The sequence below is a fragment of the Pedobacter cryoconitis genome (assembly GCF_003259615.1).
In the GTDB taxonomy this organism is placed as follows: domain Bacteria; phylum Bacteroidota; class Bacteroidia; order Sphingobacteriales; family Sphingobacteriaceae; genus Pedobacter; species Pedobacter cryoconitis.
The window spans coordinates 1-57671 of the sequence record NZ_QLLR01000031.1; the positions used below are offsets into that span (position 1 = coordinate 1).

The following is a 57671-nucleotide window of genomic DNA, read 5'->3' on the forward strand; positions in this document are numbered from 1 at the left end:
AGATCTGTTATTTGAGCGTTATCCGGATCTGAAGCAGGCCTATGATTTAAGTATGAACCTTAGCAATATCTTTGAAAAAACTACCGATAAAGTGTATGGTTTGGCCAGGCTGGCCAGATGGCACGAAAAGGTAAGGCAAGCGCGATTTAAAGCTTTTAATACCATTTCAAGAACCATTGAAAATCACTATCAAACGATCTTGAATTATTTCGACAACAGATCTACCAATGCTTCTGCCGAAGCTTTCAATGCCAAACTCAAAGCTTTTAGATCCCAATTCAGGGGGGTGAGAAATATCGAATTTTTCTTGTACAGACTATCTCAGATTTACGCCTAACTTAATTCAGCCCCACAAGTTTTGGTATTGATCCAGAATCAGCAACATTTGATTAATGTAAATCATATCAAATGAGAAAATTAACTTTTGGGCTGGTCATGCTTGCGCTAACCACCATTTTCAATACTGGTCTTGTGAGGGCACAACAACCTGCCGGTATCAAAAACATAGTCCTGGTGCATGGTGCGTTTGTGGACGGGTCGGGCTGGAAATCAGTTTATGACATCCTGGTTAAAGATGGGTATCATGTAAGTGTTGTCCAGCATCCTTTAACTTCTTTTGATGGAGATGTCTCAGCAGTTAAACGCGTGCTTGCTTTGCAGAATGGCCCTTGTATTTTAGTTGGACATAGTTATGGCGGTGCAATAATTACTGTGGCAGGTAACGACGAGCATGTTCAGGGACTGGTATATATTGCTGCACATGCTCCGGCCGACGGAGAAAATGAAGCGGCAAATGGAAAGTTATATCCTTCAGCTTATAAGTCTCTTAAAAAGGGAGCAGATGGTTTCGATTATATCGATCCTGCAAGTTTTCCCGCCGATTTTGCAGCAGACGTTCCGCTGAAAGAAGCAAAGTTCATTGCAAATTCACAAATGCCTGTAGCAGATTCGGCTTTCATGCAGTGATCAGAAATCCTGCCTGGAAAACCAAGCCAAGCTGGTATATGATTGCTAAAGCTGACCGGATCATCAATCCTGATCTGGAACGGATGTATGCGAAAAGAGCAAATAGCGAAACGGTAGAAATAGAAGGTGCCAGTCATTCAGTTTTTATGTCACATCCGCAGGAGGTGGCTAAATTGATTATCATGGCAGCTGAAAAAGCTGGTAAGCCCTGATTAATTAGTGAAGCTCCATGAAATTCATGGAGCTTCACTAATTAATGTACAGATCAGTTGATCCAAACGGTTGAATATTTTGATTTCTGAGCTCTTATAGCTTTTCGTAACGTAAACAGGCCACCCCGGAAGAAAAAGTAATGTTATTGATAAGTTTAAGTTGAGTGGCCTCTTTTACGGCACTGAATAATGGAATTCCCTGGCCTAAGATAACAGGATTTACAAATAGCAAAAATTCATCTATCAAATTTTCCTGTAAAAGTGAATGTACAGCTCCCGGACTTCCGATCATTAGAATATTCGTTCCTCTCTGCTCCTTTAATGTTTTAATTTTTTCAGCTGGCTGACTACTGATAATCATGGTGTCAGGAAGCTCCTGCCCTGCCAAAGTCTTTGATAAAATAACTTTGGAAACTTTATTATACTATGTGGAATGTTCAATATCATGTTTGGAAGCTCCGGGCTTGCCGGCTGCTGCTGGCCAGTAGTTTTCCATCATCTGATAGGTAACCCGTCCATACAAAGCAGTATCTGCCAGGTTCGTTTGCTCACCTATGTAATCAAACATCTCTTCATTTATATGAATCCAGTCCATTTCGCCATTTGGCCCTGCTGCAAAGCCATCTAGTGTGATATGTATCAATAATACTATTTTTCTCATTGTCATTTTTTTTAATGGAATAAATTTACAAAGGAAAGCTTATTCCATTCGGGTGTATACGCGCCATTTAAAGGGGGCGATATACACCCGGATTGTGACAGGTCAACTGGCTGATTTCTGTTATTATAATCTTGAAGGTGCCATTCCGTATTTCTTCTTAAAAGCGAAAGAGAAATGGGAAAGATCCTCAAACCCGACTTCCAGGTAAACATCTGAAACTGCTTTTCCTTTTTCTTTAATCAAATGATAAGCTTCCTGTAGTCTTCTTTGCTGTAGCCACCTGCTTGGGGGGATTTGATAAAGTTTCTCAAAGTCTCTTTTAAAGGTAGCCAGGCTTCTTCCGGTTAAATAAGCAAACCGTTTCATTTCCACATTGAAGTGAAAATTCTTATTCATAAAGACCTCCAGATCTATTTTTCCTGGTTCTGTAAAGTCAAATAAGGTATCAGCCAGTTCCGGATTAGTTTGCAGCAGGATCAGTATGGCCTCTCTTAATTTTAAGGACAAGAGTTTTTGATTCTCTGGTTGTTTGAATTGATAAGGAACAAGAGAATCCATATAACTTTTATAGATCGGATCTGGTTTTAATTCATGGATCACTTCACTATCATGTTTATGAACCTTATCATAACCATACTCTATACTAAAGTCACGGAGCATCTGCTGATCAAGACGAATAGATATTGACCTGAATTCCCCGTTCTCTGGTGGTATTTTAGTGAATTTAACCAGGTTGTTCCTTTTACAGAACCGAAAGTCGCCTTCGTTAAAAACATGCGATTGATAACCATCATCGATATGAAGAGTGCCCGATATTTGATAAGTAAAGATATGTTCAGGTACAAACTGCTCCCCTTCCCTGCTTTTGGCAAAGTAGCAGGAATAGAGTATCTGGGTCAATTTATTATCTTCTTCTTTCTGGAACATATCAAGCTCAAATATATAGGATTAAACAGGCTATTCGCTTATGCTTTTTTCAACAGTGTTTTTCCTTCTTCAGTTTCCAGAAAATTTACAGCGTCTGCATGGTCTGTTGAAACAGATACTGGTATCCACTCTTCAAATTCTGCCATTTTCAAAGCTTCAGCATGTTTTACGAGTCCCACGGCTTCGCTGCCCAAAATCAAATGTACAGGTGGCTTCGGATGTTCAACCAATTCAATCATTACCTTTGCAGCTTTGTCAGGATCTCCCATGGGCACAAAATTACCTGCTTTAAAAAGTCCGGCAATTTGATCGACAGTAGATTCATAACCCTCTACTCCCTGCGCATAACTCATGGAATCACCAGCCCAGTCTGTACGGAATCCTCCTGGCTCAACGCTGGTTACATAAATTCCCAAGTGAGCAACTTCCTGAGCCAGCGCTTCACTAAACCCACCTAAACCAAATTTAGCAGCCTGATAAATCGTCAGTCCAAAATGACCAACTCTTCCTCCTACAGAACTGATCTGAAGAATCCTTCCTGAGCGTTGTTTGCGCATATAGGGCAAAATAGCACGGGTAATAGCAATAGGTGCATTTAAATTAGTTTCCAGCTGACTGCGTACTTCCTGGTCGGTAAATGCTTCAGCAGCTCCGGTAATTCCGAAACCAGCATTGTTTACCAATACGTCAATATGGCCAAAATGCCCGATAGCCGCTTTAACTGCCCGGTTAATTTGCTCCTGATCTGTGACATCCAGCTTTACGGTATAAAGCTGATCGGGATATTTTGCCAGAAGATCATTTAATTGTTCTGGGTTACGGGCTGTTGCGACTACATTAGCTCCATTTGCGAGCACACTTTCTGTCAGGTTTCTTCCTAATCCTCTAGAACTTCCGGTAATAAACCAAACTTTTGGGGTTGTTGCTGAATTTGTCATTGTCTATGATTTTTTGTTGAGCTAAAGTTCGGAAGTATTCACGTAACGGGTTTTGTTGTAAAGCTCAATTTTCATTTGTTATAAAGCTCAGCCTAAAAAATGAGCAGGCAACCTGAATTTGTGACTTTAATTTGATTTGTAGTAAGGCAGTGACTGTTATTCACTTACCAGTAAACCGCGCGATTTTTATAAACGGGCTCTGCTTCTTTTTGTTTAACTTATATCTTAATGATTACAATTAATATATATTCGCATTTCTGATAATTAATTAACAATAACATGCAATTTGAAAAGATAACCATTATAGATAGCTGCGGTCTGACTAAAGAAATCATAGAACAGCTTACTGCTTTATCAAAAAATAAAATCAGCATATATAATGATTATCCTCAGGATGATGCTGAAACGCTTGCCCGTATCGGGGATTCAGACTGTGTACTGGTAAGCTGGCAAACAAAAATTACAGCAGAAATCATTGCGCAGACTTCCCATTTAAAATACATCGGTATGTGCTGCAGTTTGTATGACGAGGCTTCTGCAAATGTCAATATTATAGCCGCCCGCGAAAAGGGTATCCAGGTTAAAGGAGTTAAGGATTATGGGGATGAGGGTGCGGTGGAATTTATATTTGCACAACTGATTTTCCTGCTGAAAGGTTTACTTAAGGCCAGATGGAAGGATGAGCCCGTGGAATTGAAAAATAAAAGTATAGGGATTATTGGTCTTGGAACATTAGGGCTGATGGTCGCACAAACTGCACAACATTTCGGAATGCAGGTATTTTATTTTAGCCGCAGCAGAAAATATGAGCAGGAAAAGAATGGGATTACTTTTTTACCGCTGCAAGAGTTAATGGAATCTTGTGATATTATTTCAACACACTTACCAAAAAACACCATTGTACTTACAGAACGGGAATTTAAGTTAAAGAAACCAAATTCAATTCTTGTCAATACATCTTTAGGTGTACCTTTTGAGAAGCAGGCTTTTCTAAACTGGATCGCAGATGCTCAGAATTTTGCCATCTTCGATGCGGATGGTGTGGGAGATTTTGCAGCAGAGTTTGCGGAACGTGATAATATCATTTTATCAGATCAGTTTGGAGGGTTTACTTTTGAAGCAAAACAAAGGCTCTCAGAGAAGGTTCTTGTGAATATAACCAATTACCTGAATAGCTAATAACTCTGTGATGCACGTACTTAAAAGACTTGTATTCTGGACTTCGATAACAGCCATTGTTTGCTGGGTAATTATAGCATTGTTCGGAAAGATTATTCCACTGGAACTGAAGATCGGAAAAAGCGGAAACTTTCATCAGCTGTTTGTATTCTACGGATTACAAACAGCTGTAATGTTTACTTTAACAGGCACGCTAAAAAAAACAGACAATAAAAAGTTATTGTCCGGAAAAATAGCTTTAACTGTCGTGACTGCATTCGCTGCTACCTTTCTGGCCTTTATAACGGTTTTTTCAGGCATGTGCAGCTGGAGTACCGAGCATACTTTATTTGAACAAAAAGATAGTCCGGGTACTCAAATAGTTTTAAGAAGAAAAGGCTGTGGTTCTGATCAAAAGAGCTACCCTGTTTATAAGACTTCTAAAGTTGTTTATATCACTTCAGATTTGTTCTGGATAAAAGATATAGATACCAGCCAAATAGATAAAAGTTTGTGGAAACGGGTTTTGATCCCGGTTAGCGAAAGAGCACCCCGGTAGATCAGTTAAAATTCACAGCTATATGACCAGGTTCACTAGTTTTAAAGCACAACCACAACAGTTTCAGAAGCAATCACAACAGTTTCCGGAACGATATAAACTTCCCTGTTAATATTTTTATTCGTTTGATAGGTTTCTTTTCCCAGTCTCCGCAGCGTTCGGTAATGAGATTGCAAAGCACCAGTAAAAGTGATACTTTCTATATAAGGAAGGTTAAATTCTTTAGCAGTTTCTTTAACGATCAGTCCTATTGCAGGGTAATGAATGTGACAGATCTTCGGAAAAAGGTGGTGTTCTATCTGACGGTTTAACCCTCCGCATAAGAATGCTGCCGTTTTACTCCCTCCGGCAAAATTCGCTGTCGTCCTCATTTGATGTGCGGCCCAGGCTTCTTCCATATTCCCTTCTTCATTCGGTAAAGGAAAATCTGTTCCCTCTACGACATGTGCCAGTTGAAATACAAGGCCAAGTACTAAACCCTGAGCAAGTTGCATAGCCAGAAAACCAATTACAAATTGTCCAAAGGTAATTGGCATAACCAGTAAAGGCAATGCGATAAAAAGGAAGTAATAGATCGCTTTATAGCCGAAAAGTTTGTAATATTCAACCCGTGGATGAACTACAGTATGCTCACCGATTTTATGCTGAAAAAACTTCTTATAATCTTTTCTGAAAACCCATGATAACATAGAAAAGCTATACAGTATAAAAGCATAGTAATGCTGATAACGTTGTAATTTATTAACAGTTTCTGTATCAGAAAACCGGATCAGCCCCGGCGCAACATCAATATCCTCATCATGACCTGCAATATTTGTATAGGTATGGTGCACAATATTATGGCAAATATTCCATACGTAGGGACTGGCACCAATGAGATTAAATACGAAACTGAAGATCTTGTTAACAGTGGCATTGCCTGAAAAGGAATTATGGATGGCATCATGACAGATATTAAATCCAACAAATGCTCCGGATACGCCCAATAACATTGCTGATAACAATAAGATTGGCAGACTGAGATTAGCGAATAAAATCAACAGGTATAAGACTGTTAAGACTGTTAAAAAGAATGCGGCTTTAAACCACATGGCTCCATTTGCATGAATAGAAATGTTATTTGCTGTAAAATAAGTATCTACTCTTTTCCGTACCGTACTATAAAATGCAGACTGATTGGTATTGATAAACTTGACTTTTTTAGTCATCCTGTGTGTTTTCCCCGCTTCGACTTTAAGAGTCTGTTTATGTATTGTTGTAAATTATTATGCTACTAGTTATCTTTCCTTATGGTACTAGCTATATTCATGGCGCTAATGGCTATATTCATAGTATCACTGGCTATATTTTGCTGTAAATATAGCGCATGCCTAAACCTTGCCTTGTTAAGGCATCTTTATCTTTCAGTACAAAAATCTTGTTGTTTTATAGCCGGCCCTGCAGATTCTCTTGCACAAGACTATAACGATAAAGTTACTATACAAGTATATCTTCCTTAATTTTCTCGCGATGATCCAATCCCCATTGGACTAATATATCAGTAACGGGAATGAGACTTTTACCATATTCAGTCACTGCATAATCAATTGTAACCGGCCTGGTATCCTGAATGGTCCTGGTAACCATTAAATTAAGTTCAAGGTCTTTTAATTCTTTTGATAACATTTTTGCAGAAATCCCATTGATCTCCCGCTGAATCTTCTTGAAATGATTATTTTCTGAAGTCCTGTTTGTCAGGTACCGCATAATTAATAACTTCCATTTCCCTCCTAATATCTCTATACTATCACGCATGGCTGTGAGTTCTTCCTGACAACTTGCTTCACGTACATTTCCTTTATTTTTTACGGTGCCCATTTCCTACTGGTTTAATTGAGGTAACCAGTTACCTGTAGTTAACTAATAGCAAATATAAACTATTGACCAATTAAATTAGCCTTCGTGTTTGAACAAGTTCATCACTGATCATTTAAATTCAAATTATATGAAAGCGATTCTATTAAAAGATTTTGGAAGTACTGATAATTTCATCCTTGAAAATAACTATGAAGTCCCTGAGCCCGGGGAACATGAGGTGCTGGTTAAAATTAAAGCGGCAGCTTTTAATCCCTTTGATTATCAGATGAGACAAGGCAAAACAGAAAGAAAGCGGATGCACTCCCCTATACTGGGGCGCGAGTTTTCTGGTGTTATCGTTAAAACGGGTAAACTAACGGAACGCTTTAAAGTAGGTGACGCGGTATTTGCTGCTTCTGGTAGTATGGGGTCAAATGGTACTTATGCTGAATATATCACTGTGCCGGAATTGTTATTAGTGCATAAGCCTGAGCAATTGACTTTTGAAGAGGCGGCAGCGATTCCAAGTGCTTCTTTAACTGCTTTTCAATGCTATAACCGGCTGGGTATCCAATTCAATGATTCAATTTTCATTACCGGAGCTGCTGGTGGTGTAGGTATGGTCCTCGTTAAAATACTGATTGCCAAAGGTTATCAAAAAATCATAGTAACTGCAGGTAATGAAGAGAGTAAAAGCCAATTGCTTAGGGCGGGATTAAAAGAAGCTCAGCTTATTGATTATAAAGTGGAACATCTTTCGCAGGTTGTTATTGAGCGTAATGAAGGTCATTTGTTTCAGCATTGCATAGACTTGGTAGGTGATCAAATGTCTGTGATTTGCGCGCAGGTAATTGCAACAAATGGCACTTATACTGACGTTACTGCATTAACTACCGCACATGCAAGGGAAGAATTGTTTCACAAAGGAGCAGTTCTGGTGAATATTTCCAACTATGCGTATTCCCTGGATAAGAATTATAGTTATTATGGCGACAGCCTGAGCAAATTTATACAGCTGATGTCTGCGCTGTCTCTTAGCCCACCCGCGATAAAGATTGCAGGTTCATTAAGTGTTGAAACAGTTAAAAAAGCACATCAGCTTTTGGAAGACAACCAAACCAGGGGCAGAAAGTTAGTGATGCAGATCGATTAATCTTATCAGTAGCAGAACATATCAAAATATATAATAAGTAAAAAAATCCCCTCACTATACTAAAAATATCCTGTCACAAATACCAAAGGTTTTATTAGCTGCCAATTAAATCTATATTTAAGGCTAATCAATCAGCTACTGGCTCGAATTGTGTTAAGTTAACGATGATTAGCCTTATGATATGACTATACAACCTGTTACTTCAATTGTGTCCATCCTTGATAACGACTTTTATAAGTTCACCATGCAACAGGGTGTTATACGTTTGTTCCCTTATGCCAAAGTGCGTTATAAATTTATAAACCGCGGAAAACATTCCTTTCCAGCAGGGTTTGGCGATGCACTGCGTAAAGCGGTTAATGAAATGCCAGCGCTGCGGTTAACCCGTGAAGAGAAGAAATTCTTACAGGTAAACTGTCCTTATCTTGATCCGTTATACCTGGATTTTCTCGAGGGCTATCGTTATCAACCGGATGAAGTACATATTGAACAAGTCGGTGATCAGTTAGAAATACATATTGAGGGCTTATGGTATCGCGCTATTTTATGGGAAGTTCCAATTATGTCCCTGATCTGCGAGCTGTTCTATGAACTGACTCATGCAGTTAGGATCAGCAATGAGGAAGTAATTGAAAGGACGAAGGAGAAGATTGAGAATTACCGCGATCTTGGCGTTACAGTTGCTGAATTCGGTACACGCCGCAGGTATTCTTATGCCATTCACCGCTTAGTATTGCAAACTTTGCAGCAATATGGGGAGGGATCTTTTATTGGAACCAGTAATGTGCATATGGCAATGGTCCATCAGACCAAGCCAATTGGTACACATGCGCATGAATGGTTTATGTTCCATGCGGCACGTTATGGTTTTAAAATGGCCAATTCGTTAGGTTTAGAGCATTGGGTACAGGTTTTCCGCGGAGATCTGGGGATTGCTTTATCTGATACCTATACGACTGATGTATTTTTCAGACAGTTTGACAAGATGTTCTCCAAGTTATTTGACGGGGTAAGGCATGATAGTGGTGATCCGCTGTTGTTTGCTGATAAAGTGATTGCGCATTATGAGCTGATGGGTATAGATCCACAGACTAAAACTATCATTTTTTCTGATGCACTTAATTATGAGAAGGTAGCCAGAATTGCTGGTCATTGCCGTAACCGGATTGGTATATCCTTCGGTATTGGGACCAACCTGACTAATGACGCTGGCCCTGAACCCATGAATATCGTGATTAAAATGACACAGGCTCAGCCTCAGAATGAGCAGTGGACAGATGTAATCAAATTATCTGATGAACATGGGAAGTATACGGGCACAGAGAAAATGATCACGCTCGCGAAAGAGATCCTTGAAATTGATTAGCAAACTTATTTAATTTTCAAACTGTATATCAATCCCTTACCACCGGCAAGTAAAATTAGTTTGCCGTCTTTTGCTTTCTGAATCACATTAAAGCTTTCTTCAGAGATATGGTACCAGTTCATGCCTGCGTCTCTGGAAACATCTGTTCCGGAAGTACCAGTCGCAAAACAGGTTTTATCATCATACCAGATCACACCCGAACGGAAACCGAAAACAGGTCTGGATGGTTTTGACCATGATTTCCCCCCGTCACTGGTGAGTAAGACGTTATTTGTATTTTCTTTATCCTTTTCATAGTCACCGCCAACAACTATCCCCTGATTTTCATCGTAGAAGTCTATGGAGAATGCTCCGGTAGTACTTTTTCCGCGTAAGATCGGGCAATCATACTTTTTCCAGCTCAGCCCATAGTTATCAGAAGCATATATATTTGATTTTGTGCCCCCTGTAACTATCCAGACTTTTCCTCCGGCCATGGTCTTAATTCCAGTGCCGCTTGCAGCAAAACCAGCTTCTCCTGGTGCTGTAGTCTGTTTTAACCTGGCAGACACATCTTTCCAGTTACATCCTCCATCATCAGTAATAAGCAGTTGTAAGTGGTTTTGAATGGGATCACCGAAGATGATCCCATGTTTTTTATCCCAGAATGACATCCCATCAAGGAATATCGCAGAATCCGGGTTTTTATAAGTTTCAGTCCAGCTTTTCCCTCCATCTTCAGTCCGAAGAATATAGGCCGGGGAACCTGCATTAACAATTACTGCATGGTTTTTATCAAAGGCTTCAATATCCCTGAAATCGAGTTTCTCATAACCTTTAGGTTTTGTCCATGTCCACTCCTTACCTCCGTTTGTGCTTCTGCCGATAAATCCGTTACTTCCACTTACCCAGGCAATGCTGTCAGAAACGACAGACATTCCTCTGATACTGGTATTGGTTCCAGTACTAACGGTACTTAGTTCATAGGTTTGTGAAAAGACAGAAAAGGGCGTTAGCAATAAAAGGTACAGGAATATTCGCATTATTTAACTTTTTTCCAGACTTCAGATCTTCCAATAATTGAGATACCGATATACCCGCGCATATTCAAATCACCGTTGTCTTTAAGATTCATATTACAGCTATAGGTTTTACCCGATTTAGGGTCATAGATTTTTCCGTCAGTCCATTTACCATCCTCAAAAACAAAGTCTTTAAGCATTTCCATTCCTAGTATAGGTCTTGACTTCAGGTTGGCATCAGGATTTTTAATATCCGTCTTTGCATTGCCTTTTTCATCTTTTGGGGCCTTTAGCCATACAATCTTACCGAAATATTTAGACTCTTTTTTAAAAATCTCTACATGTGCCTCTCCAGTGGAGTTAACCCACTGACCAAGAATAGCATCTTTGTTTTGTGCAAAACCAGTAAAGGAAATTGCCGTAATCAGTAAAAGCAGCGAAATGTATCTCATAAGTTTATATTTAGTTTAGGCTAATTTACAAATTACACCTAGTAAACAACTATGGTTTTCATTGGTTTTTTGTTTTTCTTCATTTTATTGAGCCAACCAATTACCAACCATAGTTGTGTTAACCGGAATATTATCCTTTATAAAATTCTGGCAAAGGGTTTAATTGCAAACTCTGTCTTTGATGCCAGTAAGGATAAATAGGTTCCAATTTACTTGCTTCGTCCAGTTTTTTAACCTGTTCTGTAGTCAGGTTCCAGCCAACTGCTTCAAGATTTTGTTTCAGTTGTTCTTCATTTCTTGCGCCGATCACAATATTTGAGACGGTAGGACGCTGCAATAACCAGTTCAGTGAAACTTGTGCAATAGTTTTACCAGTTCTTCAGCTACTGCGTCAAGGGCATCCATAATCGTGTACAAACGTTCTTCATCTAAAGCCGGGCCATGACCGCCTCCTTGTTGTAACACGGTTATTTTCAGGAAGTGGCTGATTGCGTCTGTATTTGCCCGATAAACGGCCTGAAGCTAATGGGCTCCATACAATCCTTTCATCAATTCTGCAAAAAGCTTGTACGAACGCACTCTTGCCTCATGTTCAAAAATGTGAGAAGTAACCATGATCTCATCGACTCCGGTCTGTTTAATGAAAGATTCCATATCTTCTTTGATAGTTTCAGGACTACCAAAAAACGAACAGGCTATCATTTGATTCACTGCTTCTTCCTCATAATCAGTCCAGACATTATTCATGTTGTCTACCGGTGGTTGTAATAACTCCAGCTTACCAGTCACCACGCCCATAAAGAACCGTTTTAAAGAAGTTGCCAGTCTGTCTGCTTCAGCATCTGTATCTGCGGCAATTACATTGACACAGGAAATTACATAAGGTGCTTTAAGATGTTCAGAAGGCTTAAAATTCTGACGGTAGAGGTTGATTGCGGTCAGGAACTGCGCTGGGGCAAAGTGGCTTGCGAAAGCATAGGGAAGCCCCATAGCCGCAGCTAAGCGGGCACTGTCAGTACTTGAACCCAGTACCCAGATTGGAATATCCAGTCCTTCACCCGGAATTGCTCTGACACGGCTGTTTGCATTATCTGCAGAGAAAAAGGTTTGTAGTTTGATAATATCTTGCGGGAAGTCATGTACTGCGTTAAACCGTTCGCCTCTGATGGCCATGGCAGTAGTTTGATCAGTACCCGGTGCACGGCCAAGCCCTAAATCTATTCTTCCTGGATATAAGGAGGCTAAAGTTCCAAACTGTTCAGCAACGATTAACGGAGAGTGATTAGGCAGCATAATTCCGCCTGATCCTACCCGGATAGTCTTGGTATTCCCTGCAATATGCCCGATCAGCAGAGAAGTTGCTGAGCTGGCCACACTAATCATATTGTGGTGTTCTGCCAGCCAATACCTGGTATAACCAAATTTCTCTGCATTTTGCGCCAGATCAACGCTATTACGAAAAGTATCAGCAGGTGTTTTTCCTGCAACTACTGTTGCCAAATCTAATACTGAATATGGGATACTTGATAGTTTCTTTTGATGTGTTTCATTTACCATTATGGAGCTCTCTATAAGACAGGATATTTTACCTGTTTTATAAAATTAGAGATTAGTAATGGTAAACATAACCGCTACAGAAAGATTTGACTTTACATACAGAAGTGTTGTAAAGCTTAAATGGATAAGCGGTCTAATTCTGCAAGTATCCATTTGCCATTAATCCAGTAACCAGAGAACTGAATAGTATCTTCCCCATTTTCAATTTTAAATTTAACGGTTACCTCTAAACTAATCTTACCTGCAGCATACAGGTCGTTATCATAATTCCCAATCTTATAGCTTACTGATTTATTTTTACTGATCGCGTATTTAGTATCTTCAAGATAGCTGGATACCGAACTAATATCATTTAATATTTCACTATAGTATTGTTCGGGATGATTTTTCATCAGTCCCTGGATATTTTTTAATATTTCTTTCTCCTGAGCACCCGGCGAGCCTTTTAATTTATTAGCTGCCATTTGCAGAATATCTGATCGGAAATACTGGATAAAATCTGCTTCTGAAAGCAGGTAAGGAAGCTCTTTTACAGCAGTATGTGCAGCCATATCGTTTAACACTGCATCGACAAAAACCTTAGGGTCTGAAAGACAGGTTCCTGCTGTTAGCCAATGGTTATCTTTGATGGAATGAGCTGTTGAATAGACGGGTAATGCGTTTGTTGCAACTGGCTCTTCGTTCCCGATCACAGGTTCAAAACCAATCTTATTACTCTCTGCAGTCTTAAGCTCAAAGAAATTGTCTTTCACGGATGTTAGCAGCCAGTGGTCATCCTGTTTCAATAAATCCAGTCTGATAGCCAGTGTATCAGCAGCATGTTTAAAGGCAACATATAAGGTGAGCCTGTCTGGTGTCTGGGAATTATCCAGAACCTCGTTAGTGGAGAAGTAACTGTTATAAAAGGTTGTATTTTCCGGAGTAATGTTCTTGGTTTTCGCTTTATTCAGAAGTTTATTCCAGGCATTGATCAAAAGAGGTGCTGCTGATGGCTCGTCTGGAAAAATCGGTGTTTGACTAAGATCTTCTTTATTTAAGAAGGCAGCTGCCAGTTCTCTGCCGAGAGAGTCAGGCATTACTTTACAAGTTACTTGTCCGGTTACCTTGATAGTGCAAATCAGACAGATGATAACCAATACTATTGTCTTTCTCTTAAGCATATGATGATAGTTCTTATGATATTTTATGACAGCAAAGATGCTGTTAAAAAACAAAAAAGCCTGTAAACTTTCGGTTTACAGGCTATAATGAGCTTGATATTGGTGTGCCCGAAGAGAGACTCGAACTCTCAAGGATCTTACTCCAACGGCTTCTGAGACCGCAACGTTTACCAATTTCGCCATCCGGGCATTAAAATTCTGGATATCCGCTCTGTGGCGACAAATGTAGCATTATTTCTGAAATGATATAAAATATTCAACAAATTTGTTCAAGTTTTACAGGAAGAAGTCCTAACAGTAAATCCTTTTAAATAACCAGATTTAAAAGGATCAAAGACAAAGATCAGGCTACAAATCAGATAATCTGATAATTACAAATAGGCCTCTTGCCTTAAAGGCAAGAGGCCTATTCCTTTTTTCAGTTAAAAATATAGCTGATAATTATAATTTAATCTTTACAAAATATAACCTGTTACGGTCAACTGTCTTTGTAGCTGGTAAGATCTTAGGTGCAAATGAACCTTTATCTCCCGGAATTACCCCAAAATCATCGTCATTGGAAATTACTAAAGTGTTTCCATTCACTAAGGCCATTCCTTCTGCTTTATCATGCGGATAAATGGACGGTAAATCCTTTAATAAGTCAAGCACAACTGTTTTGCTGACAGGAACTATGCCTGCTGTCTGAAGACCTGCCAGATCTTTTAATTGTTCAGGAGTTTTACCCCCAAATAATTTGCCTGCTGCACTATTAGCCGCATCAGAAATATCGGTTGCCTGAGAAAGATCAATCTTAAACACTTTTTTGAAAGTCGCCGGATTAAGTGATGCCCCACCATAATCCCCATCCCTTTCAAGGGTTAAAAATGTAGTACTGCTCACTGCCAGAATATCACTGACTCCTGTTAATGAGGCATTATCCTGTAAGTAAACATATTGTTTTGTAGCACCAGTAGCGATGTCAAAAGTTAAAATACGCAGCACAACCGATCCCTTTACTTCTGCTTTAGATGGATTGAACATTGGCGACTGCATGATACCCACTAAAGTTTTCCCATCGGGGGTTATGGTTAAACCCTCCATACCACGGTTTGGTTTACGCCTTGCCAGTACCGCAGGAAGTTTACGCCCACCTGTACCATCCCCAAATGGATTTATCCGCTCAATGGTCTTTCCAGACGGATCAAAGTGAACCAGGTGAGGCCCATATTCATCGCTCACCCAAAAACTGCCGTCAGCCGCACGAACTAATCCTTCGGAATCAAGCCCATCTATACTTGGCGCTAAAACTACACCATTAAGATCAATAGCCGTTTCTTCAGTAGAGCCGGCACCTGGCAGATTTGGCAAACCGTTTAAGTTGATTCCGGCAGCATTTTTCAATAGTATAGTTTGCTCTAAAACCAGCTTTCCTTCTTTCAAACGGAATTTACCTATCTGAGGCGTAAAGTCAGGTTTACCGAATATTTTCACATTATCTGTCGGCCCATCTGCATTAGGACCACGATCGGTGAGCATATAAAAAACTGCAGGATCATTCGGATCGGCTGCTACAGCAGATCCAAAGCCTCCGTTATAAACTTTTACGCCATTTGCGGCAGTCATCAATACTGCAGGGTCTGAGGCTTCGGCCATATCGGGATAGGTCATATTTCCGGTACTTGTTTCTCCATTATTCTTTTTACAAGAATATAAGGACACTGTAAGGATGAGGCAGGATGACAGTATAGCTTTTTTCATAAATTGTTTAGGTATATTTTACAAAAAAATGAATATACTGTCAACTCAGTGTTAACTCAATATTGTTTCCTTGTGCTATTACTATTTCAAAATTGTATAAGTATTTGATTAATAATACAGGAATACTATATTTTCAGTAGAAATTACCTATACTCGTAATATCAAATATTAAAACTGAATCCTATGGCAAAATTTAAAACGGGCGCAATTGTAGCGCTAAAATCGGGCGGACCGAATATGACTGCGGGTCCTTTAACAGAAATAGATTATGTGACCTGTTTCTGGTTTGATCAGAACCAAGCCCTTCAGAGCGTCACTTTACACGAAGACCTGTTAATTGAAGCTACTGCCTAAAGATAAAGCCCCTCACTAACCTACCTGGCCAATGAGGGGCTTTATCTTTAGGTAAAAGCGCTGATCCATACAACAATCTTAACTGCTTCAGCTTCACTGTTCCATAGCCTGACTGATATTGCTTGTTTCTGATTTTATTTATATTAACTAAATTCAGCCACGAATTCAAGGCACTTTAACGTCCTACCTATGACAAAACTTCTGAAAACAATCTTTGCAATCGTATCTATTGCAATTATTTCCTCTTGCAGCACGACCAAAAAGACAACGATGAATACCAGGTTGCAGAGTTTTAAATACAATTATTGTGCGCCAAATATCCCCTACCTTCAACATGAAATCCTTTGGAAGGACTCCGTAAAAGTTGACTTGTCAAGAACTGGTATTTCTTCCCATGATCAGTTCCTTTGCCAGATCTTAGGGATCAGCAGTACAATCAATGACCTGTGGGCAATGAAACAGCATACCAAGGAATCTGTTTCCGCACAAGTACTGCTCAGGCAAAAAGTAACCAGTAGAATATTACTTGCACAGACTCAATTACAAGCAGTAGCTGCTGAACTGGATTGCGAGGGGAGCGTGCTGATATGGCTGCGGCTTATCTGGATGGTATTAACAGTAAAAGAAATACCAGGCTAACTGTAGGCTCTGTGATTATAGGGGCATTAACCACTGTTGCTACAGCAGTTATCACTAAAAACAGCGTGCAAACTGCCGTTGGTATAGGTGGCGGTTTAACAAGTGCGGGTTTGGGTGCGCTGACTATAAATCCTAAAGGAAAACAGCTGGAGTTTGAACATGATCACAATCTGTTACGTACAATCTGGTCTGAGCCCAAAACGAATACAGATTATCCTGAGTTTGTATGGTCGATGCTCCATGAAAAAAGCTTCAGTAATAAAGGGGATGTAACCCTTTCTCAAAGTATCAAAAACAGGTGGATACAGTTTGAGTTTGATGGTCACATTGATCAGGATCAGGAAACTTTATTATTTGGTAAAGGCGGTTATTATCGTTCCGATGATTTACATACACGTGCAACAATGATTAACCAGTTGCAATCCACAATTCGTTCGCTTAATCAGGATTTAACAAGTCTGATTGCCTTTATTGCACAAATGGATTAAATCTTCTGAATTGATACTTTATGCCCGCTTTCAAGAATATCAATTCAGAAGATTTTCAGCTTAATTCTGTGCAATTCCAGCTCAGTTATGCGTAATTATTGTAGCAGTAAGTTCCGGCTGGCCACTAATCAGGCCGTTAACAAACAAGGTATAAATCTTACCATTCTCCAGTACAATACCTGTTAATGTATTACCGGTCACAGGTACTACCCCCTGATCCGCTGATTTTTTAAGCTGGAAACTAAGATTTGTACCTGCATCTACTTCTTTAAAAGGTCCTAAAGTTTTCCAGGTAAGACCACTAATTACCGCTGGTGATTTCCCATTCGTGTATGGAATAATTACCTGATCTCCAAAATTTCCATAACTAACGCCTTTAAAAACAACTGCTCCATCGGTATATAAAAAATCAAGGGAAGGAGCATCGGGAGAGAAATTAGCAAACCTGATCTTTGCCTTACCCGGCGAAGGAAGGGTCAGATCATCATAAACCAAAATCAAGCTGTCTATGTTATTTGGATTTAAAGTGCTTGTCAGACGTTTTTTAACGGTAAACAAACTGTGTGCGAAATCTGCAATAGGCCCGTTAGGACCTGAAAAAGAGGCCGTATTACTTTCCTGTACAAAATTTGCGCTCCCACCAAAAACGTAAGAAGCTTTATAAGAAGTATTCGTGCCTTCAGTCACGTTATACTGAACCTTTCCAAACTGAGTGTCCAGGTAAGCAGAAGCTGTATTTCTGGACAATAAAGCCGGGGTAACTTTTCTGGTGAAGTCCCAGAAATTCACAGCAACAGGTGAAAGCCGTGCATTGACAAATTTAACTTTGGCACTCAGCGGAGGCCGGTCACCCGCATCAACATCCAGATAGTCTGCTTTATGGCAACCAGAGAATAAAATTATAGTGAGTATAACAATTAGGTTTAAGGTTGATTTCTTCATGATCTTATTATTTAAAAGTAGCTGATAACCTGATAAATGGCTGATTACCTGTAGTTGTACCTGCCTGGCTGGCACTTGGAGCCTGTGTTCTGGTAATATTACTTCCTGGCGCTGGAATAGAATAATCGCCTAGTACATTGAATAAATTGTTTACCCCAATAGTTGCCTGCAATTCAGGAGTAATCCGGTACCCGGCTGAAAAGTCTGTAATCCAGACCGGGCTGAAGTCCTGATAGTAATAGTCTGGCTGAGGGAAATTAGCATTGAGCTGACTGACAGAGGTCACCTTACCAAAGTATACTGTTCTGAGCAGCAAATTGATCTTTTTATAATTATAAGTACCTTGTAAAGTGACTTTTGTAGCAGGAATACTGGAAGTTACCCGGGCTTTTTCACTTTCATCAAAAATAATATAACGATAAGCCTCCAGTCCTTTAGGGGTATTTACTTTAGTCAGCCTGGTTTGCTGAAAATTACCTCCGGCTAAAAAAGCGGCGCTTGATCCATCAGGCAATAAAAATTTATAACTCCCTGTAAATTCAATTCCTTTGGTTCTTGTACTGAACGAGTTATAAAAAAACTTGGCCTGTACAGTTCCGGTTTGTATAAATAAGGCTCTTACATCGGCGGGCAAATTCGTATCTGTCGCAGAAAAACGACCCGTGTTCCCTACCCTGTCTTTAATATCAATTTGATAAGCGTCAAGTGTCAGCTCTATATTTTGTAAAGGTTGTGAAGTCAGACCTGCTGAATATCCTTTAGATCTTTCCGGCTGAAGGGCCGGTATGCCAAGCGCTTTAGTAGCAGGGTTTACATTATTTGCAGTCACCTGATCAATTGCTACCCCATTCTGGAAAGTCGTAGAGGTTTCTGTATAATAAAACTGAGCCAAGTCAGGAGCTCTGAAACCTGTGTTATACCCTCCTCTTACAGCCAGCCATTTGGCAAAGCTATAACGTGTTGCTGCTTTAAAAGTGCTTACACTTCCGAAATCAGAGTAATTTTCGACACGGAAGGCACCAGAAACCAGCCATTTATTGGTGACATTCAATTCCAGATCAGCATAAGCAGCAGAAATCGAACGTTTTACATCAACAGCATTACCGGGCCGGAAACCCGCATGGATTTGTGAACCCGGAGATAAGCCGTTCAGAGGGGTACTGCCGATATTATTAAAATATGGAATACCTCCAGTGGTATACTGCACGTCATATATCGGGCTCAAATCTGCTTTGGAATAAGAACTCTCCTCCCCTGCTTTAATCTGATAAGTTTCTACTCTATATTGCCCGCCGAAAGCCACGTTTAAACCACTCAATACCTGGGAGAATCTTCTTGTAAAATCAATACTGCCACTATTTTGTGAGGCGTTATAACTGCCTGCATTAAATGTCCTTGGTGTTTTTTGCCCCAGACTGGCATTTAAAGAATTGGTAATGATATTATCAAAAGCATTTCTTCCGTAAACATTGGATACATCCACATTCCACTCTTTTATTTTCCCTTTCACACCAACAGCAAATGACTGGTCTGTGATAATGTTATCCATAGCGGGCAGAAATCCATCGGGATAAACAAAAGTATTATTCCGCTCTGTCCAGCCTGGCAATCTGTAGACTGCAGTAAACTGGGAATTGCGGTGACTGATCCCTCCGAAAGAATAGATCTCAAATCCATCTTTCAAAGGGATAGCCGCATTAAAAGAGAGCAGGCCGTCAATAGCTTTATTGGTAGATCCGCGCTGATCAAAAAAGTGACGATCAATTCCTCTTGCAGCCAATATAGCATCATCAATTTCTTTGGTATAAATCTGATCAAAACCCCTGGTATTAGCTCCGCCACCATAAGCAGGGCCTATATAAATTCCATCCGCGTTTTTTCCTGCAGGCAATGAAACTGCTTGTGTTGCATATTCTCCGGTTACATTAAAATAGCCTTTAGCTCCCAGTTTAACACCAAAATTAGCATTGGTCCGGGTCGTTAAGCCGTCTCCTCTGCCACGTATACTTCCAATGGTACTCACAGTAAGCTGGTCAACATTGCTTTTCAATACGATATTAATTACACCAGCAATGGCATCAGAACCGTACTGTGCTGCTGCACCATCCCTCAATATTTCGATTCTTTCGATTGCTCCCACAGGAATTGAATTCAGATCATAACCCGTTGCTCCGTTACCTAATCCTCCCCAGCTGATGTTCGAGCTTTTATGTCTCCTTTTTCCATTAACCAATACCAATACCTGGTCTACTCCCAATCCTTTCAACTGAACAGTAGAGGTTGCTGAAGCGGCATCACCACCACCAGAAACCGAAGAATGAAAAGATGGGGAAACGTATTGGAGTAATTGCGTAACGCTGGATTGAGGAGCGTATTCCTGTAAGGATTTCAGATCAATAATATCGACCGGGACCGGGGAGTTTAATTTGGTTCTGTTTGCACTGCGTGAACCTACAATCTGTAATTCATTAAGATTATTATCAGCTTGTTCCAGGTTGATATTAAATGTGGCAGATTTTCCAATTTCCACTTCCTGGGTTTTATAACCGATATAGGAAATGACCAGAAATCTTCCATTTTTAACTGGTATTTTAAAAGATCCGTCTTTCGCAGAGATCGTAACCCCATCAAGCCCTTTGATCTGAATAGAAACACCAGGCAGAGGCAGCTGATCTTCTGCGGAATAGATAATGCCACTGATTGTTCTTTGCTGTGCAAATGTATTTGGGGAGATCAGCACGCCCAGAAGAAAAAATAAGAGTAAAGTTTGGTTCATGTATTTATTTAATTTGGACATAACAATGGCCGTTCACAGTCAAAAAAGACTGTAAATCAGCACATCAAAAGAATAATTTGGTTTATTTCAAGAGCGTTTGCCTCATGGTTTCTTCTTTATAAATCTGTCATCAGTTAATGAAATCAGGAATGACTCGAGGTCAGTAATTTCATCTTCAGCTAATCCCAGGGGTTTACTTAAGGACAGATCTCTATTTTTACCATCTTTGATGATCATATCAGGATTATTATAATATCTGATTACATCTTTCAAAGTTTTAAACATCCCATTGTGCATATAAGGGGCTGTTAGGGCTACATTTCTTAATCCTGGTATTTTGAAATGCCCTTTATGCTCCGGATTTTTGGTCACTTCATACCGGCCGGCATCTTTAAGCTCATTCTCATTGAATAACCCGATGCCTTTAAATCGATCAGCAGTAAAATCTTCCCCGGAATGGCAGTTGTTACAATTTGCTTTTCCGATAAAGAGCAGTCTTCCACGTTTAGCAGAAGCAGAAATGGCCTGATCATCACCATTGATATAGCGATCATAAGGACTGTTGGCAGTTTCCAGCGTTCTTTCATAGGCAGCAATAGCCAATAATAGATTTTTTTCAGTTGGCGGGCTATTGAAGATTTTTTGAAACAACGCTGTATAAGTCTGATCTGCTTTCAGCCGATCAACCGCTTCAGCGATAGGGAGATTCATTTCAACCGGATTAATTATAGGCTGAAGCGCTTGCTCCTCCAAAGAAGATACCCTTCCGTCCCAGAACAGCGTCGGGCGACCAGAAAGATTAGTTATAGATGGAGAGTTCCTTGTTCCTTTTGTACCGCCAACACCCAGGCTCACTGCTGAAGTATCTGCAAATGCGAATTCGGGTTTATGACAGGATGAACAGCTGATGGACTTATCTTTGGAGAGTACCGGGTCAAAAAAAAGTTTCTCTCCAAGCTTTTCTTTACTATTAATGACCGCAGGATCATCTGCTCCAAAGCCAGCAAGAATAAATACCAGGAAACTCATGAGCAGAAAAACGTTTATTTTAACGGGGATCATCAGCATATCATTCTTATTTCTATTTACAAAAGATAAAGGAGGATAAAATCTATCCATCCTTTATCAGTCAAAACATGGGTTATTTGTTAGCCGCCAGCTGAATATTCAATTCAAATTCATCAGAAATTGTCTTGTCTCCAAGGTTCTCAAAGAAGCTCTTAGACCTGAACTTAATACCATATTTAGTTCTGTCAACCAGGATTTTTGCAGTCGCTATCAGTTTAGCCTGGTCAATTTTAACACTGGCCGGAAAGCTCACTTCATTCGTGATCCCTTTAATAGTCAGGTTCCCTTTAACATCATAAAGACCGGCACCTTTAGACACCGCAGAAGTGATCACAAACCTGGCTTTATCAAATTTCTCCACAGCAAAAAAATCATCACTTTTTAAGTGACCAAGCAATTTTGCATTACTCTCTTTGTCAGTGATGTCAGTTACCACAATAGATTTAGTATCCAGCTCAAAGCTTCCGCTTCTTAAAACATTATTCTCTACATTGAGTAAGCCTGAACTCACAGCTATAGTCCCGGAATGTTCTCCGGTAACTTTTTTAGCAAGCCACGTGAGTTTACTCTGTGCAGCATCTACTTTATAAGGTACTGCTTTTATATATTTCCCAATCGGGTCTTTCAGCGGGACCGGAGCCATATTATCTATAAAAGAGAAGGAAGAAAGAGCCAGGACTGTTCCAATGGCAACTAAAGCATTTATTTGTTTCATATTTTTCTAAGGATTTTTGGTTTCTGTTTGTGCACTGAAATAAGAAGCTGGCGGAACTGGTTCTGCCAGTAATTCATCCAGTACTTTGTTAAATTTCTTCTCGTACTCTGCATAGTATTTGCCAGTCACTGTTCCGGTATAACCCGTATAGATTTCCCGAACTTCCCCTTTACGGTCAATAATGATCGTAGTTGGATAAGCCACAAATTTGTTTAACGCAGGTAATTTATCGGCAACTAATCTTTTATCAGCCAGGCCGCCAAAAAGAATATCGTATTTGATATTGTATTTATCACGTAGCTTGCCAAGGGTGTATTTACCGTATTCCAGATCGTCCTTTTGCTCAAACCCTATCGCAATGGCTTCTACGCCACGCGTTTTATTTTTGTTAAACCAGGGAGACAAAAAGATAGTCTGATCCGTACAGTTTGGACACCAGGTACCTACCAGCTCTACAATAACAACTTTACCTTTATACTTTTCATCGGTCAGAGAAACAGGCTTACCTGTCAGGTCAGGAAAAGTAAAAGCGAGTTTTTTCACTCCGGCTTTCAATGCAGTCAAAGTATAAGGATCAGGTAACTCTGCCTTGCTATCTTTGGTGCCTGTAAACTTCAGGTTATCATAAATCCCCTGGCTGATCTCTCCCGACAAGGTGCCATCTTCATTAATTGTCCCTTTATAGATTTTAGGGCTTGGGCCACTAAATCCAGACAATACAAACTGGTTTCCTTGTACAGTTCCTTCCAGTTCACGGCTATCGCCTGTTACCTGTAAAATCACCCCTGTTAATTTATTTCCCGTTTGTTTGAGAATGGCTATTTTATTAGGAACAGCCTCTTTAGAAAAACCTTTAAACTCCCATTTACCTGATAAATCGGCAGCAGGTGCAACATCTTTTCCTGGTTCAACAAAACGATAGGCTTTACCTTGTTCAGCAGTAAAGGGCAAAGCATTTCCCCGCAGTCCAGGGACAAGACTTCTGTATTCACCACTAATTTGTCCATCGTTATCTATTTTAGCTACCAGCGCAGCGTCATAGGTATTCATTTTAATGAATAAGGAATCTTTACCAAGATATTCAACATGAAAGTCATCCCTTCTCGTGCCATTCAACAGCGTGAAAGTTGCATGTTCTGCATCCTTACCTTTCAATTCGAAATTAAAAGGTACTTCAGTTTCACTCACTTTAAAAACACCACGCCAGATTCCTTCTTTAATGAATTTTTTAGCTGTCTTTGGATCTTCGGTTTTACCCGCAGCAAAACAAGCAGAGGAGACTAGTACAGCTAGTGCGAGCACCCCTATTTTTGATACTTTAGATTTCATAATATATATTTTTGGTTTAGGTTGATCTTTATTTTCCGGCAGCTGTCGCAGCAACAGCCAGTTGTGGTACAGGTTCGGCGATGAGTTCATCGAGTACTTTATTGAATTTCTTTTCGTACTCCTCGTAATATTTACCAGTAACCGTTCCTGTGTACCCGGTATATATTTCCCGGACATCACCTTTTCTGTCAATAATGATGGTCGTCGGAAAAGCAACAAATTTGTTGAGTGCAGGCAATTTTTCAGCAACAATCTTTTTGTCTGCTATACCGCCAAATAAAATATCATAAGTAATCCCATACTTCTCTTTCAGCTTACCGAGTGTGTATTTTCCATATTCCAAATCATCTTTTTGTTCAAAGCCGATTGCAATAGCTTCTACGCCACGTTTTTGATTCTTTTTAAACCATGGTGCAAGGAAAACTGTCTGGTCAGTACAGTTTGGGCACCACGTGCCGATAGTCTCTATGATGACAACTTTACCTTTGTATTTATCATCACTGAGGGAAACTTGCTGTCCTTTTAGATCAGGAAAAGTGAAATCAAGTTTCTTATAGCCTTCTTTTAAAAAAGTCAGTTTATAAGGATCAGGCAACTCCGCTTTTTCATTTCGCGAGCCATCAAACTTTAAGTTCTTATAAATCCCAAAACCCTGTTCGCCAGTAATGCTGTTATCGTCATTGATCTTTCCTTTCACAATAAACGGGCTTGGGCCTGTAAAACCAGAAAGTTCAAATTCATCACCTTGTACTGTACCTTCCAGTTCACGGGTATCCCCAACTACGGTCATAATCACGCCTGTCAGTTTATTACCTGTTTGTTTTAAGAGTGCGATAGATGCAGGGACGGCCTCTTTAGTGTAGGTTTTAATTTCCCATTTGCCAGAAATATCATGTTTTGGGGCGATCTCTTTTCCTGGTTCTACAAAACGATAGCTTTTACCATATTCTGCGATAAATGGTAAAGAGTTACCTCTGAAACCCGGTACCAGGCTGCGGTATTCACCAGTTAACGTACCGTTATTTTCAATTTTAGCTACTAAAGCAGCATCGTAGGTATTCATCTTCACATAGATAGAATCTGCACCACGGCGCTCTACATGAAATTCATCACGCCTTGAACCGTTGATCAAAGTCAGGAGTGCATTTTTTGAATCTTTACCTTTGAATTCGAAATTAAAAGGAACCTGTGATTCACTGACTGTAAATACACCACGCCAGATGCCTTCTTTTGGAAAAGGTTTGGAATCATTTGCGGAGGCAGTCCCGCTGATCAGTACGACCGAGGTCAATAGCCCTGCCAGTTTAGAGGAGAATTTTGTTTTCATAATCATCTTTATTAGTGTTAAGTCCTATTTTTTATAGTCTTTCATAACAAAGCCACCAACTCATAACGATTCCTGCCAGTTCATACCCATGAACAGCCTATATAAAGAAGCAAAACAGGAAACCTGAATAGTTACTTGTTATTAATTAATTTATAATCCATTGCTGGATCAGGTTGAGCACTTTTTCCTATGGAAAGTTGCTAGAAGTTCAACGAGACTGCCTCTCCCTTCTTCTGTATAAATCAACTAACTAATGGTGGTGATTAATTAGATGGTAAAGTTGTATATTTAAGATAAATCCTGATACCCCGGTGCTTTGTTGTAAAGAATAGATGACCACCATAATATTCCATCAAAATGCGCCGGGGTATCAGGATTTTAAAATCAAGATTATCAGCTCCGGTAATTGAGTGGATTTATATAACTGATTAACAGTTCAGTTTATAAATTATAGGATCAAACATTAGTCTTTACGCCAGCAAACAACATCGCATAAAATTGCCTGTTAAATCAGTCAGCAATAATTTTTGAAGTTGTAATTTAGCAATCATGGCGAGCGTATTTTTAAATTGGTTTAGCTTATCTATAATAAAGATAAGAATCAAAAACCGTAAATACAATTAATACTACCATTTTAGTAGTATTAATTTATAAAACTGTGTTTCCAAGCTAAAAACGCTATGTATTAATCAGCTGGATATAATACAAAAGAATAAGGATTTGGAACAGGGCTTTTATAAGGGCTATATAACCCCAGGTAACTGACAAGCTTGCTTTCATCCATTTTATGAATAAAAAAATCTGTTGACAGCAGGTAGAACTTGATCAGCTCAAAAATCTGGTTTGACTGCTCCGCCTTGATCCCTAAATAATAAAAGGCTTTCCACCTTAAATTAGTGATTACATTATTGGAGGAAGAACTGAAATAATCATTGACGTACTGCTCCACTCCGGCATTATCCAGTTTCAGGTAATACAATTCTTCTCTGATTAACATTGCAGCATGTTTTCGCAGCGCCGGAGAAGCTATATATAAGGCAGGAGGAAGAATTAATAATCCTGTTCCGATCCCTGCCATAGCGATGAATGTTCTTCTTTTCATAACTAAAATGAATGATCTGCGGAGTATAATGACATAGCCGATAAAGTCAATGTTGGATTTGATGCACTAAAAGTAGTAAACGACCCGCTGCCCAGTACAAAAACATTTCTGTATTGATGATGAACCATATTTTTATCCACCACACTGTCTGCCGCAGTTTTACCCATTCTTGTGCCTCCTAAAATATGTCCTTCATTAGGAAAAGGATCAAGAAACTTTAATTTTTCTACAGGAAGACACGACAAGATCCCCGGAAGAACTTTTTTCATGTTTTCCATGCCCCTGAGGGCGTAATCAGATCTGCCTCCTTTAAAATTGATTTCAGGAACCAATTTATCTGAAGTAGTGGTGATATAATTCGTTGAGAGTGGCAAATCTTCAAAAATCATCCGGAAAGAAGTCATGTTTAACCATTTACCTCTTTCAAGCCGGATATTATAAGGTGCATTATTGGTTTCGATCAAACAGGCAGCATAATCCTTACGGTGACTGCCATCATATAACATATAACCGTTCGCATTGACCCAGGTACTGCCCCCGGTATTTTTCAGGTTGTCCAGATAAATTAAGACCTGCATGCCAAGCTGCTCTCCGAACCCTTTACCAGTCAATGGGTTCTGATCACCAGAATTTAACAGGATATTCGAATTAAACATCGGATTGGCCCCCAGAACAATAACCTCTCCGGCAATCTCGAAGTCCTTCCCGTCTTTCACATAGCATACTTTTTTTGCCACGTTGCCTGCGGTTTCCAAACGGTAAACCTGTGCACCATATAAAAGTTCTACCTGAGCGTTTTGATAAACGTCAATACCAGAATTCTCTATCGTGAATTTAGCATCTACCGGGCAAACATCACAACTTGAATTTGCCATACATTGATTTCTTCCTTTTGTACCTCTGCTTGCTCTTGCAGTAGGCTGGCTGATATACTGATTCCCATATTTCTGATGCAGTATTTTATCTATCGGACTGAAATGATGAGGTGGAAGCGGATAGTTAACTTTTCTTGGAAAAGGAGTTCCTTCGGGCCCGGAAATGGCCATTAATTCTTCTGCTTCCTCATAATAGGGATCGAGCTCTTCATAACTGACCGGCCAATCGTTTTCTACACCAAATAACGTCTTCATTTTAAAATCAGAAGGCATAAATCTTGGTGTACATCCCCACCAGCAATTGGAACTTCCTCCAAAAGCAGTGGTAAAAGGCCATCTTTTCTCCGGCGTTTTATTAATGATCTGAGTTTCCCAAGAGTTGCCCGCAGCCGAAGAATCAGCCAGTTCCCCTCTTTTGATCTTCAATCTTTCACTATGCGGGAATAACTGTCCGCGTTCAAGCACAAGAATCCTTTTTACTCCTTTATTCTTTTCCAGATATTTCTTCAGAAAAAACGTAGAAGAGAAGCCTGTACCGACAATAATTAAATCGTAATAATCGTATTTCATTTATTTATTGTTTTTTTCCATCACATGGGGAACTAATAATTGGATGCGTTTTTAAGGAACCAATATAACCATGGAATATCAACAAACATCAAAATGCAAAGCAATGCCGTAAAAAGAAATAAATATAACATAAACCACTTACGTGTATGTAGTTTTTCGGAACCCTGTACCGGAGAATCATTCAATAATCCAATTCTGAGATACCAGGAAAATAATAAAGCGAAAAACGGAAAACTAACCAGTAATTCTATTCTGTCCTTAATCAGGAAAATACCCATAAAAAAGGCAGAGGTAATCGCATAAAAAAACATAGAAACGAGCAAGCTGTTCTCGGTATAAAATTTAAACGATCTCCGGTACTGACCAGCCGTTTCCGGATTGCCAATCATCCTGTATTCAGCAAAACGTTTAGTAGCCATTAAAAATGCACCGCCCATCCAGTAAGCAACAATAATACTGGTTGGAGGAAAAGTGTTGATCCAGTCGAAATCCCATTTGCTGTCCGGAGCACCTAATGCCGGAGAAAATATAAACCAGCCCAAACCAAAACGGATAGGGTTATTCACTGATTCAGACAGTACATCCAGGAATACACGTTCTTTACTCCTGAAAGGCCTTACATTATAAATAACCCCCATAAATAAAAGGAAAGCAGAAAGCAGGATAAACTTATAGGAAATCAGATAAGCTAATGATAAGCCTACAATTGCCAGGGCACCATATTCCAGATAAACTAATTTTGGGTTTACCGTAAAAACAACAGAAGATCTGTTCTTTTTTAAAGGATGGAACCTGTCGAAATCCGCATCCAGGTATTCATTGATCACATAGTTTGCCGATGCAATTAAACAAGTACTGATGATCCCAATAATGATTTTAAAGAACAGGTGGCTGTCTATAGGTGTCTTAAATACGGATAATGCAAACAGCATTCCAGGTACCATGAAAATGTTCTTCACCCAGCTATCCGGGCGGGCGAGGGCTATATAATCTTTAAGACCCGCCTTTTTTTTAACCGTCATTTACAATCTCTTATTTATAATGTTCTTTTAAACTATTTGCAAGCACTGTATATAAACTGCCTGAGTTATATTTATTGATATTGAGGTAGCGTATTTTAGCCTGGGCAGCACATCTTCCATCCAGTTCATCCCGATCACCGATGTAAAGACATTCCGTCGGATCAACATCAAAAAGCCGCATGATATGAAACAAGGCAATTGGTTTCGGTTTCAAGCAATTCACCTGCGTATCAGTAGAAGCAACAACTAAATCTGCTTCAATTTTTAAAGCTTTTAATTTTTCAGTTGCGCTATAGTCTGAATAAACGGCTACTTTAATCTGATGCCCTTTTAGCAGCTGTAAAAATGGGTATATTTCAGCATACCGGCAAGCATATAAATAAGGATTTGGAAATTCAAACATCCATTTTGAGACTACCTTTTTAATTCTTTCCAATGGTACATTGACTTTAGCCGCACACCATTGATATTGTTCAGCTTCCAGGTTATTACTGCAGTAACCTGCTTTTTTTTCACGTTCGGAACGAAAATAATATAGAATCAGAAGATCTTTGAATTGTGCTGGTCTAACTAAATAGTATTTTAGCAAGGCATATAACATTCTTTTTCTTAATCCGGACTGATTGTACAACGTACCATCCACATCAAGAATCAGAACTTTTATTTTCCCCCAATCTATAACATTCACCTATGGCTATTTAAATAATCTTTAAATTTATGAATTATTTGCATTAATTAAAAAGTTTCCAATGACCCGGCATCACTCATATGTGTAAAAACCAATTCAGCTATCTCAAAAACCAAAATATTTGGTACAGTATAATTATTGGGTGTGGTATTTTCGTTCGGCTTTTCCATCTCTTTTATAACCGTTCGCTATGGCTGGATGAAGTTTATCTGGCGACCAGCCTGATCAAAATGAATTATATAGAGCTGAGCCATTCCTTAGCTTATCAGCAAAAAGCCCCGATTGGTTTTTTATGGAGCGTAAAAACATGGGTTAATCTTTTAGGAACGAATGAAATGGTGCTCCGTTTATTCCCTCTTTTATGTGGTATAGCAGCAATTTTCCTTTTCATTCCTGTAGCAAAATATTTTCTTCGTCCAATGGCAGCAGTAGCGGCGGTAGCTATCTTAGCATTGGCCCCCCCTCTTGTTTTCCATTCCGTTGAGATCAAACAATATTCAACTGAGCTGTTTGCCACCATTTTGATCCTTTATATTTATATACGCTATCAGCAGCGCTTAACATGGGGATCACTCCTGACCTGGGGTCTTCTGGGCGCAGTAATCCTCTGGTTCTCTTATTCTTCTATATTTATTCTGGCTGGAATCGCAACAGGGATGAGCTGCAGGAACCTTTACCAAAGAAACTGGAAATTATTCTTCAGGCAACTGGTTCCTTTTCTATTATGGGCAGCTGGTTTTGCCCTGAACTATCTGCTATTCACACACAAACATGCGGAGTCAAAATGGGCAGCAGAATGGTTTGGTTTTTATCATTATTTTATGCCATTGCCTCCTGCTAATATGGAAGAATTACGCTGGTACCCGGCAGCTTTATATCATTTAATAGCATATCCGCTCGGCCTGACCTGGAAATTGTATACAGGAAACTCTATTTTGCTTAAAGCATTGCTGAATACTCCCTGGTTACCTTTAATCGGTTTGTTTTACGGCATTTGGCTTTACATTAAAGAGAAAAGATATGCACTGATCCTGCTATTTCCCTTTTTGTTTGTTTTTCTGGCTTCAGGACTTAAGCTTTACCCTTTAAATGAACGGTTCTGGGTTTTCATTTGTCCGTTGCTTATCCTGTTTATTGTTAAAGGAACAGATCAGCTTGCCTCCTTTTTCAATTCTGACAAGGTAAGCCTGTTATTCTTTGTGCTCTTAATAGCTCCCCCGGTTTATAATTCCGCACAATCATTAGTTTATCCTGATGAATTCATCATTCATAAAAGATCTTTTCAAAAGCAAGCGCTGACTTATGTGAACAGCCATTTTAAACCAGGTGACTTAGTTTATGTGTATTGGAATGATCTGCCCGGTTATCGTTTTTACAAACACACCTACCCCTATAATTTTACAGCACTAGAAGGAGGAGATTATCGTAAAATTTCAACCAGCTATCCTGACTATTTGAATCATTTACAAAAGGATTTCAAATCATTTGAAGGCAGGAAAAGGATCTGGGTGATTTACAATCATCTAATTTTAACTGATATTGGCGATGAAATAGATCAGCCTGCGTGGTATTATTTAAAAAATGTCAATCCAACAGACCGCCTGATGAGCTACCTCGCCCCATTGGGGAAACAGGAAAATGTTTACACCTCATTTGATGTAAAGGTTACTTTGATTACCTTAAAATAAATTAAAAAGCGGCTCTTCAAAAAAGAAGAGCCGCTTGATTCAGCTATGTTTTATGAACCCGTGGGCAGCGGTAGTTTATTCCCCGAAGTATTAATCTTGTACCAGGTTTTATTTTCATAAAGCGCACCTTCATGTTTGCCTTTATGCTGATTAACATCGATTCCCAATACTTTACCTTGGTAATAAAAGCCAACATTACCGGCAGTAATCGTATGTCCTACAATGATTCTTTTCACTTTGTAAAGCGAGAGTGTCTGGTCAACTTCTTCCGGGGTTGCTTTGGGTTCGATAAAATATCCGCGGTACCAAAACAAAGAAGAACGTGTACCATCAAAGAATTTTCTGGTCACACTGTCCGTTATTAAATCACGCTTTTTAGCTTTGTCGTAATACGGGCGGCATTTAGTATTGATTTCAGTCAAACCCATTTTCAACGTATTGATTACTGGTGCAACTCCTGCATGCAGGCAAAGGTTATCTCCAATTTTCTCAATCAGATTTTTACTCCTCAGCCAGCGTCCCATTTCTGTGTCCTGACTATAAAGGTCTTTATAATCCAGTCCCATGAGCTTTGCATTTTCAAAATATTTAGTCTCTACATAACGTAAGTCGCCGCTCAGGTTCATTATATCGTGGTTGCCCAGAATAGTGTGCAGATACCCCCCTTTAGTTTTAGCCTCCTGTTCCAGCTTATAAAGCAACCAGAGCGTAGCCGGAACCTCTTTTCCACGGTCAAACAAGTCGCCGCAGATCACCAGGTGTCCTTTTCCAAAAATCCAGTGATACTGTTCATCCATTATTTTATTGGCCAGCAACAGCTTTCTGAAAGCCTCAAACTCTCCTTCTATATCAGAAAGTGCGATCATCCGGTCTGGCTGTTTAAATTCCGCAGGTTCATTATTTAAAACCCGCTGCAATTTCACCGTAAAATCCCATTCCGGATGGTCAGAAAACTGAACTTTTAAAGGAAGGCCAGTTTGAGCTGTGGCCGGAAAATTTTGAACCTTGGCCTTTCGGACACCATCTTCTAAAACAATACTCCGCACCTCTATTTGCTCTTTTTTATAAAGAACATAAGGGCCGTCGTTCAGGTTTGCATGGCCAGCAGTATCAGGACTAAGCAGTCCTGTACTGTGGATTAAAAGCGGCAACACCAGCGTTAGTAAATTCATATGCTAATTTATTTATAACCTGGATTTTGTTCCATATTTGGATTTGCATTCATTTCAGCTAAAGGGATTGGCAGCACAGTTCTCAAAGAAGTGTTTGCTACAGGTATAGTAAGACCACCTGTACGATATTTAACAAATCCTGCCTTGTTGCGTGTCAAATCAAACAAACGGTGTCCCTCAAAAGCGAACTCTTTACGGTTCTCAACAAGAATAAGATTTTGTAAAACTGTCCCGGTTTCCGTAGTGGTTGGTTTTGTTGTATCTGCACGTTTCGCAACCACATCCAGATCGGCGGCCGCTAAACCATCTTTCCCCTGTTTTGCCCTTGCTTCTGCTCTGATTAAATAAACCTCTGATAAACGGATCACTTTAACCCCTTCCTCATAAGTGGAAATATTGTTATACTTCGTGATCACAAAAGCAGGATCTTCACCCCCGCTGCCGCTTCTTTTACTTTTAGTCATAAAACCTCTGCGCACATCAGTACTCTTATACAGATTATACAAATCATCAGTCGCCAGACCGTCTCCATAACTCGCTCCCTGCAATAAAAAGCTTGATAGCGCATCCTGAGCCAGGTTATCTGTCAGTGTATACTGCACTTCAAAGATAGCCTCACTATTGTTCTGAGTCCTGAAATTCGTCGAACCAGTTACATAATTAGCATTGCTTAATAAAGTGTACTTATTACTGCTGATCACCTCAGTAGCCAATGCTTCGGCATTTACCCAGTCGCCCATATACAAATATACTCTGGACAATAAAGCTTTTGCCGCATAATGTGCAATGTGACCTCTATTAGAAGCACTAAAGCCTATCGGCGCTGTTGCAGGAAGCAAAGTAATTGCTTTTTGCAGATCACTAACCAGTTGTGTATACCCTTCTTTAACGGTATTTCTCTTTGGAGAAATCACATCTTCTTTATTGGTACCGCTTTTAATCACAACCGGGACTCCGATATGGCCGGCATCAGCCGACGCGTTATAAGGCGCAGCGTATAAACGCAATAAATCAAAATGAGCTAATGCCCTTAATGTATAAGCCTCACCGATCAGGTGCTTCATTTCACCGGATTCCGTTTCAGGAACGACCAACTGCTCCCCTTTGGAAATAATGATATTTGCATTCACAATGGTTTTATACAATGTATTCCATGAACCTGAAGCAGTACCGTCATTTACCGTTGCAATGTACTGATCATAACTTGTGTACCGGTTAGAATTCCTTCTGCTGATATACAGATTATCTGCCATCACATCTGGCAATATGACTAAACTGCGGCCATAATAAGCAGCGCTTTGTAAAAGACTATAAGTCCCCATCACAGCTGCCCTGGTACTTGGCAAATCTACAACTACCATATTCACATCCGTTTGCTGCTCCGGGTTAATTTCCAGAAAGTCCTTTTTACAAGAGCCAAAGGATAAGGCCACCACGATTAATGGTAATATTTTATATACTTGTTTCATCCTGTATAGATTAGAATTTAAGATCAATGCCCAAAAGAGCAGTTTTATAAATAGGAACATTTTTGTCTAAAAGACCATCTATTCCTACCTCCGGGTCGAAACTGATACGCTTGTCTTTGATATAAGTAAACAGGTTATTCGCTCTGAAATAAACCTTTGCACTGGCCAGATTAATAGATCTGATCCATTTAGAAGGCAACTGGTAACCCAGAGAAACATCACGCAAACGGATATAATCACCATTGTAAAGGAAACGGGAAGAACCCTGGCTGGAAGGACCTGATTGGGTTCCTGTAAATACAATTTTAGGTTGATCGGTAATATCACCAGGATTACGCCATCTATGCTCATAAGTATAACGCGTCATCCTTGTGGTCGGCGTGAAACCACCTGATCCATCAGAAAAACTTGTCGCTCCGTAATTATCATAAACCTTGTTTCCAAAATTAAAGTACAGCTGGAAGCTCAAAGAGAAACCTTTATAAGTGAACGTATTCGTTAATCCGCCAAAAACCTTTGGCAATGCACTTCCCTGGTTAAACTGGGTTGCAGATCCATAATTATTAGTCGTCTTTGATTTCGTTTCATCTGTATACCACAGCGCCTCTCCATTTGCAGGATCTACACCAGCATACCCTACCATATACAACTGGTAAAAATCACCTCCAACAAAGCGGTTATAACTACCAGAAACAATCGGACTGTTTAAGGCAGTGATCTTATTGTTCATCGTAGAAATATTGAAATTAGTTGTCCAGCCAAAACCGTCACTTTCAGACTTCAGGTTGATACTGTTCAGCTCTAATTCCAGTCCGCTATTTTTCATTGCACCAATATTATCGGTATAACTCGTTAAACCGTTGGTTGCTGAAATAGGCCTGCTTAACAAAAGATCTGACGTAGTACGTGTATAGTATTCTACGGTACCTGTTAACCTGTTTTTAAGGATTCCGAAGTCCAGGCCAATATTAAACGGTTTGTTTTTCTCCCAGGTAAGCTGGTTATTTCCATAATTAGAGAACTCCAGACCCGGTGCATTGTCATAGTCAGAGCTTTTGTATAATGCCCTGGAAACAAAATTACCAATGTCCTGATTTCCATTTACCCCGTAACTTGTACGTAACTTAAGGTCTGAAATCACATCCTGTCCTTCCATAAAATGTTCACGGCTGATATTCCATGAACCACCAAGCGACCAGAAATTACCATATCTGTTCTCAGAACCAAATCTGGAAGAACCATCCCGGCGCACAGAAGCACTCAGATAATATTTTGATTTATAATCAAAGGAAGCATTAAAAAATGCAGAATTAAGTGCATTTGAAGTTGCATTAGAACCCCCGCCAACTAATATCGAAGCATTGTCCAGTGTATAAGTATTCGGCAGGAAATTACGTTTGGTTATACTATTACCTACTTCGTTTACCTTCTGAGCCTCATAGCCTGCATAAGTTTTAAGACCATAATCACCCAGTGTTTTATTGAAACGTACAATAGTCGTATTTACCCAGTTTGAAGAACGTCCGGTACCAGCAGTCGCTCTTCCGCCATCTGTACGGGAAGTACCTACTCCGGATTTATTGTAATCGGTTGTTTCTTCATAAACAAAATTGATATTCGACTGGTTTTCTATTGATAACGACGGTAACAATTGGTATTTAGCCAGAAAATTACCCAGCATTCCATAAGAATTACTTCTGCTGAAGCTTTCTTTAACCTGAGCTACCGGATTATACCTGTTAAAATAGCTGAAATCATAAGTACCGTCATCATTATAAGCCTTTAACCAAGGCTGATAAATGGAGTACATGCGTACTGGATTTCCAAATGTACTGCCATCTGCTTGTGTCTGGTTCTTTCGGTAATTGACTTGCAGGCCACCAACAAAAGAAAGATTTTCTGTAGCCTGGTTACTCAATTTCAAATTAGCTGTACTGCGGGAAAACTCACTGCCAAGCAATGGGGCTTTCGCTACATAATGACTTCCGGAAACATAAAACTTAGTTTTTTCTGTTCCGCCACTTGCAGAAAGATCGTATTGATTATAGGTTCCCGTGCGGGTAAGCAAATCAAACCAATCTGTATTTACATTAGGGTCAACAGCATTATCAACCAGTGCTTTATCAAAAAGAGCAGCATCATTCCCTTTATTTACCCAACCCTCTTTTAAGAGTTCCAGCATTTCTTGTGTATTTAAAGATTGATGCCCTTTAATGTTCGTTACATTATTTGCACCGAACTGTGCAGAGGCATTAATGACTGTCTTTCCTGCTACCCCACTTTTTGTGGTAATCAGGATCACCCCATTTGCAGCTCTTGATCCGTAGATAGAGGCTGCAGAAGCATCTTTTAAAACCGTTACCGATTCCACGTCAAAACTATTCAGACTGCTGATCAGACCAGATTCTAAAGGAATCCCATCTACTACATACAAAGGTCCGCTGCCAGCATTTACAGAGCCGATACCGCGAATCCTCACATTAGGCACAGCGCCCGGTTGTCCCGAACCATTGGAAGAAACTAATCCGGCAACATTTCCCTGTAAAGTTTCCTGAATACTTGCCCGCGGGCTTCCGTTGATCAAATCAGCCTTTAATGTTTTAGCTGATCCGGTAAAAGAAGACTTGGTTTGTGTACCGTAGGCAACCACCATAACTTCATTTAAATCTTCATTGGATGGTGTTAAGGTAATATTTCTGACCACATCGTCTTTATTCAGCTCAACAGTTGATAAATGCTTTTCATAACCAATAAAACTTGCTGTCAATACGTATTTACCCGGTTTTGAAAGGTTAAAGATATATTCTCCATTGCCATTGGTTTGCGCACTCTGTTTAAAATTATCAGCACTAAGGATAATGCTTACCCCAGGTAATGGCATTCCTTTTTCATCTAAAACGCGTCCTCTAAGCACTGTGATCTTGTAATAATCCTCAGAACCGCTTAAAGTCAGGTCTGTTCTTTTCAGCAGCACATTATTTCCAACGATCTTAAAGGTTAAAGGCAATACTTTGGTACATTCATTTAAAACTGTTTCTATGGAAGCCGTTTTAACATCGATAGACATTTTGATTCCACGAATATCATGTGCATCATAAAAAAAGACATAACCGGTCTGCTTTTTAATGGATTCCAGAATCCTTTCTAAAGAAACATTTTTTTCCTTCAGACTAATCTGGCTGTATCCCTTTGCACTGGCTTGCATCAAGGCCAGAAACAACAAGATTGTGGTCAATTTCATAATGAGCAGTAATTTAGGGGGTAGCCATGTCTTGGACATAGCTCTGGTAATAGCATAAAAATTCATACTTTTGTGAGGTTGGGTTAATACAGTAAATTCTCTAAAATTTGTTTCTCCCGGATCTTTGCCGGGATGGGTTAACTCAGCTTATTCCGCAGTTGTGCTCCAACACTTCTGCGGTTTTTTATAAGTTACCCTTCAGATGATCAATGCTTTTGTAGTTTTCTTTTCATAACGTTTGAGTTTTTTGGTGAGTTTGGTTGGTTATTTACAGGTTATAGTTTTATTTAGTCACAGTAATTTTCTTACCGTCAATTCTGAAATGCACTTTAAAAAAGCTCAGGATATCCAATACCTCTGAGAGATTTATATTGCGGTGGATCTCTCCGGAAAACTGTCTTCCCGGAAGATTCCCTTCATAGCTTACTTCCACATCATACCATCTGGACACTGCACGCATTACCGTTTGCAGGTCTGCATCCTTAAAACTGAACATTCCATTTTTCCAGGCTATTGCCTCTTCTGTATTGCTAAGATTGACATTCAATTGATTTCCCAGTAAAACAGCTTGCTGTCCGGGTTTTAAGAAAACGCTTCCGCTGGTACCCATCTGCGCGGTTACTTTAACTGAGCCTTCGAGTAAAGTGGTTTTTACAGCCTGCTCATCTGTATAAGAATTGATATTGAAATGTGTGCCCAGTACTTCTACCGTCTGGGTTAGCGAACTTACGCTGAAAGGTTTAGCCGGATGTATTTTAGCCACTTCAAAATAGGCCTCTCCCGTTAAACTCACCCGGCGTTCACTACCAGTAAATACTGCAGGGTAACGTAAAGATGAAGCTGCATTCAGCCAGACTTTAGTTCCATCAGGCAAATTAATTTGGTATTGTCCGCCTTTAGGAGTTGCAATCGTGTTCATCGCAGTTTGACGCTCCTCCTTGTGCGTACCTTGATCAGAAACAGTATAAACCAGCTGGCCATCTTTAGTTTTGGTGATAATAATTCCTGCCTGTTCAGCAAGCTGGCCATTATCTGCTCCGTCTAAAGTAATTTTCTTACCATTAGCCAGTGTTAAAGTCGCTTTATTCCCTCCGGGTAAAATTTGCGGTGCTTGTTCCTTTTGAGTCAATAAAGCCAGTTGATGCGCAGGTAATTTAAAAAAATACACCCCAGCAGAAAGCATCAGCAGCACTGCCGCTGCTCCTGCGATACGGGGCCATAAATTACGCTGAGGTTTTTCATGAATGGGTAACCTAATCCAGATCCGGTCTGCAGCCTGTTCCAGTTCATCAGCGGTCAGCGGATCAGCCGTATCCTGTTCAAATTTAAGATACCATGTTTCTACAATTGCTTTTTCAGCAGCTGTACAGTTTCCTGACCGGTATTTCTCTAGTAATTCTTTGGCATCCATGGGCTTTAACCGCTTATTACAACTATAGACGGTTAGCCCGGGTATTGGGCGTAAAAGAAAATGAAAATAATTTAGTAACCGGCGATGTACAGCAGATAAACGAAGATTCCCAATTTGCTCCTGAGGACTTTCAGCGCATTGTTCACATGTTTTTTGACTGTCTTTTCAGAAAGGTCCAGTTTCACTGCAATTTCCCGGTGCGAAAGATTAGCTTTTCTGCTCAATTCAAACACCTCCCTCATCTTTGGTGTTAATGCGCCAATCTCTTTTTCAATGAGGGCAGTCAGTTCATTTTCCCTGACCCGATGGTCTGTGATCGCTTCGCTTCCATCCATAAAATGCTGAAGCGAAGTCATATAAGAAGAGGCTACTTTTTTGTGAGAAATGACATCAATCACACGGTTGCGAACTGCCTGATAAAGATACCCTGAAAGCTGTGTTTTTAAAATCAGTTGTCCCCTTTTAGTCCAGAGTGTGGTAAACAATTCATGTACCACATCATCTGCTTCCTGCTGATCTCTAAGCCTATTGTAAGCATGAATGTACAATACCCCCTTATACCTATTGTATATTTCGGTAAAAGCAGCTTTGTCGCCATCCTTCAAAAAGGCAATTAAATCGTGATCAGCTAATGTTTTATAAGAGGCCATAAATAGAATCAACCCGTGTTTGATGGAAGATCCCGGTCAATATTAATTAAATTTTATGTAAAAGCTTTAAGCATTCCATGTAATCAAATTGTTAAGACCGGGATAAAACACTGAAATTGACTCACATTAACCTATTATTTGAAAAATGGATTCACTCTGAAATATTGACCACCTTCAAAACTCACCACATAATCAGACTTAAAATGAGTACTCTTTAAATAGTAGTCGGTCGTAATGATCTGAGCTCCTGAAGCGCATGCTGCCCCGAAGTTAGAACGGTCATTACGGCGTGCCTCCTGCGTATCAGAATCTGCGCGGGTACGAATAATATATCGTGCGTCCGACCATTTTCTCAATTTCGCCAATCCACCTTTCAAAGTCAGAAAATCACTTCTGAAATCCAGGTCCTGAATATGAAAAACTTTAAAGCCCGATGAATTCATTTCTTGAGCTGTATCGTAAGGAGCCTGATCTTTTGCCCAATCCAATCCCCGTGGATGCGCATATTTCTCTCCTTTTGCATCTGCGTACACATCAATTTCAAGGTTTCTCAACCCCATATCAAGCTGCTGGATTATCCCGATATGTTCATAGTCTATTTTGCTGGCCGATACAGAATCTTTTTTCCTGAATACTCCGAACAAATGGGGGTCAATCGCTTTTTTATAACTGTTATGTGATCCGATAACCTGGATCTTATTAATTGGTAAGTTATCTCCATCTTTTGGTATCAATAAAGGAAATACGAACAAAAGCAATGCGCTGGAAACGGTCTTTATCATAAGTCTTAAAAAAAGAACAGCTTTAAAATTCCGCCAAAGATGTAGCTCTCAGTTTAATACGGATATACATTGAAGTTATTAAATTGTTAAGAACAATCAACACATGTTATTATTATGACAACATATGAATAACTTTTAAGTATTAATAAAGTCAGGTAAATATTTAAGAGAATGAAGAGGTCATGAAGTAAACAAGGTTTGACACCTAAGAGTTATGTTTACTTAATAAACCTTTTAGCTCGTCTAATTGCTGTTCAAGAATTCTGCATTTTAGCAGATTTGTCATGTACTCCATGGACAACCCACCTTTTTGTTCACTAACTAATGAATCAAGTTCGTCTGCCACGAATCCTGACTTTGCATTGAACTCCACTATATCGAGAAATAAATCATTGTTTGCGCCCATTGTGTATGTTTAAGATTAAATATGCTTTCAGCTCTGTCAGATGAAATTAATTCAATAATATCAACGGGTTTATATTATTACGGCAACTATAGCTAAAATTACGTGAAGTGCTAAAAAACGACAAAATCCCGTATCTATCAGCATGATTTTCCCGGGATTATTTTAACAGCAGAATAAAGAAATTAAAAGGATTGTCCGTTTTGCGGACAACCCAAAATCAGTTTAGCCTAAAGATTAATCTTCCTGGCTGCAACCAATTACTCCCTTAATGGTAAGTGCAGAAACACCAGACGCATTCACGGCTTCAACGCCTATTGCACCATATGAGCCGCAATTAATTCCGACACTCGTATAATTATTAGTTGTTGTGTACAAGAATTTGCCATTCAAATACCAATTGTAGCCTGTTGCACCAGGTACAAGCCCGACACCAACCAGCGTGCGCCCTTTTCCATTATAATTAGCATAACTAAAAACAGGAGCGTCAGGAACAGCAAAATAAACTGTTGATGATGCGGTAGCTGGAGTTTCTTTAATTCCCCCGCTAAAAGAAGATAACGTACCGATTGACAATACAGCTACCATTAATAAATATTTTTTCATAAAACATAATTAGTTCCTATAAATATATCTAAAATATCATTACAGAACAATATAAACAACTTTTAATTACTTAAAAATATCAAATACTATATTACTGCACAACACAAGTTAAATACCTGGTTATTGAAATTTATACCTGATTACAAGAATTATAAAACCAACAGGTTCATCCTTTGTTTAAGTCTCTGTAAATCAAATTATTCACTTAATATTCAGACCATGAAAAAGTCATTAATGATGCTATTGCTCTGCGCATTCTGCTTCACAACGTTTGCAATGCCCCAACAGGACACTACAAAACAAAGACAGGATACTACGAAGAAACGTATGGACAAAAAGTCTCCGGCAGGCAAAAAGACGACAAAGAAAAAGGGGTGGCCAGCAAATGATACCCTTAAAAGAACCGATCAAAGGTCAGATACGACCATGAAACCACCTCAGAACTAATTGATTACAACAGGGAATGCAGGTGAGTACACCTGCATTCCCTATGTTTTATCGGCTATAAATTCGGCTGTTGCTCCTAATTCCTTTAAATCACTGACCAAAAATTTAAGGTTAACCAGGTAGCCCTGGGCAACTTCAATCTCCTTTTGTTTAGCTAATGCTAAAGCTTCTTGCGGAGTTAGTTTTAAGCAGGCTTTTAAATAATTTACAATTTTTATTTTTTGAGGACCAATATCCCTGACTATAACTTTTCCACTGGTATAACATTCCGACCGGTCGGCATCTGCCTCTTCAATACTATCATTATCTTGTTCTTCCTCAACTGAACTATACATTTCGCCCCATAACTCAATAGTCAAATCAAAATCGGTATTTAACAAACTGATTAATTTAGCATTATCCTGATCAACCTTTTGTATGCTCAATAACTTTGCTGCAAAATCATTTAAATCTTCAGCAACTTTCACAGGTTCCCAGCCTCCACCACCATGCCATGAAAAATAGACAGGAAAGCCTTGCTCCTGCTCCAATAAATCCACAAAAAAAGGATCATCCATAGCATTGGAACAGATCACGTACCAGCTTTCTTTGAAGTCAGCAGGTTTTGCACCCGTATATATTTCACCAGTTATTCCATTAAACCTATAACCAGCTTGAAATTTCTCAAATGTGCTGACTTCAGGATAATTCTGCGGAAGATAAGGATTGTCCGCTACGATTTTCTTCTCTATAAATTTTCTGATCTCCGAATGCAATTCCATTTCGCAAGATAATTATAATTCATAATCTAAAGCTTTTTGCCTGATAAAAGCCAGGCTACCTTCCGCCAGCTCCTGCGCATTATGCCTGGAAGGATGCCATAGATTAACACGTTCCGACATTCCAGGAATAGAAGATGAAAAATTCTCCAACACCAATGCGCCATCGTAATTAATTTTTGCCAGCGCTGCAAAAAGATCATCCCAGTTTACGTTTCCTTCTCCTGGCATACCACGATTACTCTCTGTGATATGCAGATGCTTTAAATGACTGCCGCTATTGAGCACCGGATCACGAAAATTGTCCTCTTCAATATTCATATGAAAGGTATCCAGATGAAGTGCCAAAGCAGGTGAGCCCACCTGTTCAATTAAATCCAGTACATCAGCAGCACAGGTGCATACATAACTTTCATAACGGTTAACAGGCTCCAGACACATCGTTATTCCTAAACGGCTGGCATAATCAGCACAGACAGCTAATACCTGAACAAGAATTTCATTTTCCTGTGTCGTCTTTACTGCCCCTGAAAAAACGCCAATGCCACTGTGAAGTACTCCTGCAAGAATTGCAGATTCCAGTTCGGCTGCTTTATCAAGTGCCGATTTAATCGCCTCGTATGCCTGATCAGGATAAAAAGGAATATGGCAATTGGCAGGAAGATTAAAGGAACAAATCGCCTGAATTTGATTTTCCTTTAATTGTTTACGTACCGTTGCAGTATCAATATTCATCGAAGGAGGCAATAAGATCTCCAGGAGATCAAATCCTGCTGCTGCTGTTTTTTGAATTGCATAGGCTCCTTCTATAGCCTTCCATTCTGGCAGTACCCATGATAATAAAGATGCACCGAATTTTACCATATTAGCTTCTTATGTTATAAGTTTAATCAATAGCAAGCTAACCTAATTTTAGTAACAGAAAGAATTTTATACTCTTGTAAGGTAAAAGCAGATTACAGTATGCAGCCTCAATTGGGTAAATTAGCAGCTCGGAAAACAAACAGCCCATGAATAATTCAGAATTAAAAAATATCAAAGAAAGATCATTAAAAATCAGACACCTCTATCATCAATTAGAGCAACAACACCACGGTAGTAAATGGTCAGTGGAAGAAGATGCACTGGCTTTCCTTACTGATGCAGGACTGGTTGGAAGATTAACTATGTCTCAGCAAGGGCGCTGGCCAAAAGGTGACCAGGCTATTCCTGAACTGGAACATAAATTAGGAGAATGTATCTGGTGGTTAACTGTGCTTGCAGAAAGAATGAATATGGACATTAATGAGGTTACGGATAAATTCCTGACGAAAACAGAAAACTTACTGAAAAAGTAATTATTATGAAAAAAGGTCTTAACAAATTAATTGTTAAGACCTTTTTTAGTATTCAGTATCCGGAAGCAGATTCGAACTGCCACGCCTTTTCAAGCGCCACCCCCTCAAGGTGGTGCGTCTGCCAATTTCGCCACCCGGATATCTTGTGAGGTGCAAATATATATTTATTCGCTATAATCAGGCAACTATTTTGAAAATTATAAATTTATAACCAACCCATCATACCCTAACCTTATATTTTCCGGCAATTCTTTTTCCACATCCGCATGTTTCCCCATATTATGGCCGATATGTGTAAAATATGTCGTCTGTGCACCGATTTCCTGTGCAAAAGCAATAGCTTCCCCCAAAGTAAAATGCGAAATATGGTCCTCCACCTGCAAAGCGTTTACTACCAATACCTTCGTTCCCTTTATTTTAGCTATCGTTTCCTGCGGAATAGTTTTCGCATCCGTGATATACGTAAAATTATTAATTCTGAAACCCAGGATCGGCAGTTTATAGTGCATAATCTGTAAAGGGATCAATTCCGTTTTTCCAATATAAAAATTCTCTGCAGCAATCGTATGTACGTTGATCTGCGGAATGCCCGGATAAACCTTTTCTGCGAAAATATAAGAGAATTCTCTTTTTAAAGCTTCCTGAACCCTTGCTGTTGCATAAATATCAATATTCTTATGCAGCAAATAATTGAAAGGGCGTATGTCATCCAAACCCGCAACATGATCCTTATGTTCATGCGTGTACACAATCGCATCCAGATCCTTTACACCGGCACGCAGCATCTGGTACCTGAAATCAGGCCCGCTATCTATTACAATTGTCTTGTCACCCGTTTCCACCAATACCGATACCCGCAGACGATTGTCCCTTGGATCATCAGAATGGCAAACTTCACAATTGCAGCAAATCACAGGAATTCCCTGGGAAGTGCCAGTACCTAAAAATGTAATTTTCAAAAGCAGCTGGTTTATACGATCCTGTTTTAAAATTAAAACAGACTCTAATGTAGTCCAAAAATAACAAAAAAAAAGGGTTCAGACCTCTTGTCTGAACCCTCATTTACCATTAAGCTGATTACCGCAAATCAACTACTTCAACACCAGGATATTTCCTTGCATCAAATGCAAATGTTGATTCCGGAACTTTCGCATTGCCCATAAACGATTTTATGGCATACGTATATTTATTACCGTTTTTGTCCAGAATTAAAACATTGGCCAATTGTTTAGCCACTTTATCAATGCTCAAGCGGATTTTAAAATAAGAAGTCTTTGAATCTGTTGGCGATAAATCTATCATTTGATAAACCTTTGCACCCACTTTCTGATCACCAGTATAAAGATACTTAAACCCCTTTTCATACAAAGTAAACACCTTTGCAGGGTTTAATGCGTCACTGCTGTTATCTGCAGCTGATACCTGTACCTCCTTATCTTTTTTCAGATAAGTCCACTGGCTTTTCCCATCACTGATCATATCCTGATCAGTCATAATCACTTTATACTGATTAGCAGCAGCCTTTGCAATCAAAGTACCCTGCTGAGTTTCCTTTACCTTATTTTGAGGGCTCTCCAGTGTAAAAGTAAAATCTGCCTTTACTACGCCATAAGACTTATATTTCTTGCTTACATCCGCTAAAATAGCCTTCGCTTTAACATCCTGCTGAGCATAACCACCAAAACTTATTCCTGATAAAATCAGTAACGCACCTACTATCTTCTTCATCTGCTCTTCTAATTATTTCTTCAGGTCGTTCAATAACTGTTCCAATTGATGCTCATCAAGCACTAATACCTCTCTTGCTTTACTTCCCTCAAAAGGACCAACGATACCAAAAGCCTCCAGCTGATCGATAATTCTGCCCGCTCTGTTATAGCCCAGCTTCATTTTTCTTTGGATCAGAGAAGTAGAGCCCTGCTGATGCATTACAATCAGTCTGGCTGCATCCTCAAACATCACGTCACGATCATTCGGATCAAAATCAGACTTGGCAGATTCTGCCGCCTCATCCAGATATTCAGGTAACTGATAAGCCTCCGCATAACCGCGCTGATTACCAATAAACTCAGAAATACGATCAACTTCTGGTGTATCCACAAATGCACACTGTAGCCTGATCAGATCATTTCCGGTAGACAATAACATATCCCCGCGACCAATCAGCTGATCTGCACCCCCACTATCCAGGATAGTCCTCGAGTCAATTTTAGACAATACCCTGAAAGCAAGCCTTGCCGGGAAATTCGCCTTAATTGTACCCGTAATAATATTTACCGAAGGGCGCTGCGTGGCCAGTACCAGGTGAATACCTACCGCACGTGCTAATTGGGCCAGACGGGCAATCGGCGTTTCCACCTCTTTACCAGCGGTCATCATTAAATCGGCAAACTCATCTACAATCAGTACAATATAAGGTAAGAAACGGTGTGAATTATTTGGATTCAGCTTGCGTTTGATGAACTTCTCATTGTACTCTTTCAAATTTCTCACCTGTGCATCCTTCAACAGATCGTAACGCTGATCCATTTCAATACACAATGAATTTAAAGTATGAATTACCTTTTTAGTATCCGTAATAATCGCATCAGCCTCTCCCGGAAGTTTGGCCAGGAAATGCCGCTCAATCTTATTAAATAATGTCAGCTCCACTTTCTTTGGATCGACCAATACAAACTTAAGCTGCGAAGGATGTTTCTTATACAACAGAGAAACCAGGATCGCATTAATACCTACAGATTTACCTTGTCCGGTAGCTCCTGCGACCAGTAAATGGGGCATTTTAGCCAGATCGGCAATATAAACCTCATTAGAAATAGTTTTTCCTAAAGCAATAGGCAGATCCATATCTGTTTTCTGGAACTTTTCAGTATTCAGAATACTTCTCATGGATACCATTTCCGGGTGCATATTCGGGACCTCTATACCAATAGTACCTTTTCCGGGCATCGGTGCAATAATACGAATACCCAATGCTGCTAAACTTAAGGCAATATCATCCTCCAGGTTCTTGATTTTCGAAATCCTGACTCCGGGAGCAGGAATAATCTCATAAAGCGTTACTGTCGGACCAATCGTGGCCTTGATTTTATCAATCTCAATATTATAATGATTCAGCGTCTCAACAATTTTATTTTTGTTGGCCTCTAACTCGTCTGCATTGACAGAAATCTTGTTCGAACCATAGTTCTCCAATAATTCCAGATGAGGATAAACATAACTTGATAAATCCAATGTTGGATCGTAATTACCAAACTGCTCTACCAGGTCATCCGATTTCTTTTCCTCTTCAGTTTTCTGAATCGTTAATTGCGGCTCTGGTTTAACCTCTTCAAAGATCAATTCCTTAATTGGCTCTACTGCCGGAGAAAGAATGATCGGTGCATTCATCATATTCAGTATAGGCGCTTTGGGCACGATAACTTCCGGTTCAGCTTCTTTCTCTTCGAAACGGCTTGGTGTTAACGTGATATTCTGCTGTTCCTTTTTACGTTCTGAAGCCAGTCTGTCATTTAAGGTGAACTCTATCTGATCAGGACGCTCTATATTTTCTTTCACTGCCACAGGCGATGGACGTTCTGCCGGCTCTTTAAAATCAGAAAAAGCATTACCTGAAGCTTCAGGGATGATCTCTTCCTCTTCTTCAACGCGTACCCTTTCCGGGAATTTAAAGTCGATGTTATAAGCAATGATTAAAATTGTCAGTCCTAAAAAGGCAATCAGCCCGCCAACCCCGGTTACACCAACCTGGGCAACCAGTAAGCGGTTAGTCCAATACCCGATTTCCCCTTCCAGATAATGTGGAGAATCAGCAATGAAAGAATGCAGGAACCCAAAAGTAAGCGACAGGAACAGCAGGAAAAACAAGCTGTAACCCAGCGTTTTTTCCAGTGCAAATATTTTAACCTTGAATAACAGGCGGTAACCGATAACAAAGAAAACGAATACAAATAAAAAGGAAGCGACACCAAACCACTCATAGATAAACTGATGAGATAATAAAGCACCAAACTTGCCCAGCCAGTTTTGTACCACAAAAGGGATATTGTGCTGCTGTAGTTCTTCTACTGTTTTAAAAAGATTGCTCCAGCCACCATTTGCATCAATTACATAACTATAATCTTCCTGCCAGGTAAACAGGTAGGAAGTGAAAGCCACAAGGAAATAGATGGATAGAATCAGGAAAAACAAGCCTGCAATTTTTAAAACCCTTTCATCCTGAAAATTCAGTGAAGGTATCCGTTCAAATCTTGCTCTTGGTTCTTTGGACGATGCTTTTGAACCTGGCTTCTCCCCGTATTCGTTTTTGAATGAATTAGATTTAAATTGGTTTCCCCTTAACGACATTTTTCGTAACTGTATTAATAAACAACAAATATAAAATATATAGTTGTATGAGTTCTGTTATGCTGATTTATAACAGCACAATAAATTTATAAATCCCAAATCCGCTGTCTGATCCTTTTGATATAATGGCGGACATCTAAAATAAGCACAGCCATGATATAAAAAACAATAGGAAAACCTACTGCCAGAAAAGAAGAATAGATAAAGAATAATCTGATTTTACTGATCGACATGTCAAAACGGTCTGCGATATAAGTACAGACCCCAAAACTTTGCTTCTCGAAATAGGTAACGATGCTCTGAAACATGCTTTTAATTTAATAACGGGCAACTGCAATAATCATACCCTAAGCAGGAACTCTTATAAACAGCAATGCCAATAGCAATTTAAACATTTTTTCTCAGATCAAGATTTCTTTTTTATTGCCCGGAAACTTATAATAAACCTGATTTTTCAAGAATTACCTGCATTTCCTGCTGCAACTTTAAAGCTTCTTCCCTCGCTTTCTCCGCAAAATCTTCCCCTTTACCTGCGTAAATAATCCCTCTTGATGAATTAATCAGCAAGCCACAGGTATCATTTAAGCCGAATTCACAGACATCTGCCAGGCTTCCGCCTTGTGCACCAACACCAGGGACCAATAGAAAATTATCTGGTGCAAGCCTTCTGATATTCGCAAACTCAGCTCCTCTTGTAGCCCCGACAACATACATCAGCTGATCGCTGTTTCCCCATTTTGAAGATACACGGATCACTTCTTCATAAAGTTTTCCATCTGCGTTTTCAAACAATTGGAAATCACTATGGCTCTCATTTGAAGTCAGCGCCAGCAAAATCACCCATTTATCCTCATACTTTAAAAAAGGCCCTACAGAATCTTTTCCCATGTAAGGGGCAACTGTAATAGCATCGAAACTCATTCCCGATTTCTCTGCATTGAAAAAAGCATCCGCATACATCGCAGACGTATTTCCTATATCCCCTCTTTTCGCATCGGCAATGGTAAAAATATCTTCGGGAATATGGGCCCATGTTTTCAATAAACTCTCCCAGCCTTTCAAACCTCTTGATTCATAGAACGCTGTGTTTGGCTTATAGGCCACACACAGATCTTTGGTCGCATCAATAATTTGTTTGTTGAATTCAAATATCGGATCTTCAAAACTCAACAAGTGTTTTGGAAGATTTTCCAATACCGGATCGAGTCCAACACATAAAAACGATTTTTTAGCTTGAATTTGTTCAAATAGTTGCTTCTTATTCATTTGGGCTTAGATTATGCGCAAATATGCCAAATTTTCTACAGCAATGCAGAGCCTATTTAAGATGAGTTTTGCACATAATTAAGTAAAATCTTTATAACAATTTTCGTTTTTACTTGGAGATTAGAATACAATTACATACAATTGCAACATAATTCTCAAAAGTTTATCTGATCATTCCAGAAAATCTCACAAAAATTTGTTCTATTTTCAAATTCATACTTGCATTTTTTTGCTTTGATCTACTGATAAATAATTTCGTTTATAAAAATTTCTCTACACCCACATAATGTTTAACAAAACAGAATTAAATGAAAAACTTACTGCAGAATTGCGGGAGTTAGCAAAATCTCAGGGGATCTTGAATGCTGATGATTTGCGTAAAGCTGAATTGGTTGAAGTTATTCATCAAATCAGTGAACAACAACCTGAAGCTGCACCTGCCATTGATGTTCCTGAAACAGCAATCAGTGAGGATACTGTCAAAGAAAATCCGGCAAAAACAGCTAAACCAAAAGCTCCGAAACTTAATACTGCAGAAAAACCGCTTAGAAAAAGGACACGTATTCCTAAAGACGAAGCAGAACAAGCTCCGGCAACTAATAACGGCAATAACTTCAACAGGGCATCTTTATTCGATACACCGCAGCAAGAAGAACAGCCACAGCCTGAAGCTATACCAGCAGCACCAGTTACCGATGGAAATGTTCAGTCAGAAACTCCGGCTCCGGTTGCTGCCCCAGCACCAAGAACTGAAGAAAGACAAGCTGTTCAGCCAGCTGTTACAGCACATACCGAAATCAAAAAGGCAAAACCTGTAAGAGAAGACAACAGACCAAAAAACAACAATAACAACAACGGTAACAATAGCAATCAGAAGCAAAACGAAAACAGTTATTCAAACCTGGATTTCGATAATACCATCACTAACGAAGGTGTATTGGAAATTATGCCTGATGGATATGGTTTCTTAAGATCGGCAGATTACAACTACCTTTCTTCACCTGATGATATTTACGTTTCACAATCTCAGATCAAACTTTTCGGTTTAAAAACCGGAGATACCGTTAAAGGAAGTATCCGTCCTCCAAAAGAAGGAGAGAAATATTTCCCACTGGTCAGAGTAGAGACTATCAACGGCCGTTTACCAGCTGATGTAAGAGACAGAGTCCCTTTTGACTACCTGACTCCGTTATTCCCAACAGAAAGATTAAATCTTTTCACAGAAACCAACAATTACTCGACCCGTATCATTGACTTATTTACCCCGATTGGTAAAGGTCAGCGTGGTTTGATCGTTGCACAACCTAAAACCGGTAAAACAAACCTGCTGAAAGAAGTTGCCAATGCGATTGCTAAAAACCACCCTGAAGTTTACCTGATCATTTTACTGATCGATGAACGTCCGGAAGAGGTAACAGATATGGCAAGAAGTGTACGTGCAGAAGTTATTGCTTCTACATTTGATGAGCCAGCTGAACGTCACGTTAAGATTGCCAATATCGTATTGGAGAAAGCAAAACGTTTAGTAGAATGCGGACATGATGTAGTGATCCTGCTGGATTCGATTACACGCCTTGCCCGTGCTTACAATACAACTGCGCCTGCATCCGGTAAAATCTTATCTGGTGGTGTGGACGCAAATGCTTTACATAAACCAAAACGTTTCTTTGGTGCTGCCCGTAACATTGAAAGAGGAGGCTCTTTAACTATTTTAGCTACCGCATTAACAGATACAGGTTCTAAAATGGATGAGGTAATTTTCGAAGAATTCAAAGGAACAGGTAACATGGAATTACAATTAGACCGTAAATTGTCTAACAAACGTATCTTCCCTGCTATTGATATTACAGCATCAAGTACCCGTAGAGACGACTTATTACATGACAGAGATACCTTACAACGCGTATGGATCTTACGTAACCACCTTGCAGATATGAATGCACAGGAGGCTATGGAATTTGTTCAGGCACAAATCAAGAACACAAAAACTAATGAAGAGTTCTTAATTTCTATGAACAGCTAGTCTGATATGAAGAAACACATTCCCAATGCTTTAACCTGTGCCAATCTGTTTTCGGGATGTATAGGCGTAGTTTTTGCATTTAAAGGAGACTTGAATATCGCAGCATATGCCGTGTTAATATCCGGCATATGCGACTTTTTTGACGGCTTTGCAGCCAGGTTACTGAATGTAAAATCCCCTATCGGTAAAGAGCTTGACTCCTTAGCCGATATGGTAAGTTTCGGTTTTTTGCCAGGAGTGGTGATGTTTCAATTACTTGCACAGAGTGATTTTTCTTCACCTTACCTGCCTTACCTGGGCTTTATGATGACTATATTTTCTGCGTTACGTTTAGCTAAATTTAACATAGACACCCGGCAAACAGAAGATTTCATCGGTTTAAATACCCCAATGAATACCCTGTTTATTGTGTCCTTGCCCTTTATCCAGAAAGATTATCCGGCATTAATTGGTTCATCAATTTTACTGGTCGCTATTACGGTGATCATGAGTTTTCTGCTGACCAGTGAAATCAGGATCTTCTCTTTGAAATTCAGTTCAATGAAATGGGAGCAGAACAAAATAAAGTTCATATTTCTGATTCTTTCAGCAATATTGGTTGCTTTCCTGCAGTTCGCTGCAGTTCCATTTGTACTGGTACTTTACATCGCTTTATCTTTATTACACTTCAGGCGCGTGCCGAAGTTGTAATCAATTGATCTGATATAAAAAAAGCTGTCAGCGGATCTGAAGATTCACTGACAGCTTTTTTATTTTTAAGGCTTTCCTTACAATCTCTTAGCCAATTCAGCTTTCGCTTCATCAAGCTGTCTGTAAAGTATGGCTACAAATTCATTTAACTCTTTTAATGCGCGTGGCATATCTTCAAGATCTTTCAGATCACGAGCATTATTTTCTATAAGCTGAAGATGTCCCCGGGCATCTTCCCTGCCTACATATGATAGTGTAGGTTTTATTTTATGCGCATAGCCCGCCATCTTTTCCCAGTCCTGAGCTTCAAATGACTGTTCAAGATCAGCTACATATAAAGGGGTTTGTACCTTAAACATATCGATCATTTCAATCATAAACTCAGCACTGTCACCAGACATATCCCGGAGATAAGACAGATCAAGGGGGCTGTTATTTTTTTCTTCGTCAATCATTTGAAACAAAACTAGTAAATTTATAATATTTTATATACAGTTAAATTATCTTTTAATAAAGATAATAACATTGATATACGCTGTTTAAACACCGGATGTTCAACTTCCCCGGCAATTTCGGCTAAAGGTTCCAGTACAAATCTCCTGTCCTGCATCCTTGGATGCGGAATCTGCAACCTCTCCCCATCATTAATGATCTCCTGTCCATATAAGATCACATCAATGTCAATCAGCCGGGCTCCCCACTTCATTAACCTTACCCTGCCCAGCTCCTGCTCTATCTCCAATGCTAAGTCCAACACCAAATCAGCAGTTTTGTTTGTTTGCACACCAATTGCTACATTCAAAAAAGGAGGCTGATCTTCGTTTCCCCAGGCTGCAGTTTCATATAAAGCTGATTTGGAGACTATTGACCCAATACGGCTTTCAATCTTCGAAATGGCTTCCTCAATTAATTCTTTTCTCTCTCCCAGGTTACTTCCCAGTAACAAATAAACCATTTTGTACTCCAATCCCATATAAAAGCTAATTCATTAAGAGCGTGCCTTAATTTAGATGATAAATCTCAGGTAGTTTCTTAATATATTTACAAATTAAATATTAAACATCCACATGAAAGAATTTTTTAAATATGTTTTTGCTACCGTCGTAGGAATTATCATTTCCACTTTTCTTATTGCCATTTTCTTTATAGTTTTTGTGGTCGCACTGGTTTCTTCCATAGACAGCGACAAAACTGTGGATGTTGTCAGTAACTCTGTGCTCTATCTTAACCTTGACCAGACCATTAAAGAGCGTACCCCAAACAAAACACTCGATAATCTGCCTATTATAGGTTCAAACGTTGGAAAAAGCCTTGGCTTTAACGATTTGATGAGAGCTTTAAAAAGAGCAAAGACAGATGATAACATTAAATGTATTTATCTGAATGTAAGTTCTCCAAGAGCAGGAAAAGCAACTTTAAAAGAAATCAGGGATGCCTTGATCGATTTTAAAACCAGTAAGAAAAAAATCATCGCTTATAGTGAAGTTTATACACAGGATGCCTATTACCTGGCTTCAGTAGCCGATAAAGTTTACCTGAACCCGCAAGGTGCTTTAGAATTCAAAGGCTTTAGCTCTCAGCTAACCTTTTTTAAAGGTGCTATGGAAAAACTCGGCGTAGAAGCACAGATTATCCGTGTGGGTAATTATAAAAGTGCTGTGGAGCCATTTACAAATGATAAAATGAGTGATTATAACCGTCAGCAGGTTACCGCTTATCTGGGTGGCTTATACAGTACCTTCTTGGAAGGAATCTCTGTATCCAGAAATATCCCAAAAGATAGTTTGTATAAGATGGCTGATACTTATAAAATTCAAGCTCCTAAGGATGCACTGACTTATAAAATGATAGACGGTCTTAAATATAAAGATGAAGTTATCGATGAATTGAAAGCGTTAAGCGGAACAGGCAAAAAGGAAACTATTGCTACCGTTAGCATCAATGATTATGCAACCAATCAGAAAGAAGAAAAAAGTGAAAGTAAAAACAAAATAGCAGTTATTTATGCCAATGGCGATATTACTGGTGGCGAAGGCAGTGATGAATCTATTGGTTCAGAGCGTATTTCACGTGCCATCAGAAAAGCCAGACAGGACGATAAAATCAAAGCTATTGTACTTCGCGTAAATTCAGGTGGTGGTAGTGCATTGGCTTCAGACGTAATCTGGAGAGAAATTATACTGGCTAAAAAAGTAAAGCCTGTGATGGCATCTTTCGGTGATGTTGCGGCTTCGGGCGGTTACTATATCGCTTGTGCGGCCGACTCTATTTTTGTACAGCCAAATACTATTACCGGTTCTATCGGAGTATTCGGGATCATACCTAATTTCCAGAACCTGTTAACCAATAAAATAGGGATTACTTTTGACGGTGTAAAAACTGGTCAGTATGCTGATATTATGAGTACGAACCGTCCGTTAACTCCGGGAGAAAGATTAATCATTCAAACAGATGTGAACCATGTATATGATACTTTCACCAGCCGCGTTGCAGAAGGGCGTAAGCGCTCTAAAGCTTATATCGACTCCATAGGGGGCGGACATGTCTGGGTAGGTACTGATGCAGTAAGAATCGGTTTGGCAGATAAGATCGGCAGCTTTAATGATGCGATCGTTGCAGCCGGTAAAAAAGCGAAACTTAGCAATTATAAAATTGTAGAATATCCTGAGAAAATAGATCCGTTAAAATCTTTCTTATCGGATGCAGGAGATAATGTAAGGATGTATTATGCAAAACAGGAATTCGGCGAAAACTTCCTGTTGTATCAGCAATTGAAAAAAGTAGTGGTGAACAGCGGTATTCAGGCAAAAATGCCATTCGAAATTAATATTCAATAACGTCATTGTTATTAACAAGGCAAAAAAAGCCGTCTCACGAGTAATTGTGAGACGGCTTTTTTTGCAGCACACAATTTCTTTATTAAACTATTTATTCACAATAGAAACATTTATTAACTTTAAAACATAAAACAGGAGTAGCTTGCTCATAAATCATTAGAATTATGTTAGCTATTACAAATAAATACATTGATCCATTATCAGATTTTGGATTCAAACATCTTTTCGGCGGTGAGCCTAATAAAGAAATCATGATTGCCTTTTTAAACGCATTGTTCGAGGGAGAAAAACACATTATTGATCTTGTATATAATCCAACTGAACTCGCTGGTGATGACAAGGAGAATAAAAAGATCTTCTTCGATTTGTTATGTACCGGAGACAGGGGCGAGCAATTTATCGTGGAGATGCAGCGGGCAGCACATGATAATTTTGAAGATCGCTGCATCTTTTACCTGAGCCGGCTGATTCAACAGCAGAAGTTGATGAACAAGGGTAACTGGAAAGTTAAACTAAAAGAAGTTTTCCTGATTGCAATTCTGGATTTTAAAATGAAGAATTGTCTGAGTGATGATTATTTGCAAAGTATTTCACTGGTCAATACAGGTACCGGTAAAATATTCCACAATGGACTGGGATTTAAGTTTTTAGAATTGCCTAAGTTTGAGAAGAAAGAAGATGAACTGGAAAATGAGCTGGACAAATGGGTTTATATGCTTAAACACATGCACAGTTTGAATCAGATTCCTAAGTATCTGGATAAACGTATTTTTGAAAAAATATTTAAGATCGCTGAAATGAACGAATTATCACCAGAACAACAACTTTTATATATATCGATTTTACAGCAAGAGGAAGACGATATAGGCTTGATGGAATGTAAAATAGAAAGAGCAGAAAAAGAAGGACTGGAGAAAGGGCTGGAAAAAGGGAAATATGAAACTGCCCTGGCCATCGCAAGAAAAATGAAAGAAGAACACTTCGATCCTGTTAAAATTGCCGGGTTTACTGCACTCTCTATAGAAGAAATAGAAGGTCTGTAACCATACATAAGGCTATCATATATGATAGCCTTATGTATCCCTTTGATCATTTAGCCCCCACAAAAGCAAATACAGGGAACTTATAATCGTTATTCACCGTAAAAAAGTCCTGACCACAATGCTCAGTTAAAGTGGCCAGTCCAAAAAGCATCGTTGAATAATCAATCCCCTGAACTTCATTAGCTGTCCAGACAGGATCTTTCACACTATATCTCCATAAAATATCGTAAGCAGTTCCCGGAAGCTTGTAAACCCCTTTATGGGCCCTATACAAATTCATCAAATCATTTTTAGCCATAGGACTAACCGGAATAAAGCCTCCTATAATATGCGGAGAAACTACCTGTCCGGCATTATCATTAATCCTGTTCGCATGATAACCTGAAGGATCACTCCCCGCTCCCAAGCCCCATTCGTAACGTGCTGCACCTGTAATTCCAGTCCACCACTGCTGATCAGCGAGCATCGCATTTTTCATATAGTTCATATAAACCGGACTGGCTGAATATGGCCGGCACAGGTAATAACAAAACTGGGGAATAAAATCAGAAAGATAAGAACCCGGATAATCAGTCAGCAATTCCTGACCAGCATAATTCGATTTAGGTAAATTAGCCGTATTCGCATAAAAATTAGTCCATAAATTGGTTGCAGGCCCTCCTTTTCCATTTTCGGCTTTATAAGCCAGGTGAGCCAGCAACATGTATTCATTGTAAACCGACGTAGTACCTATGCCGTTACCATTTGCATCCAGCGTAAGATACAGCTTACCAGTTACCGGATCGGCAATCGCTTTTGACCAGTCAATCGATTGGTATAAAGAATCTGCAAGCCCGGAAATCGTCTGGTTACTTTTAAAATAATTCTTACAAAACAGAGCACCCGAAACCATTATAGCCGCATCAACAGTACTATACTCAGAGCCCCATTCCTGTGTACCAGTCTCCATATTCACAAAATGTCTTGGAAATCCAGCCGTATTTACATCCAGTTTAAAAGTCTTATTGCGTGCAAGAACGCTTCTTAAAGTAGTGATGGCCTGCTTATCCGCATCCGGAGCCCATTTCATTTGATCGGCAATACAAAGTGATACCAATCCGATGCCGATATTAGCTACAGAAGCCGGGTGATAATCAGTTCCTTTAAACAATTTTGAGTCTCTGTAAATTCCAATCACATTCCGCTGCATTTCATATACCCGGTATGAATTCCTGAATAATACAGCCAGCGTATCTGCTACGCCATTCTTGACCACCACAGGCGGATCAGCAGAAGTATTATCTTTTTTGCACGATACAATCCCTCCAAAGAAAATCAAGGATAAAATGTACAGAATGGTTTTATTAAAGTTCTTCTTCATAGGAATAAAATCAGATCCTCATAAGATAAGTATATTCCAGAGAACAAGCTATGCAGCTTACAATTTCTTCCAGCCCGGATACATTGTCAGATAAACTCCGTTCACAGATTTATTTGGCGGATGTATCGTAATCGCAGTACAAGTATCCTTCTGCACATCAAAAGCTATTCCTTTAGACACCGCATCATAAACCGTAAGCCCGGCTTTAGTTTTTAAATGCGTATAAGCCGCTGCTTTTTCAAGTTCAGGATAAGCCGCCTTTAAGGCCGCTAAGCTTACACCAGTATGAATCCCTTCGGCGGTACTAAAATCAGGGTCAGCAACGGAAATCTGTTTCACAGCCTTGACCACCATATTACTATCCCGGTAAGAAGAAAAGATAAGCAATGGCGCTTTCTTATTCCAGACCGCTAATGCACTTCCCATTGCTGCATCACCATCGTCAGGCTTACCTAACAACTTGAATACTTCCTGCATATCCTGCCCCAGGTAAATAATTCCTGCCTGTTTACCAGCAACAATCAGCCTGGCACTCTCTATTTTTTTCTGTTCTTTAGCAT

General features: G+C 39.5%; 53 protein-coding genes, 2 tRNA genes, 2 pseudogenes and 1 riboswitch (1 of these 58 running past the window's edge). Of the genes and pseudogenes, 16 read left to right on the forward strand and 41 right to left on the reverse strand.

Annotated elements, in window-relative coordinates:
• Together LY11_RS21785 and LY11_RS21790 are read left to right on the forward strand one after the other, a co-directional pair.
• A partial coding sequence (locus LY11_RS21785; RefSeq protein WP_146610846.1) for a transposase occupies positions 1-337 on the forward strand: 337 nt, incomplete at its 5' end.
• Positions 338-435: 98 nt separating this feature from the next.
• A pseudogene (locus tag LY11_RS21790) lies at positions 436-1178 on the forward strand (alpha/beta fold hydrolase).
• Between the two features lie 94 nt (positions 1179-1272).
• On the opposite strand, the pseudogene LY11_RS27120 reads toward LY11_RS21790, so the two are convergent.
• From LY11_RS27120 to LY11_RS21805, 3 genes and pseudogenes are all read right to left on the reverse strand, one after another.
• Positions 1273-1845 (reverse strand): annotated as a pseudogene (locus tag LY11_RS27120) (dihydrofolate reductase family protein).
• A gap of 117 nt (positions 1846-1962) precedes the next feature.
• On the reverse strand, positions 1963-2766 hold the full coding sequence (locus tag LY11_RS21800; protein ID WP_111635746.1) for a helix-turn-helix domain-containing protein: 804 nt from the start codon (positions 2764-2766) through the stop codon (positions 1963-1965).
• Positions 2767-2804: 38 nt separating this feature from the next.
• The gene (locus LY11_RS21805) at positions 2805-3704 is read right to left on the reverse strand and encodes an oxidoreductase (RefSeq protein ID WP_111635747.1); all 900 of its coding nucleotides are present in this window, start codon (positions 3702-3704) and stop codon (positions 2805-2807) included.
• Between the two features lie 279 nt (positions 3705-3983).
• Between LY11_RS21805 and LY11_RS21810 the strand changes: the two genes are divergently transcribed.
• Together LY11_RS21810 and LY11_RS21815 are read left to right on the forward strand one after the other, a co-directional pair.
• A complete protein-coding gene (locus tag LY11_RS21810; protein WP_111635748.1) occupies positions 3984-4883 on the forward strand; it encodes an NAD(P)-dependent oxidoreductase in 900 nt (299 codons plus the stop codon).
• Positions 4884-4893: 10 nt separating this feature from the next.
• Positions 4894-5421 carry a hypothetical protein gene (locus tag LY11_RS21815; protein WP_111635749.1) on the forward strand — a complete coding sequence of 176 codons (528 nt, stop codon included), beginning with the start codon at positions 4894-4896 and terminating at the stop codon, positions 5419-5421.
• Positions 5422-5462: 41 nt separating this feature from the next.
• Here the strand turns inward: LY11_RS21815 and LY11_RS21820 are convergent, their stop codons facing one another.
• Positions 5463-6629 carry a fatty acid desaturase family protein gene (locus tag LY11_RS21820; protein ID WP_111635750.1) on the reverse strand — a complete coding sequence of 389 codons (1167 nt, stop codon included), beginning with the start codon at positions 6627-6629 and terminating at the stop codon, positions 5463-5465.
• 268 nt (positions 6630-6897) lie between these two features.
• Positions 6898-7278 (reverse strand): winged helix-turn-helix transcriptional regulator, encoded by a 381-nt coding sequence (locus LY11_RS21825; RefSeq protein WP_111635751.1) that lies wholly within the window; start codon positions 7276-7278, stop codon positions 6898-6900.
• 127 nt (positions 7279-7405) lie between these two features.
• Between LY11_RS21825 and LY11_RS21830 the strand changes: the two genes are divergently transcribed.
• Complete coding sequence (locus LY11_RS21830) at positions 7406-8410, forward strand: quinone oxidoreductase family protein (RefSeq protein WP_111635752.1); 1005 nt, start codon at positions 7406-7408, stop codon at positions 8408-8410.
• Between the two features lie 181 nt (positions 8411-8591).
• Positions 8592-9776: a nicotinate phosphoribosyltransferase gene (gene pncB / locus LY11_RS21835; protein WP_111635753.1), complete on the forward strand. Its 1185-nt coding sequence runs from the start codon at positions 8592-8594 to the stop codon at positions 9774-9776.
• 5 nt (positions 9777-9781) lie between these two features.
• Here the strand turns inward: pncB and LY11_RS21840 are convergent, their stop codons facing one another.
• The 7 genes from LY11_RS21840 to LY11_RS21870 all read right to left on the reverse strand — a co-directional run bounded on the left by LY11_RS21840 (position 9782) and on the right by LY11_RS21870 (position 15686).
• Entirely contained in the window at positions 9782-10798 is a 1017-nt protein-coding gene (locus LY11_RS21840; protein ID WP_111635754.1) for a YCF48-related protein, read from the reverse strand.
• Complete coding sequence (locus LY11_RS21845; RefSeq protein WP_111635755.1) at positions 10798-11229, reverse strand: DUF2147 domain-containing protein; 432 nt, start codon at positions 11227-11229, stop codon at positions 10798-10800. Before LY11_RS21845 ends, LY11_RS21840 begins: the two co-directional genes overlap by 1 nt.
• Before the next feature lie 130 nt (positions 11230-11359).
• Entirely contained in the window at positions 11360-11566 is a 207-nt protein-coding gene (locus tag LY11_RS27125) for an aldo/keto reductase (RefSeq protein ID WP_245952857.1), read from the reverse strand.
• A 185-nt stretch (positions 11567-11751) separates the two neighbouring features.
• Positions 11752-12786: an LLM class flavin-dependent oxidoreductase gene (locus LY11_RS21855; RefSeq protein ID WP_111635756.1), complete on the reverse strand. Its 1035-nt coding sequence runs from the start codon at positions 12784-12786 to the stop codon at positions 11752-11754.
• A gap of 116 nt (positions 12787-12902) precedes the next feature.
• On the reverse strand, positions 12903-13946 hold the full coding sequence (locus LY11_RS21860) for a hypothetical protein (RefSeq protein WP_111635757.1): 1044 nt from the start codon (positions 13944-13946) through the stop codon (positions 12903-12905).
• A 105-nt stretch (positions 13947-14051) separates the two neighbouring features.
• Positions 14052-14135, reverse strand: a tRNA-Leu gene (locus LY11_RS21865).
• Positions 14136-14387: 252 nt separating this feature from the next.
• Positions 14388-15686 carry an esterase-like activity of phytase family protein gene (locus LY11_RS21870; protein WP_111635758.1) on the reverse strand — a complete coding sequence of 433 codons (1299 nt, stop codon included), beginning with the start codon at positions 15684-15686 and terminating at the stop codon, positions 14388-14390.
• A gap of 183 nt (positions 15687-15869) precedes the next feature.
• Here LY11_RS21870 and LY11_RS21875 point away from each other — a divergent pair, with 183 nt between their 5' ends.
• The 3 genes from LY11_RS21875 (at position 15870) to LY11_RS21885 (ending at position 17167) form a co-directional block, all read left to right on the forward strand.
• On the forward strand, positions 15870-16040 hold the full coding sequence (locus LY11_RS21875; RefSeq protein ID WP_111635759.1) for a DUF2158 domain-containing protein: 171 nt from the start codon (positions 15870-15872) through the stop codon (positions 16038-16040).
• Between the two features lie 189 nt (positions 16041-16229).
• Positions 16230-16679 (forward strand): hypothetical protein, encoded by a 450-nt coding sequence (locus LY11_RS21880; RefSeq protein WP_111635760.1) that lies wholly within the window; start codon positions 16230-16232, stop codon positions 16677-16679.
• Entirely contained in the window at positions 16607-17167 is a 561-nt protein-coding gene (locus LY11_RS21885; RefSeq protein WP_170132748.1) for a hypothetical protein, read from the forward strand. The genes LY11_RS21880 and LY11_RS21885 overlap by 73 nt, the downstream gene beginning before the upstream one ends.
• Positions 17168-17248: 81 nt before the next feature.
• Here LY11_RS21885 and LY11_RS21890 read toward each other — a convergent pair whose 3' ends face one another.
• The 10 genes from LY11_RS21890 to LY11_RS21935 all read right to left on the reverse strand — a co-directional run bounded on the left by LY11_RS21890 (position 17249) and on the right by LY11_RS21935 (position 29581).
• Positions 17249-18109: a DUF4397 domain-containing protein gene (locus LY11_RS21890; RefSeq protein WP_111635762.1), complete on the reverse strand. Its 861-nt coding sequence runs from the start codon at positions 18107-18109 to the stop codon at positions 17249-17251.
• A gap of 7 nt (positions 18110-18116) precedes the next feature.
• Positions 18117-20885 (reverse strand): TonB-dependent receptor, encoded by a 2769-nt coding sequence (locus LY11_RS21895; protein WP_111635801.1) that lies wholly within the window; start codon positions 20883-20885, stop codon positions 18117-18119.
• 102 nt (positions 20886-20987) lie between these two features.
• Positions 20988-22004, reverse strand: a complete 1017-nt coding sequence (locus tag LY11_RS21900) for a cytochrome-c peroxidase (protein ID WP_211321634.1) — start codon at positions 22002-22004, stop codon at positions 20988-20990.
• A 22-nt stretch (positions 22005-22026) separates the two neighbouring features.
• A complete protein-coding gene (locus tag LY11_RS21905) occupies positions 22027-22668 on the reverse strand; it encodes a YceI family protein (protein ID WP_111635763.1) in 642 nt (213 codons plus the stop codon).
• Positions 22669-22674: 6 nt separating this feature from the next.
• Positions 22675-23997: a peroxiredoxin family protein gene (locus tag LY11_RS21910; protein WP_111635764.1), complete on the reverse strand. Its 1323-nt coding sequence runs from the start codon at positions 23995-23997 to the stop codon at positions 22675-22677.
• Between the two features lie 28 nt (positions 23998-24025).
• Positions 24026-25324 (reverse strand): peroxiredoxin family protein, encoded by a 1299-nt coding sequence (locus LY11_RS21915; protein WP_111635803.1) that lies wholly within the window; start codon positions 25322-25324, stop codon positions 24026-24028.
• Positions 25325-25471: 147 nt separating this feature from the next.
• Positions 25472-25568: riboswitch (SAM riboswitch) on the reverse strand.
• Positions 25569-26009: 441 nt separating this feature from the next.
• Positions 26010-26426 (reverse strand): hypothetical protein, encoded by a 417-nt coding sequence (locus tag LY11_RS21920; protein ID WP_111635765.1) that lies wholly within the window; start codon positions 26424-26426, stop codon positions 26010-26012.
• A 2-nt stretch (positions 26427-26428) separates the two neighbouring features.
• Positions 26429-27871, reverse strand: a complete 1443-nt coding sequence (locus LY11_RS21925) for a GMC oxidoreductase (RefSeq protein WP_111635766.1) — start codon at positions 27869-27871, stop codon at positions 26429-26431.
• A 32-nt stretch (positions 27872-27903) separates the two neighbouring features.
• A complete protein-coding gene (locus tag LY11_RS21930; RefSeq protein WP_111635767.1) occupies positions 27904-28893 on the reverse strand; it encodes a UbiA prenyltransferase family protein in 990 nt (329 codons plus the stop codon).
• 10 nt (positions 28894-28903) lie between these two features.
• Positions 28904-29581: an HAD family hydrolase gene (locus LY11_RS21935; protein ID WP_111635768.1), complete on the reverse strand. Its 678-nt coding sequence runs from the start codon at positions 29579-29581 to the stop codon at positions 28904-28906.
• A 230-nt stretch (positions 29582-29811) separates the two neighbouring features.
• Here LY11_RS21935 and LY11_RS21940 point away from each other — a divergent pair, with 230 nt between their 5' ends.
• On the forward strand, positions 29812-31269 hold the full coding sequence (locus LY11_RS21940; protein WP_170132749.1) for an ArnT family glycosyltransferase: 1458 nt from the start codon (positions 29812-29814) through the stop codon (positions 31267-31269).
• A gap of 50 nt (positions 31270-31319) precedes the next feature.
• Here the strand turns inward: LY11_RS21940 and LY11_RS21945 are convergent, their stop codons facing one another.
• The 7 genes from LY11_RS21945 to LY11_RS21980 all read right to left on the reverse strand — a co-directional run bounded on the left by LY11_RS21945 (position 31320) and on the right by LY11_RS21980 (position 41003).
• The gene (locus LY11_RS21945; RefSeq protein ID WP_111635770.1) at positions 31320-32441 is read right to left on the reverse strand and encodes a metallophosphoesterase; all 1122 of its coding nucleotides are present in this window, start codon (positions 32439-32441) and stop codon (positions 31320-31322) included.
• Positions 32442-32449: 8 nt separating this feature from the next.
• Positions 32450-33910: a RagB/SusD family nutrient uptake outer membrane protein gene (locus LY11_RS21950; protein ID WP_170132750.1), complete on the reverse strand. Its 1461-nt coding sequence runs from the start codon at positions 33908-33910 to the stop codon at positions 32450-32452.
• Positions 33911-33920: 10 nt separating this feature from the next.
• Positions 33921-37151: a SusC/RagA family TonB-linked outer membrane protein gene (locus LY11_RS21955; RefSeq protein ID WP_170132751.1), complete on the reverse strand. Its 3231-nt coding sequence runs from the start codon at positions 37149-37151 to the stop codon at positions 33921-33923.
• Positions 37152-37434: 283 nt separating this feature from the next.
• Positions 37435-38562, reverse strand: a complete 1128-nt coding sequence (locus LY11_RS21960) for a FecR family protein (protein WP_111635773.1) — start codon at positions 38560-38562, stop codon at positions 37435-37437.
• A gap of 71 nt (positions 38563-38633) precedes the next feature.
• Entirely contained in the window at positions 38634-39212 is a 579-nt protein-coding gene (locus LY11_RS21965) for an RNA polymerase sigma factor (RefSeq protein WP_111635774.1), read from the reverse strand.
• A 134-nt stretch (positions 39213-39346) separates the two neighbouring features.
• Positions 39347-39994, reverse strand: a complete 648-nt coding sequence (locus tag LY11_RS21970) for a Ca2+-dependent phosphoinositide-specific phospholipase C (protein WP_111635775.1) — start codon at positions 39992-39994, stop codon at positions 39347-39349.
• Between the two features lie 640 nt (positions 39995-40634).
• On the reverse strand, positions 40635-41003 hold the full coding sequence (locus tag LY11_RS21980) for a hypothetical protein (RefSeq protein ID WP_111635777.1): 369 nt from the start codon (positions 41001-41003) through the stop codon (positions 40635-40637).
• 219 nt (positions 41004-41222) lie between these two features.
• Here LY11_RS21980 and LY11_RS26540 point away from each other — a divergent pair, with 219 nt between their 5' ends.
• Positions 41223-41450: a hypothetical protein gene (locus tag LY11_RS26540; RefSeq protein ID WP_146610892.1), complete on the forward strand. Its 228-nt coding sequence runs from the start codon at positions 41223-41225 to the stop codon at positions 41448-41450.
• 41 nt (positions 41451-41491) lie between these two features.
• Here LY11_RS26540 and LY11_RS21985 read toward each other — a convergent pair whose 3' ends face one another.
• The gene (locus LY11_RS21985) at positions 41492-42211 is read right to left on the reverse strand and encodes a hypothetical protein (RefSeq protein ID WP_111635778.1); all 720 of its coding nucleotides are present in this window, start codon (positions 42209-42211) and stop codon (positions 41492-41494) included.
• 12 nt (positions 42212-42223) lie between these two features.
• On the reverse strand, positions 42224-43072 hold the full coding sequence (locus tag LY11_RS21990) for a sugar phosphate isomerase/epimerase family protein (RefSeq protein ID WP_111635779.1): 849 nt from the start codon (positions 43070-43072) through the stop codon (positions 42224-42226).
• A 146-nt stretch (positions 43073-43218) separates the two neighbouring features.
• Between LY11_RS21990 and LY11_RS21995 the strand changes: the two genes are divergently transcribed.
• Positions 43219-43545 (forward strand): nucleoside triphosphate pyrophosphohydrolase family protein, encoded by a 327-nt coding sequence (locus LY11_RS21995; protein ID WP_111635780.1) that lies wholly within the window; start codon positions 43219-43221, stop codon positions 43543-43545.
• A 56-nt stretch (positions 43546-43601) separates the two neighbouring features.
• Here the strand turns inward: LY11_RS21995 and LY11_RS22000 are convergent.
• From LY11_RS22000 to pyrF, 6 genes are all read right to left on the reverse strand, one after another.
• A tRNA-Leu gene (locus tag LY11_RS22000) sits at positions 43602-43685 on the reverse strand.
• 57 nt (positions 43686-43742) lie between these two features.
• Entirely contained in the window at positions 43743-44504 is a 762-nt protein-coding gene (locus LY11_RS22005) for an MBL fold metallo-hydrolase (protein WP_111635781.1), read from the reverse strand.
• Positions 44505-44622: 118 nt separating this feature from the next.
• Entirely contained in the window at positions 44623-45273 is a 651-nt protein-coding gene (locus LY11_RS22010; protein ID WP_111635782.1) for a LolA family protein, read from the reverse strand.
• Between the two features lie 12 nt (positions 45274-45285).
• Positions 45286-47892, reverse strand: coding sequence for an FtsK/SpoIIIE family DNA translocase (locus LY11_RS22015; protein WP_111635783.1), 2607 nt, complete (start codon positions 47890-47892; stop codon positions 45286-45288).
• 86 nt (positions 47893-47978) lie between these two features.
• Entirely contained in the window at positions 47979-48200 is a 222-nt protein-coding gene (locus LY11_RS22020) for a PspC domain-containing protein (RefSeq protein ID WP_111635784.1), read from the reverse strand.
• A gap of 127 nt (positions 48201-48327) precedes the next feature.
• On the reverse strand, positions 48328-49158 hold the full coding sequence (pyrF, locus tag LY11_RS22025) for an orotidine-5'-phosphate decarboxylase (RefSeq protein ID WP_111635785.1): 831 nt from the start codon (positions 49156-49158) through the stop codon (positions 48328-48330).
• Positions 49159-49444: 286 nt separating this feature from the next.
• Between pyrF and rho the strand changes: the two genes are divergently transcribed.
• On the forward strand, positions 49445-51181 hold the full coding sequence (gene rho, locus LY11_RS22035) for a transcription termination factor Rho (protein ID WP_211321635.1): 1737 nt from the start codon (positions 49445-49447) through the stop codon (positions 51179-51181).
• 6 nt (positions 51182-51187) lie between these two features.
• Complete coding sequence (pssA, locus tag LY11_RS22040; protein WP_111635786.1) at positions 51188-51871, forward strand: CDP-diacylglycerol--serine O-phosphatidyltransferase; 684 nt, start codon at positions 51188-51190, stop codon at positions 51869-51871.
• A gap of 77 nt (positions 51872-51948) precedes the next feature.
• On the opposite strand, the gene LY11_RS22045 is transcribed toward pssA, so the two are convergent.
• Positions 51949-52326: an Hpt domain-containing protein gene (locus tag LY11_RS22045; protein WP_111635787.1), complete on the reverse strand. Its 378-nt coding sequence runs from the start codon at positions 52324-52326 to the stop codon at positions 51949-51951.
• 20 nt (positions 52327-52346) lie between these two features.
• Complete coding sequence (gene folK, locus LY11_RS22050) at positions 52347-52844, reverse strand: 2-amino-4-hydroxy-6-hydroxymethyldihydropteridine diphosphokinase (RefSeq protein ID WP_111635788.1); 498 nt, start codon at positions 52842-52844, stop codon at positions 52347-52349.
• A gap of 94 nt (positions 52845-52938) precedes the next feature.
• Here folK and sppA point away from each other — a divergent pair, with 94 nt between their 5' ends.
• The gene (sppA, locus tag LY11_RS22055; RefSeq protein ID WP_111635789.1) at positions 52939-54708 is read left to right on the forward strand and encodes a signal peptide peptidase SppA; all 1770 of its coding nucleotides are present in this window, start codon (positions 52939-52941) and stop codon (positions 54706-54708) included.
• A 164-nt stretch (positions 54709-54872) separates the two neighbouring features.
• Positions 54873-55751, forward strand: coding sequence for an Rpn family recombination-promoting nuclease/putative transposase (locus tag LY11_RS22060; protein ID WP_111635790.1), 879 nt, complete (start codon positions 54873-54875; stop codon positions 55749-55751).
• A 46-nt stretch (positions 55752-55797) separates the two neighbouring features.
• Here LY11_RS22060 and LY11_RS22065 read toward each other — a convergent pair whose 3' ends face one another.
• Positions 55798-57111, reverse strand: coding sequence for a hypothetical protein (locus LY11_RS22065; protein ID WP_111635791.1), 1314 nt, complete (start codon positions 57109-57111; stop codon positions 55798-55800).
• A 57-nt stretch (positions 57112-57168) separates the two neighbouring features.
• A protein-coding gene (locus LY11_RS22070) for a hypothetical protein (RefSeq protein WP_111635792.1) crosses the window boundary here: on the reverse strand, positions 57169-57671 show its 3' portion. The gene runs 106 nt beyond the window's last position; only the last 503 of its 609 coding nucleotides appear in the window; the start codon falls outside the window, past its right edge — the gene reads right to left on this strand; the stop codon is at positions 57169-57171.

Excerpts from the sequence above, each read along its gene's own strand:
- LY11_RS21800 (WP_111635746.1), bottom strand. The coding sequence starts at position 2,766 with ATGTTCCAGAAAGAAGAAGATAATAAATTGACCCAGATACTCTATTCC.
- LY11_RS21805 (WP_111635747.1), bottom strand. The coding sequence starts at position 3,704 with ATGACAAATTCAGCAACAACCCCAAAAGTTTGGTTTATTACCGGAAGT.
- LY11_RS21810 (WP_111635748.1), top strand. The coding sequence starts at position 3,984 with ATGCAATTTGAAAAGATAACCATTATAGATAGCTGCGGTCTGACTAAA.
- LY11_RS21815 (WP_111635749.1), top strand. The coding sequence starts at position 4,894 with ATGCACGTACTTAAAAGACTTGTATTCTGGACTTCGATAACAGCCATT.
- LY11_RS21820 (WP_111635750.1), bottom strand. The coding sequence starts at position 6,629 with ATGACTAAAAAAGTCAAGTTTATCAATACCAATCAGTCTGCATTTTAT.
- LY11_RS21825 (WP_111635751.1), bottom strand. The coding sequence starts at position 7,278 with ATGGGCACCGTAAAAAATAAAGGAAATGTACGTGAAGCAAGTTGTCAG.
- LY11_RS21830 (WP_111635752.1), top strand. The coding sequence starts at position 7,406 with ATGAAAGCGATTCTATTAAAAGATTTTGGAAGTACTGATAATTTCATC.
- pncB (WP_111635753.1), top strand. The coding sequence starts at position 8,592 with ATGACTATACAACCTGTTACTTCAATTGTGTCCATCCTTGATAACGAC.
- LY11_RS21840 (WP_111635754.1), bottom strand. The coding sequence starts at position 10,798 with ATGCGAATATTCCTGTACCTTTTATTGCTAACGCCCTTTTCTGTCTTT.
- LY11_RS21845 (WP_111635755.1), bottom strand. The coding sequence starts at position 11,229 with ATGAGATACATTTCGCTGCTTTTACTGATTACGGCAATTTCCTTTACT.
- LY11_RS21855 (WP_111635756.1), bottom strand. The coding sequence starts at position 12,786 with ATGGTAAATGAAACACATCAAAAGAAACTATCAAGTATCCCATATTCA.
- LY11_RS21860 (WP_111635757.1), bottom strand. The coding sequence starts at position 13,946 with ATGCTTAAGAGAAAGACAATAGTATTGGTTATCATCTGTCTGATTTGC.
- LY11_RS21870 (WP_111635758.1), bottom strand. The coding sequence starts at position 15,686 with ATGAAAAAAGCTATACTGTCATCCTGCCTCATCCTTACAGTGTCCTTA.
- LY11_RS21875 (WP_111635759.1), top strand. The coding sequence starts at position 15,870 with ATGGCAAAATTTAAAACGGGCGCAATTGTAGCGCTAAAATCGGGCGGA.
- LY11_RS21880 (WP_111635760.1), top strand. The coding sequence starts at position 16,230 with ATGACAAAACTTCTGAAAACAATCTTTGCAATCGTATCTATTGCAATT.
- LY11_RS21890 (WP_111635762.1), bottom strand. The coding sequence starts at position 18,109 with ATGAAGAAATCAACCTTAAACCTAATTGTTATACTCACTATAATTTTA.
- LY11_RS21895 (WP_111635801.1), bottom strand. The coding sequence starts at position 20,885 with ATGAACCAAACTTTACTCTTATTTTTTCTTCTGGGCGTGCTGATCTCC.
- LY11_RS21900 (WP_211321634.1), bottom strand. The coding sequence starts at position 22,004 with ATGGATAGATTTTATCCTCCTTTATCTTTTGTAAATAGAAATAAGAAT.
- LY11_RS21905 (WP_111635763.1), bottom strand. The coding sequence starts at position 22,668 with ATGAAACAAATAAATGCTTTAGTTGCCATTGGAACAGTCCTGGCTCTT.
- LY11_RS21910 (WP_111635764.1), bottom strand. The coding sequence starts at position 23,997 with ATGAAATCTAAAGTATCAAAAATAGGGGTGCTCGCACTAGCTGTACTA.
- LY11_RS21915 (WP_111635803.1), bottom strand. The coding sequence starts at position 25,324 with ATGAAAACAAAATTCTCCTCTAAACTGGCAGGGCTATTGACCTCGGTC.
- LY11_RS21920 (WP_111635765.1), bottom strand. The coding sequence starts at position 26,426 with ATGAAAAGAAGAACATTCATCGCTATGGCAGGGATCGGAACAGGATTA.
- LY11_RS21925 (WP_111635766.1), bottom strand. The coding sequence starts at position 27,871 with ATGAAATACGATTATTACGATTTAATTATTGTCGGTACAGGCTTCTCT.
- LY11_RS21930 (WP_111635767.1), bottom strand. The coding sequence starts at position 28,893 with ATGACGGTTAAAAAAAAGGCGGGTCTTAAAGATTATATAGCCCTCGCC.
- LY11_RS21940 (WP_170132749.1), top strand. The coding sequence starts at position 29,812 with ATGAATTATATAGAGCTGAGCCATTCCTTAGCTTATCAGCAAAAAGCC.
- LY11_RS21945 (WP_111635770.1), bottom strand. The coding sequence starts at position 32,441 with ATGAATTTACTAACGCTGGTGTTGCCGCTTTTAATCCACAGTACAGGA.
- LY11_RS21950 (WP_170132750.1), bottom strand. The coding sequence starts at position 33,910 with ATGAAACAAGTATATAAAATATTACCATTAATCGTGGTGGCCTTATCC.
- LY11_RS21955 (WP_170132751.1), bottom strand. The coding sequence starts at position 37,151 with ATGAAATTGACCACAATCTTGTTGTTTCTGGCCTTGATGCAAGCCAGT.
- LY11_RS21960 (WP_111635773.1), bottom strand. The coding sequence starts at position 38,562 with ATGGATGCCAAAGAATTACTAGAGAAATACCGGTCAGGAAACTGTACA.
- LY11_RS21965 (WP_111635774.1), bottom strand. The coding sequence starts at position 39,212 with ATGGCCTCTTATAAAACATTAGCTGATCACGATTTAATTGCCTTTTTG.
- LY11_RS21970 (WP_111635775.1), bottom strand. The coding sequence starts at position 39,994 with ATGATAAAGACCGTTTCCAGCGCATTGCTTTTGTTCGTATTTCCTTTA.
- LY11_RS21980 (WP_111635777.1), bottom strand. The coding sequence starts at position 41,003 with ATGAAAAAATATTTATTAATGGTAGCTGTATTGTCAATCGGTACGTTA.
- LY11_RS26540 (WP_146610892.1), top strand. The coding sequence starts at position 41,223 with ATGAAAAAGTCATTAATGATGCTATTGCTCTGCGCATTCTGCTTCACA.
- LY11_RS21985 (WP_111635778.1), bottom strand. The coding sequence starts at position 42,211 with ATGGAATTGCATTCGGAGATCAGAAAATTTATAGAGAAGAAAATCGTA.
- LY11_RS21990 (WP_111635779.1), bottom strand. The coding sequence starts at position 43,072 with ATGGTAAAATTCGGTGCATCTTTATTATCATGGGTACTGCCAGAATGG.
- LY11_RS21995 (WP_111635780.1), top strand. The coding sequence starts at position 43,219 with ATGAATAATTCAGAATTAAAAAATATCAAAGAAAGATCATTAAAAATC.
- LY11_RS22010 (WP_111635782.1), bottom strand. The coding sequence starts at position 45,273 with ATGAAGAAGATAGTAGGTGCGTTACTGATTTTATCAGGAATAAGTTTT.
- LY11_RS22015 (WP_111635783.1), bottom strand. The coding sequence starts at position 47,892 with ATGTCGTTAAGGGGAAACCAATTTAAATCTAATTCATTCAAAAACGAA.
- LY11_RS22020 (WP_111635784.1), bottom strand. The coding sequence starts at position 48,200 with ATGTTTCAGAGCATCGTTACCTATTTCGAGAAGCAAAGTTTTGGGGTC.
- pyrF (WP_111635785.1), bottom strand. The coding sequence starts at position 49,158 with ATGAATAAGAAGCAACTATTTGAACAAATTCAAGCTAAAAAATCGTTT.
- rho (WP_211321635.1), top strand. The coding sequence starts at position 49,445 with ATGTTTAACAAAACAGAATTAAATGAAAAACTTACTGCAGAATTGCGG.
- pssA (WP_111635786.1), top strand. The coding sequence starts at position 51,188 with ATGAAGAAACACATTCCCAATGCTTTAACCTGTGCCAATCTGTTTTCG.
- LY11_RS22045 (WP_111635787.1), bottom strand. The coding sequence starts at position 52,326 with ATGATTGACGAAGAAAAAAATAACAGCCCCCTTGATCTGTCTTATCTC.
- folK (WP_111635788.1), bottom strand. The coding sequence starts at position 52,844 with ATGGGATTGGAGTACAAAATGGTTTATTTGTTACTGGGAAGTAACCTG.
- sppA (WP_111635789.1), top strand. The coding sequence starts at position 52,939 with ATGAAAGAATTTTTTAAATATGTTTTTGCTACCGTCGTAGGAATTATC.
- LY11_RS22060 (WP_111635790.1), top strand. The coding sequence starts at position 54,873 with ATGTTAGCTATTACAAATAAATACATTGATCCATTATCAGATTTTGGA.
- LY11_RS22065 (WP_111635791.1), bottom strand. The coding sequence starts at position 57,111 with ATGAAGAAGAACTTTAATAAAACCATTCTGTACATTTTATCCTTGATT.